The sequence below is a fragment of the Amycolatopsis sp. NPDC104587 genome (assembly GCF_055583645.1).
Map to the genome: position 1 here is coordinate 497737 of NZ_JBVJNO010000005.1, position 54622 is coordinate 552358.

A 54622-nucleotide genomic window follows, 5' to 3' on the forward strand; every position below is an offset into this window, starting at 1 on the left:
AATGCCCTCTCCGCCCCCCTTTCTGCGCTCTCCCCCCCTCTCTCCTCGCTCTCTGTCCGCCCCCCCCCCCCCCCCCCCCGTTGCCCCCCCCCCCCCCCCCCCCCCCCGGGGTTCACCGCGGTTCGGGCCGCCAGTAGCCGACCGCCAGCGCCGCGACCAGCACGGCCGCGCCGCACCACGCCGTGACGCCCAGCCGTTCCCCGAACAGCGCCGCGGAGAGCACCGCCGCCGTCAGCGGTTCGAGGACCGCCGACAGCGCACCCAGCACCGGGTGCGCGTCCGCCAGGCCGCGCAGGTACGCGGCGTAGGCGAGCGCGGTCGGGACGGCGCCGAGGTAGCAGGCCACCACGAGCACGTCCGCGTGCAGCGGCAGCGCCATGCCGGACCAGCTCGCGAGCGGGGTGAGCAGCACACCGCCGACGAGGCAGCCGAACGCCGTCGTGGGCAACGGTTCGAGGCCTTCGACCGGCTTCGCGGTGAGCATCGTCAACACCGCGAACCCGGCCGCCGCGAGGAGGGCGAACGCGAGACCGCCGACGAGGTGGGCGGGTTCGTCGGGCGACCAGCGCAGCAGCACCAGCCCGGCGAGGGTGCCGGCCACGGAGACCAGCGTCCAGCCGCGGGGTTTCCTGGCGCCGGCGAGGGTGACGACGACCGGCGCGGCGCCGATCGTCGTCATCGTCGCGAGGCTGACCGAGCTGAGCTCGACGGCGGCGAAGTAGCTCGCCTGGAACAGCGCGAACAGGCCACCCACGGCGAGCAGCCGGATGACCGCTTCACGGCTGCGCGGCAGGGCGCCGCCGTTGAGGAGGACGAACAGCGTCCCGACCGCGCCGCCGACGAGCAGCCGGTAGGCGGCGACGGCGAGCGGGTGGAGGTCGGCGAGCCGGCCGAGCAGCGAGCCGGCGAGGCCGCCGGTGCCCCACAGGACACCGGCGAGGACGAGCGCGGCCGACGAACGGGCGCGCACGGTTACCGATCCGGCCAGAAGTAGGCCGACTCCTCGAGCGGCAAGCGACTGTCGCCACGCGAGCCGTTCGGCCGTGGCTGCGGTCGGATCGGTAACGAACAGCACAGTAGGGCGAGAGACATCGGAAGAACGCTCCTGCGTCGAAGGAAAACGGAAGTCGACGACGCGGGGCGGCGGGCACACCGGAAAAGCCGCGGGCACTCAGGCCACGTGGCGGAGGACCACCCCGCTCAGGCGCGGGGCGGTGGGGTGACGAAGAGGATTCGGCGCACGAGGGCGAACGTAGCGGGGACAGCGGAACGCGGCCACCGGTTTTCCGGTGGCCGCGTTCGCTCGGCTCAGTCCAGGTGGGCCAGCTGCTCGCGCAGCGTGTCGAGCCCCATGCCGCCCATCTTCAGCGCCTCCGTGTGGAACCGCTTGATGTCGAACGCGCCGCCGGCCCGGCCCTGGGCCTCCGCACGCGCCGCCAGCCAGAGGCGTTCGCCGATCTTGTACGCCGGGGCCTGGCCCGGCCAGCCGAGGTAGCGGTCGATCTCGTCGCGGACGTGGGCCGGGTCCGTGATCGTCCTCGTCAGCATGAACTCCAGACCCAGCTCGGGTGTCCACCGCGAACCCTCGTGGAAGCCGGTGCCCGACGGGATCTCCAGCTCCAGGTGCATCCCCAGGTCGACGACCACGCGCGCGGCGCGGAAGAGCTGCTCCGACAGCATGCCCAGCAGGTCGCCGTCGTCGGAGAGGTAGCCCAGCTCCTCCATCAGGCGCTCCGAGTACAGCGCCCAGCCCTCCGCGTGGCCCGAGGTGAACGCCATCAGGCGCTGGTACTTGTTCAGCACCTCCGACTGGTCGACCGCCGTCGCGATCTGGAGGTGGTGGCCCGGGGCGCCCTCGTGGTAGACCGTGCTCGTTTCGCGCCAGGTGACGAACTCCTCGCGCCCGGCCGGCAGGGACCACCACATGCGGCCCGGACGGGTGAAGTCCTCGCTCGGCCCGGTGTAGTACGCGCCGACGCCGCCGCCCGGCGGGGCGATCAGGCACTCCAGCGCCATCACCCGGTCGGAGATCTCGAAGTGCTTGCCGCGCAACGACTTCAGCGCGTCGTCGGAGAGGCGCTGCATCCAGGCCTCGAACTCGGCGCGGCCCTGGATGCGGTACCGCGGGTCGGCGTCGAGGTGGGCCGCGGCTTCCGCCGGGGTCGCGCCCGGCTTGACGCGGTTCGCGACCGCGCGCAGTTCGGTCTCGATGCGGGCGAACTCCGCCCAGCCCCATTCGTAGGCTTCCCGCAGGTCCAGCGCGGCGCCGACGAAGTACCGCGACCAGAGGCGGTAGACGTCCTCGCCGACGGCGTCCTTGACCGGGGCCTTCGGGGCCAGCTCCGCCCGGAGGAACCCGGCGAACTCCGCGAACGCCTCCTCGGCGGCCCGCGCGCCCTGGGCAAGGTCGGCCTTCAGCGCTTCACCCTGCGAAGCCGCTCCGCCGATGAGCTCGCTGAAGTAGCCCTTCTCCTCCTGCAGGCCCGCCCACGTCTCGCACTGCTCCGCCACCTTCGCGACCTGACGCAGCGCCGCGACGCGCCCCGCGTCGGCTCCCGCCAGCAGGCCGGTGCGGACGCCCGCCAGCGCCTGCGGCACCTCGCCGATCCGGGCGGCGACGACCGACCAGTCCTGCTCGGTGTCGAGCGGCATCAGGTCGAACGCCATCCGCAGCTCCTGCACCGGGCTGGAGATGACGTTCAGGCTCGCCACGTCGAGGCCGGCTTCGTGGATCTCCAGCTCCAGGCCGACGCGCTCGGTGAAGACGGCTTTCGCGGCGCGCTCGGCGGCGTCCCGCGGCTGCGCTGCGGTCACGGCGGAGAGCGCCCGCGAGGCCAGTGTCGCGCGCTCGCCGAACCCGTCCGCCGAGTAGTCGGTCAGCCGGTGGTCGTGCCCGATGATGCCGTGGGACGTCGCCGCGACCGGGTCTGCGGCCGCGTAGTCCTCGACGTAGCGGTCGCAGATGCCGTTTACGCCCTCGGTAGCAGTAGAAGCCATGTGGCGCACGCTACCGGTCCACTACCGGCCCGTGGTACGGACTTCTTTCGGGGGTCCGGGTGGCGAAGCCCCCGGCCCGGGGCGACGCCCCGGTTGTCAGAGCCTTAAGTGCGGGCCGGGACCAGTCCGAGGCGGGCGATCACCTCGCGCGTGGCCTTGGATCGGTTGAACGTGTAGAAGTGCAGGTTCGGCACGCCCTCGGCGATCAGCTTCTCGCACAGCTCGGTGATCACGTCGATGCCCGCGGCGCGGAACGCCTTGGGGTCGTCGGCGAGCGGCTCGAGCCGGTCGAGCAGCTTCGCCGGGGCCGGCGCGCCGGACAGCTTGATCGTCGTCTGCAGGGTCCGCAGCGTGGTCAGCGGCATGACGCCGGGCAGCACCGGGACGTCGCAGCCGGTCGCGGCGACGCGGTCGCGCAGCCGGAGGAAGTCCTCGGCGTCGTGGAACAGCTGCGCGATTGCGAAGTCCGCGCCCGCGCGCAGCTTGCGGACCAGGTACTTCGTGTCCGTTTCGAGGTCGGCCGAGCGGGGGTGGCCGTAGGTGGACGCCGAGACGCCGACGCAGAAGTCGCCCAGCTCGCGGACGAGCTGGACCAGCTCTTCGGCGTAGTTGAGGCCTTCGGGGTGCGGGATCCATTCGCCGTAGACGTCGCCCGGCGGGTCGCCGCGCAGCGCGAGGATGTTGCGGACGCCGACCGAGGCGTACCAGCCGATCACGTTGCGCAGCTCGGCGACGGAGTGGTTGACCGCGGTGAGGTGCGCCATCGGCACCAGCGTGGTCTCGGTCGCGACGCGGGCGATGCTGCGGATCGTGCCGTCGCGGCTGGAGCCGCCGGCGCCGTAGGTGATCGACATGTAGGCCGGGTCGTACGGTTCGAGCTCGCGGATCGCCTTCCACAGGACGGCTTCGTCCGCCGTGTCCCGGGGCGGGAAGAACTCGATGGAGAACTTCGGCCCGTCGCCGCGCAACCGCTCGATCACCGATGTCATACCCGAATGTTAAGGGGCCGTGCCCGGCGGGCGGGAGACTAGACTGTGCTCTCACCCTGGGGAGAGCGCGATGAGAGACGACGACGCCGGCTGGGACGAGGACGTGCGCCTCGCCGTTTACCACGCTTTCGCCGATCGGGGCCGCGCGCCGACCGCGCCGGAGCTAGCCGACGCGGCGGGCGGGTCGCTGGCCGTCGCGAAGCAGGCGTTGCACCGCCTCGCCGACGCCCACCACCTGGTGCTCGACGACTGTGAGCACGTCGTGCTGGCGCATCCCTTCGCCGCGAAGTCGCTGGGCTTCTCCGTGATGGGTTCGCGCACGCTGTGGTGGGGCGGCTGCGCGTGGGACTCCTTCGCGATCCCGCACCTGGTCGAGGCCGAACCGGAGGTGCTCGTCGCGACCCGGTGCCCCGGCTGCGAGGAGCCGCACGCGCTGGTCGTGAACCGGGCCGCGCCGCCGGCCGGCGCGCAGGTGGCGCACTTCCTGGTGCCCGCCGCGCGGATGTGGGACGACGTGCTGCACACCTGCGGGCACCAGCGGCTGTTCTGCGGCGAGTCCTGTGTGGACGAGTGGCTGGCGCGGACCGGGCAGGACAAGGGGTACGTGATGGACCTCGGCACGCTCTGGCGACTCGCGCGCGGCTGGTACGCGGGCCGGCTCGAGCGAGGCTACCGGCGTCGTGAGCCCGACGGCGCGGTGGAGTACTTCGCGGAGGCGGGCTTGAGCGGGCCGTTCTGGGCGGCTCCGGCCAGAGTCTGATTCGCCACATCCGGGAGCCCCGGCGGCCCGGCCGGGCGCGGGTTCGGCGAGTATTACGGGCATGGACACGCCCGTTTCCGACGCCGAGCTGCCCGCCCACGTCGAGCGCGCGCTGGCCGGGTTCCTCGACCGGGCGAGCGCGCGGATCGTCGGGACCGAGCCGACCGTGGCCGCCGGGATCGACGCGCTGAGCGGGTTCGTCCTCAACGGCGGCAAGCGGCTGCGCCCGACGTTCGCCTGGTGGGGCTGGCGCGGCGCGGGCGGCGACCCGGCGGGCCCGGACGCCGAGGGGGTGCTGCAGGCGGTGTCCAGCCTGGAGCTGATCCAGGCGTGCGCGCTGATCCACGACGACCTCATCGACTCCTCCGACTCCCGCCGCGGGTTCCCGACCGTGCACATCGCGGGTGCGAAGCTGCACGCCGACCAGGGCTGGCTCGGCTCCCCCGCGACGTTCGGCCTGGCCACCGCGGTGCTGGTCGGCGACCTGGCGCTGGCCTGGGCCGACGACATGTTCGCCGACGCGCCGCTGCCCGCCGAGACGCTCGCCGCGGCCCGCCCGGCGTGGCGCGCGATGCGCACCGAGGTGCTCGCCGGGCAGTACCTCGACGTCCGGACGCAGGCCACCGGCGACGCCTCGCCCGAGGCCGCGCTGAAGATCGACCGGCTCAAGACGGCCGCCTACACCGTGCAGCGGCCGCTGCACCTGGGCGCCGCGCTCGGCGGGGCGTCCCCCGAGCTCATCGAGACGCTGCTGGAGTTCGGCGGCGAGGTCGGCGTCGCGTTCCAGCTGCGTGACGACCTGCTGGGCGTCTTCGGCGACCCGTCGGTCACCGGCAAGCCGGCCGGGGACGACCTGCGCGAGGGCAAGCGCACCCTGCTCGTCGCGCTCGGCCTGCGGCTCGCCACCGAGAAGGGCGAGGAGGCCGCGGCCACCGTGATCGCGGACGCGATCGGCGACGCCGACCTCTCCGACGAAGAGGTCGAGACCGTCCGGATGGCGCTGCAGCAGGTCGGCGCGGTCGACGCCGTCGAGCGGCGGATCGACGAGCTGACCACCGCGGCGATGGCCGCGCTCGAGCGCGCGCACCTGGCCGAGCCCGCGCCGGAGGCGCTGACCGGGCTGGTCGTCAAGGCCACCCAGCGGACGTACTGACGTGCGGCGGACGGACGGGCCCACCGACCACGTGGTCGTGATCGGGGCCGGGCTGGCCGGGCTTTCGGCGACTCTGCACCTGCTCGGCGCGGGCCGGCGCGTCACGCTGCTGGAACAGTCGGACGTCCCCGGCGGCCGCGCCGGGCAGGAGAGCTTCGACGGCAACGCCGTGGACACCGGCGCGAGTGTGCTCACCATGCCCGAGCTGCTGGCAGAGGCGTTCGCCGCGGTCGGCGAGCCGCTGGCCAAGAACCTGCGCCTGACCAGGCTCGACCCGGCGTACCGGGCCCGCTTCGCCGACGGCAGCACCCTGGCGCTGCACACCGACGGCGACGCGATGGAGGCGGAGATCCGCGCCTTCGCCGGCGCGCGGGAAGCCGCCGGCTACCGGGCGCTGCGGCGCTGGCTGACCGAGCTGTACACCGTGCAGAAGGACCGGTTCCTGAGCACGAACTTCGACTCGCCGCTCGACCTGGCCCGGCCCGAGCTGGCAAAGCTCGCCGCACTCGGCGGGTTCGGCCGGCTCGGCCCGCGCGTCGGCCGGTACCTGCTCGACGAGCGCGTCCGGCGGCTCTTCTCGTTCCAGTCGCTCTACGCGGGTCTCGACCCGGCCCGCGCGATCGGCGCGTACGGCGTCATCGCGTACATGGACACCGTCGGCGGCGTCTACTACCCCGAAGGCGGGATGGGCGAGATCGGCCGGGCGCTGACCGCCGCCGCCGCGCGGGCGGGCGCGGACGTGCGGTTCGGCACCGAGGCGGCGTGGCTCGAGCGGGTCGACTCGCGAGTGCGCGCGGTCCGGACGCGCTCGGGTGAGCGGATCGCCTGCGACGCCGTCGTCCTCGCCACCGAGCTGAGCTCGGCGTACCGGCTGATCGGCGCGCGGCCCCGGCGGCCGGTGCCGTTGCGGTACTCGCCGTCCGCCGTCGTCCTGCACGGCCGGACGACGCGGGCGTGGGACCTCGGGCACCACACGATCTTCTTCGGCGCCGCCTGGGAGCGGACGTTCGCCGAGATCATCCGCGAGGGGAAGCTGATGAGCGACCCGTCGTTGCTGGTCACGCGGCCGACGGCGACCGACCCCGGCCTGGCCGGGCGCGGCGGCGAGATCGTCTCGGTGCTCGCGCCGGCGCCGAACCTGCGTCGCGGGCCGATCGACTGGGAGCGCGTACGCGAGCCGTACCGCGAAGAGCTGCTTCGGACGCTCGAGGCGCGCGGGCTGACCGGGTTCGGCGACGACTTCACCATCGACGAGACGATCACCCCGGCGGACTGGGCGGCCCGCGGGCTCGCGGCCGGGACGCCGTTTTCGCTGGCGCACACGTTTGCCCAGACCGGCCCGTTCCGGCCGGCGAACCTGGTGCGCGCGGCGGGCAACGTCGTGCTCGCCGGCTGCGGCACCACCCCCGGCGTCGGCATCCCGCCGGTGCTCATCTCCGGACGACTGGCGGCGGAAAGGATCACCGGCCGGTGACAGACTGTGACGATCGTTCCCGATCCGACCGGCAGTCACGGCGGAAACCCTCGCCTCAAGCGGATCGGCTGCGGGCCGTGTCCGCCTGCTTTCGGCCGAATCGGGAACTCGACGCCGCGGGCATCTTCTCGCCGGACCTGCGGGCCGCGTACACGGAGTGCCGCCGCATCAACGCCCACCACGGGCGCACGTTCTTCCTGGCCACCCGGCTGCTGCCGGCGCGGGCCCGGCCGGCCGCGCACGCGCTCTACGGGTTCGCGCGGATGGCCGACGAGCTGGTCGACAACCCGGCCCCGGGCAGCGACCCGGCGGCCGAGCTGGACCGCGTCGCGGCGATGGTGGACGTCGTCTTCGAGGGTGGCACCCCGGCCGACCCGGTGCTCGTGGCGCTGGCCGACACGGTGCGTCGTCACGGCATTTCCCGGGGCCTGTTCGACGCGTTCCTCACGTCGATGCGGATGGACCTCAAGCCGCTCGAGTACCCGACGTTCGCCGAGCTGGGTGAGTACATGTACGGCTCGGCCGCGGTGATCGGGCTGCAGATGCTGCCGGTGTTCGGCACGGTCGGCGCTTTGGCCGACGCCGAGCCGGGCGCGATCGCGCTGGGCGAGGCGTTCCAGCTGACGAACTTCCTGCGTGACGTCGGCGAGGATCTCGACCGCGGCCGGCTGTACCTGCCGTTGACGGAGCTCGCGGCGTTCGGCGTCACGCGTGAGCTGCTGGAGCGGCGGCGCCCCGACCCGCGGATCCGGGCGGCGCTGGCGTACTTCGTCGCGCGGACGCGGGCGGTGTACCGGCGGGCCGAGGCGGGTGTTCCGTTGCTGCGCCCGGAGTCGCGGCCGTGCGTGCGGACGGCGTTGAAACTGTACGAGGGAATCCTCGACGAGATCGCCGCCCTGGACTACGACATCCTCACGCGGCGCGCGGTGGTGCCGAAGTCCCGCAGGCTGGTGGTCGCACTACCCCCCTTGGCCGTGGTCTGGGCGCGCGAGACCTTCGGGGGCGGTCGTAGGCTCGGATCATGACCGAACGACGCATCCGGATCGGCTTGCAGCTCCAGCCGCAGCACGCCGACTACGACGCCATCCGGCGCACCGCTTCCGCCGCCGAGGACCTCGGGGCGGACATCGTCTTCAACTGGGACCACTTCTACCCGCTGTACGGCGACGCCGACGGAAAGCACTTCGAGTGCTGGACGATGCTCGGCGCGTGGGCGGAGTCGACGTCCCGGGTGGAGATCGGCGCCCTGGTGACCTGCAACAGCTACCGCAACCCCGAGCTGCTGGCCGACATGGCCCGCACGGTCGACCACATCTCCGGCGGCCGGCTCATCCTCGGCATCGGCTCCGGCTGGTTCGAGAAGGACTACGACGAGTACGGCTACGAGTTCGGCACGGCCGGCGGCCGCCTCGACGACCTGGCGGAGTCCCTGCCGCGCATCGAGGCCCGCCTGGGCAAGCTGAACCCGGCGCCGACCCGCAAGATCCCGGTCCTGATCGGCGGCGGCGGCGAGAAGAAGACGCTCAAGCTCGTCGCGAAGCACGGCGACATCTGGCACGGCTTCGGCGACCCGGAGGTCGTCGAGCGCAAGGTGAAGATCCTCGACCGGCACTGCGCGGACGTCGGCCGCGACCCGGCCGAGATCGAGCGCTCCTGCGGCGTGCAGGGCGAGCCGGACGAGCTGGGCCCGAAGCTGCTGGACCTGGGTGTCACGACGTTCACCGTGGGTGTCGGCGGGCCGGACTACGACCTGAGCAAGCTCGAGGCGTGGGTCGCCTGGCGCGACAAGAACAACGGCTGAAGTTGGTTCGTGAAGGCCGCCTTGAGGAAGTTCAAGGCGGCCTTCACGGCTTTTGGGCCCGATGCGCCGCAACACGCTCCCGCGTAGCGCACCGCGACGAGCAGAACCGCCGCGTACTCCCCCCTCCCGTATGCGCGAACGGCTTCCCGCACGACGCCGAAGCGCACAACCCGCCCGGGACGTCCTGACGCTCCGCCAGCAGCGATGCCAGCCCCAGCGCCGAGGACGTCACCAGCCACGCTCCCCACGGCCCGTCGTCCGCCGCGTCCGCGTGCAAGTGCCAGCCGTAGCCCTCCTCGTGGTCCGTCAGCCGCGGAGGGCTCGCGTACGCCGCGAACAACCGGTTCAGCACCGAAGCCGCCGAAGCCGCGTCGCGCGCCGAGAACACTTCGCGCAGCTCAAACGCCGCCGAGCGCAGCTCCGCGACGTCAGAGGAAGACAACTGGACCGACGGTTCCCCGTGCGCATGAAGGACACGCGCCACCGAAGCCGGGTCGGGGTCCGGAAGCAGCAGGACCTCCAGCAGGTCGACAGCGCGCTGGACGGAATCTCGGTGCGGAAAGGCCATACCCCACTGTAACGTCTTGACCATGATAAGGCGTTACCTGATCGGGGCCACCCTCGCCAGGACCGGGGACGAGCTGTCCGGGCCCGCGCTGCTCCTGCTGGGCCTGACCGCCGGTCCGCACGCCGGGTCCGCGTTGCTCGCCGGGCTGACCGCGGCCGCCGCCGTGGGTGGGCCCGTCTTCGGCGCCCTCCTCGACCGCAGTGCCGCGCCGGGACGGCTGCTCGCCGTCGCCCTCGCCGGGTACGCCGGCGGGATCGCCCTGGTCGCCGCCACCTTCGGGCACCTTCCGCTCGTCGCGGTGGTCGCCGTGGCCGCAGTCACCGGGCTGCTCAACCCCGCCGTCGCGGGCGGGTGGACCGCTCAGCTGCCTTCGGTCGCCGGCGCCGGGCTCCAGAAGGCCAGCCGGCTCGACGCGCTGACCTTCACCGCCGCCGCCCTCGCCGGGCCGGGGCTCGCCGGGCTCCTCGGTGACGCCGGGCTCGGGGTCGCCGTCGTCCTGGTCGCCGTGGCCGTCCCGGTGGCGTGGAAGCTCCCGAAAAGCAAGCCCGCGACGAGGACACACCTCAAGGACGGCTTCACGGTTCTGGTCACCAACACACCGCTGCGGCGGGCGACCCTCTCGTCGTCGCTCTCCTGCGCCGGCATCGGGATGGTCACCGTCTGTTACCCCCTGCTGGGCGCGGCGCACCTGCGCGGCCCGGCCGACGGCGCGCTGCTGCTGACCGTGCTCGCGACGGCGTCCCTGCTGGCCAACGCGGTTTTCGCGAGGCACCCGCTGCCGTGGGCGCCGGACCGCACGGTCTGGCTGAGCACGCTGGTCCTCGCGGCGAGCTTCACCCTGGCCGCGCTCGCCCACGACGTCGTCGCGCTGGTCGCCGCGGCCGCGATCGCCGGGCTCGCCGAAGGACCGCAGCTCACGGCGTTGTTCGCGATCCGGCACCGTGAGGCGCCCGCGCACGTGCGCGCCCAGGTGTTCACGACGGCCGCGAGTGTGAAGATCACCGGGCTGGCGGCCGGGGCGGCTCTCGCCGGACCGCTGGCGACGTGGTCGCTCCCGGCGTGCCTCAGCGCCGCGGCGGCCGTCCAGTTAGGCGCCGCGGCGGTGTATCTCCGCCGGTCAGAAGGCCATCGCCTGCGCGCGCCGCTTCACCTCGGTGCCGTGGCTGGTGCGCAGCGCGTTGACCGGGGTGCTGCCCGGCAGGGTGTCGTCGGCGGTGAACAGCCAGCGGAGCATCTCGGTCCGGGAGAACCCGGAGTCCGCGAGCACCGTGATCGTGCCGGCGAGCCCCTTGACGACGCCGTCCTTCACGAAGAAGGCCCCGGGCACGCAGAGTTCACCACCGCGCTTCAGCGCGATCAGCTGCCCGTCGCGCAGCATCTGCCGGACCTTGTTGGTCGACGTCCCGAGGGCCGTCGCCACCTCCGGCAACGGGAGGACTGCGACAGCGGCGTCGAGGATGTCTTCGGCGACAGGAATCCCACTCACAGGTGACACTGTGCCACATTCCGTCCCCTCACCCGCTAGTGCGCACGGGTGACCCGCGAGGTCTCCTCCACGACGCGTGTGCGGTTCCGTACGATCCTTACTCGTGACACGCACCCATCCCAGCCTGGCCGGCACGCTCCTCGAGCGGCGCTACCGGGTGGACCGGCTGCTCGCGCACGGTGGCATGTCGTCGGTCTACCAGGGGACGGACACCCGGTTGGACCGCCCGGTCGCGATCAAGATCATGGACCCGCGCTTCGCCGACGACCGGTCCTTCGTGGACCGGTTCGTGCGGGAGGCGCAGTCCGCCGCCCGGCTGCACCACCCGAACGTGGTGGCGGTGCACGACCAGGGCGAAGAGGGCGGCCTCGCCTTCCTGGTGATGGAGCTCGTCGACGGCGGCACGCTGCGCGACCTGCTGGACGAGCAGGGCCCGCTGGACGTCGCGCTCGCGCTGAGCGTCGCCGAGCCCGTGCTGTCGGCGCTGGCCGCCGCGCACCGGGCCGGGCTGGTGCACCGCGACGTCAAGCCCGAGAACGTGCTGATCGGCCGGGCCGGGCCGCACAGCGGCGGCGGGGTGGTCAAGGTCGCCGACTTCGGCCTGGTGCGGGCCGTGGCCAGCGCCGGGACGACCTCCTCGAGCGTCATCCTCGGCACGGTCGCCTACCTCTCCCCCGAGCAGGTCACCACCGGCGCGGCCGACGCGCGCGGCGACGTCTACTCGGCCGGGATCCTGCTCTACGAAATGCTCACCGGCCGCGCGCCCTACACCGGTGACACGGCGATCTCGGTGGCCTACCGGCACGTCAACGACGACGTCCCGCGCCCGAGCGAGCTGCGCCCGGACCTGCTGCCGGCGCTGGACGAGCTGATCACCCGCGCGACCCGGCGCGACGCCGCCCTGCGGCCCGCCGACGCCGGGGAGTTCCTGACCGAGCTGACCGCGGTGCGCGCGCAGCTGGGCCTGCTGCCGGTGACCGTGCCGATCCCGGTGACACACGGCCGCGGGGACGACGTCGCCGACACCGAGCAGACGACGCGGATCCCGGCGGTGCGCCCGGACGTCGACCGGACCATGCCGGTGCACCGCCCGAACGCGACGCGGGCGCTGAGCCACCCGGCCACCCCGGCCCCGGGCATCACCCAGCAGGTGCCGCCGGTGCGGCCGCCGCGCCGCCGGAGCGAGCCCGAACCCGAGAAGCCGAAGGACAACCGGAAGCGGATCGCGGTGATCGCCGCCGCGGTGCTGCTGTTCGGCGGGCTGGTCACGGCGTTCGTCTTCATGCTCACCGACACCGGCGGCGACAAGACCGCGACGGTGCCGAAGCTGGTCGGGCTGAACCAGGCCGCGGCGGGTGACGCGCTGCGGGCGGCGAAGCTGACCCCGCAGTTCAGCCAGGAGTTCGACAACTCCGTGCCGTCGAACACGGTGCTGCGCGCCGAGCCGGCCGAGGGCACCACGCTGCAGCCGAACTCGACGGTGTCGGTCGTGCTGTCGAAGGGCCGCCCGGCGGTGCCGGACATCCGGCCGGGCACCGCGCTGCCCGACGCCGAGCAGGCGATCAAGACCGCGCAGCTGACGCCGGTCCGCGGGACGGACGACTTCGACGCCGACGTCCCGCAGGGCGCGGTGATCCGCACCGAGCCGGCCGCGGGCAGCCAGCTGAACATCGGCGGCCAGGTGACGATCATCGTGTCGAAGGGCCCGATCCCGCTGCCGCCGGTCCCGGACGTCACCGGGCGGAGCAAGGACGAGGCGTTCCAGCTGCTGCAGCAGGCCGGCTTCGAGCCGTTCCAGGCGGGTGAGGAGTTCAAGCAGGACGTCCCGGGTGGCGCCGTCACCCGGACCGACCCGCCGGCCAACGCGCAGCCGAAGGAAAAGCGGATCGGCGTCTTCGTGAACAACGCCGTCCAGGTGCCGGACGTCCGGTTCCGCTCGTTCGACGACGCCCAGAAGATCCTCGAGCAGGCCGGGCTGAAGGCCGACCGCGACGGCGGCCGGGGTGGCGGGCGCGGCGGCGGCTTCGACTTCGTCTTCAACCAGGACCCGCAGCCGGGCACGTTCGTGCAGAAGGGCAGCAAGGTCAAGCTGAAGGGCTTCGGGGGATGATCGGCAGCCGTGGCCGCGTGACCGGCACGATCGGCCCCGGCCTCATCGGCGAGGTGCTCCTGAACGTCCGGGGCGGCACGGAGGCGTTCTACGCCTACCCGGTCGACCCGGACGCCACCTTCACCTCCGGCACGCAGGTGCTCGTCGTCGACTTCGAACCCCCTCGCACGGTTTATGTCGAACGGTGGCAACCACTGAGCCGCTAGCGGCGTCGAAGGGCTACCAACAACAGAAGAGCGAGGGGTGTGGGAGGCCAATGAACATCCTGCTGATCGTCGGCATCGCCGTCGTGGCCGTGATCGTGATCTTCGGACTGCTCCGGATCCTGTACAAGGTGGCGGAGCCGAACGAGGCGCTGATCGTGTCCGGCTGGGGGATCCGGGTCGAGCGCAGCGAGACCGCGGACAGCCTGGGCTTCAAGATCATCACCGGTCGTGGCGTGAACGTCATCCCGGGGTTCCAGACCGCCCGGCGGCTGTCGCTGGACACCCGGGGCGTCAACCTGCAGGTCTCGTGCGTGACCCGGCAGGGGCTGCCGGTCACCGTGCGGGCCGTGGTGATCTACAAGGTCGGTGACGACTTCTCGTCGATCGCCAACGCCGCCCGCCGGTTCCTGGACCAGCAGAAGGGCATGAACGACACGATCCACGAGCTGTTCTCCGGGCACCTGCGCTCGATCGTGGGCGGACTGACCATCGAGGAGATGATCCACAACCGGGACGCGCTCACCGGCGAGGTGCGCCAGTCCTCGGCCACGGAGATGATCAAGCTCGGCCTGATCGTGGACTCCCTGCAGATCCAGGAGATCGACGACGAGTCCGGCTACATCCTCAACCTCGGCAAGCCGCACGCCGCCGCGATCGCCGCGTCGGCCCGCATCGCCGAGGCGCAGCGCGACCAGGAAGCCGCCGAGGTCGAGCAGATGTCCGCGGCGAAGAAGGCGGCCGCGGTCCGCGAGAGCCAGATCCAGCAGGCCGGCTACCAGGCCGAGGTCGACCAGGCGCGGGCGAAGATGTCCCAGTCGGGTCCGCTGGCCGAGGCGACCGCGCGCCAGGAGGTCGTCGTCCAGGAGACGCGGGCGGCCGAGCTGGAGGCGGCGCTCGCGGAGCAGCGGCTGCAGTCTCAGGTCCGCAAGCCGGCCGACGCGAAGGCGTACGACACGCGTACGACGGCCGACGCGGCCCGTGACGCTTCCATCGCGAAGGCCCAGGCCGAGGCGAAGGAGACGGAGCTTCGGGCGGCGGCGGACGCGACCCGCGTCAAGACCGCGGCCGAGGCCGAGGCGCAGGCGACGAAGGCCCGTGCGGAGGCGGCGGCCGGGGCGACCCGGGCGACCGGTGAGGCGGAGGCGGCCGCGGCCAAGGCACGCGGTCTCGCCGACGCGGAAGCTGCGAAGGCGAAGGGTCTCGCCGAAGCGGAGTCAGCCCGGGCGAAGGGCCTGGCCGAGGCGGACGCCATCAAGGCGCGCGCCGCGGCGCTGGCCGAGAACCAGGAGGCCGTCGTCGCCCAGCAGCTCGCCGAGCGCTGGCCGGAGATCGTCGAGGCGGGCGCGAGCGCGTTCGGCAACATCGACCACATGGTCGTGCTCAACGGCGCCGACGGCATGTCCGACATGTTCGCCAAGGCGCTGTCGCTCGGCGGAACCGGTCTCGGCCTGGCCCGCCAGCTGATGGACTCCATGGGGAAGCCGGCCGAGAAGGAGCTCGACGAGTCCGCCCGGCGCAACGGGGAACTCAAGTTGAGCGAGTAGTTCGTCACGCTGCGTACGGCCTCTGTGTCCCGGATCACGGGAGGCAGGGGCCGTACGCCCGTTCGGGGGCGGAAATTCCCGGGCGGTTGTCCTACCGTGGGCGCATGGTGCCGGACAGCTCGTCGCGGACCGCCCGATGACCTTCTTCACCGGCGGTCCTCGTGAGCGTCCCCTGTTCCCCGTCCCGGAGCAGGAGCTGTACGCGTTCAGCGGCCGGCACTGGACCGACGCCCCGCGCGAGCACATCGTCCCGGCCGTGCTGCCGTGGGCGCAGCCGCTGGGGCGGTCCGAGCGCACGGTCGTCGCGCTCCGGACCGTCGAGGTGTGGCCGGAGGCGGTCACCCTGCGCATCACGGTGTACTCCCGCGACAGCCTGGTCGACGACCCCGGTGAAGGGTTGATCGACCACCGCCGGGTACCCGACTACAACGGCCTGCTGATCGGCGTGCTCTACGCCGACGGGAGCCGGGCCAGCTCGGAGACCGTCTCCGTCCCCTCGGCGAGTGAGCCGGACGGGCCGGTGCTGCGGGCGCAGGCCGTCGGCGGGACGCGGTTCGCCGTCGAGCACGAGGTGTTCCTCTGGCCGCTGCCGTCGGCGGGGCCGCTCAAGCTGGTCGTCCAGTGGCGCGACCGGGGCATCGAAGAGACGCGGACGACGCTGGACGGCGGCGCGATCCGCGCCGCGGCGAAGGACGCCGCGGAGATCTGGCCGGGGCTGGGCAAGCGGCAGGCGAACGGCCTCCCGGTGCGCCGGGTCGGCAAGCAGGTCACGCTCACCCCCGAATGGGGGACCGCGGCCGTGGTGCGGGCGGAGCAGCGCGATCCCGCCCCTGGTGAGTGAAAACTCCTGATCTGTGACCCCGGGCACCGCGGCCCGGGGTATCTCGAATGGATGAATGGGGTGGGTAGTTAGCGTCGTGGAAACACTTCGACCACCCGTTCGTCATGTCGGGCTGGTGCAGTGGAATCTCCTCCCCCCGACGCACGTGGCCGTGCACACCCGCGAACCCGGATGGGAAAGGTCGCTCATGGCAGGCTCGCCGCTCAGCGCACTCGATGTCGCTTTCCTTTGCCTGGAAAGCGAAACCACCCCCATGCACATGGGCGCGGTGGTCACCTTCACCCCGCGCGGCCCGGTGGATCCCGCTGTGCTGACCGATGTGCTCGCCGACCGGGCCGCCCAGCTGCCGAAGCTGCGTCAGCGGGCGCGCGCGGAGCTGTTCCCGCCGGGCTCGGCCAGCTGGGCCGACGACCCGGAGTTCGTTGCCGCGCACCACATCCACCACGCGCCGCTCAGTTCGCTGTACGAACCGGACCCGCTGGCGGCGTTCGCGTCGCGGTGGATCGCCGAGCCGCTCGACACCAGCCGTCCGCTGTGGGACCTCACGCTGGCCACCGGGCTGCCGGACGGCCGGTTCGCGCTGCTGCTGAAGCTGCACCACGCGCTCACCGACGGCGCCGGGGCGTACGCGGTGGCGGCCGGGCTGCTCGACGGCGTCAAGCTGCCGGAGCGGATCGCGGCGCCGTCGCGGTCGATCCCCGCGCCGCGCTCCACTTTGGACACGGTGAAGGACGCGCTGGGCACGGCGTGGGGCCAGGCGAACGAGACGGCCGGGATCGCGTCGTCGCTGGTGCGCGCCGCGCGGCCGCCGCTGTCGCCGGTGTCGGCGCCGCCGTCGGCCGAACGGCGACTGGGGTTCGTCCGGCTGCCGCTGGCGGAGCTGCGCGAGGTGCGCCGGGCCCACGGCGGCACGACGAACGACGTCGTGCTGGCGGTGCTTTCCGGCGCGCTGCGCGAGTGGCTGGTGAACCGCGGCCACCGCGCCGACGGCCGCACGCTGCGCGCGCTGATCCCGGTGAGCGTGCGCGGCCGCGCGGGTGACCAGCTCGGCGGCAACAAGCTCTCGGGGTACCTCTGCGACCTGCCGGTCGGCGAGGACGACCCGGTCGAGCGGCTGCGCGTGGTCCGCCGCGCGATGACCCGCAACAAGGCGGCGGGCCCGAGCCGCGGCGCCGGGGCGCTCCCGCTGCTGGCCGGCCGCGTGCCGCCGTTGCTGCACCGCCTGGGCACCCGCCGGGCGGGGCAGGCCGCGCCGATGCTGTTCGACCTGGTGATCACGACGGTCCCGGTCCCCCCGGCCCGCCTCTCCCTGGACGGCGCCCGGCTGGCCGAGATCTACCCGTTCGTCCCGCTGGCCCCGCGCCACGCGGTCGGCATCGCGGTGGCCACCTACCGCGACGCCGTCCACATCGGACTGCAGGTCAACGGCGCGGCGGTCCCGGACGTGGGCTCACTGCGGGACGCGGTGCTGAAGTCCGCGTCCCGCCTGCTCGGCGCCTCCTGACGCCGAGCGCTGTCAGCCGCGGAGCATCTCCGCGACCAGGAACGCCAGCTCCAGCGACTGCTGGGTGTTCAGCCGCGGGTCGCACGCCGTCTCGTAGCGGCCGGAGAGGTCGATGTCCGAGATCTCCTGGGCGCCGCCCAGGCACTCCGTGACGTCTTCGCCGGTCAGCTCCACGTGGATGCCGCCAGGGTAGGTGCCCAGCTTGTTGTGCACCTCGAAGAAGCCCTGGACCTCGTCGACGATGCGGTCGAAGTGACGGGTCTTGTACCCGGTGGACGACTCGTGCGTGTTGCCGTGCATCGGGTCGCACTGCCAGATGACCTTGTGCCCGGACGCCTCGACCTTCTCGACGATCGCCGGCAGCACCTCGCGGACGTTGCCGTTGCCCATCCGCGCGATCAGCGTCAGGCGGCCCGGCTCGTTGCGCGGGTCGAGTCGCTGGACGTACTCGAGCGCCTGCTCCGGCGTGGTCGTCGGGCCGATCTTCAGGCCGATCGGGTTCGACAGGAGCTCGGCGAACGCGATGTGCGCGCCGTCCAGCTGGCGGGTGCGCTCGCCGACCCAGAGGAAGTGCGACGACAGGTTGTACAGCTTCGGGTTGGCCGCGTCCGCCTTGTCGAGCCGCAGCATCGAACGCTCGTAGTCGAGCAGCAGCGCCTCGTGGCTGGCGAAGATCTCGGTCGACTGCAGCGACGTGTCGGTGACGCCGCAGGCCGACATGAACCGCAGGCCGCGGTCGATCTCGTTGGCCAGCGCCTCGAAGCGCTGGGCCGCCGGCGAGGCCGACACGAAGTCCTTGTTCCAGTCGTGCACCTGGTGCAGGTCGGCCATGCCGGCGCCGGTGAGGGCGCGCACCAGGTTCATCGCCGCGCCCGCGTTGGCGTAGGCGCGGATCATCCGGCCGGGGTCGGGCACGCGCAGCTCGGGCTTGGCGACCAGCGAGTTGATGATGTCGCCGCGGTAGACCGGCAGGCCCAGCGCGTCGGTGGCCGCCGAGCGCGGCTTGGCGTACTGGCCGGCGATGCGCCCGACCTTGACGACCGGCAGGCTCGCGCCGTAGGTCAGCACGACCGCCATCTGCAGCAGGGTGCGCAGGTTGGAGCGGATGTGCGGCTCGGTGTTGGACTCGAACGTCTCCGCGCAGTCGCCACCCTGCAGGAGGAAGGCCTCGCCGTTGGCGACCATCGCCAGCCGGTCCTTGAGCCGGTCGATCTCCGCGGGCACGGTGATCGGCGGCACGCTCTCCAGGACACCGCGGACCCGGCGGGTCGCGTCCGGATCGGGCCACTCCGGCTGCTGCGCGGCGGGGAGGGCCAGTGCTTGGTCGAGCCGTTCCCGCAGTTCGGGCGGGAGCGGCGGCAGTTCGGGCAGTGTGTCGACGGGGACGTCCACAGTCCAGTTCACGACACCCAGGATAAGGTTCCCGCCGCGCTTCGCTCCCCCCGGTCGGCCCCGGGACGGCGATTGCCGGATGGCGGACCCCCGAACGGGCAAGAACCGTCACTCGAGGGAAACACCCCGTCACGCAGATAACGCAGCACTACGTCGTTGCCGCAGGCGTTGTCCCGCGTGAAGACACCGTGCCCGCCGGCGTCGACGGTCACCATGCGCGCCCGGTTCCCGAAAGCCGCTCGCGTTTCGCGTGCTCCCGAAAGCGGGGTCGCCGGGTCGCGCCGGTTCTGCACGAGCAGCACGTCCGCCGGGCCGGGGCCGCCCACCCGCACCGGCGGCTCGGTGCGCTCGACCGGCCAGAACGCGCACGGGTTCACGTTCGCCGCGGCCGGGCCGAACATCGGGTGCCGCACCCGTTCGCGCTCGACCGCACGCTGGTAGTGACCGACCTGCTCCGGCCAGTCGGAGTCGTTGCAGATCACCTGCAGCTGCAGCGCCGCGCGGGTGTCGCCGTCGAGCGGCCCCGCCGCGGCCCGCGCCGGGCCGGCCCACTCCGCGGCCAGCGCGGGGAAGAACGCGTCGTCGTAGAGCCCGTTCCAGGTGTCAGAGCGGAACTCCGGGCTCCGCACGGCGGCCAGCTCGGCGAACTTCGCCGTCACCGCTTCCGGTGTCCCGCCCAGGTGGTAGACGTCGTCACGCGCGGCGGCCCAGGCCGCGAAGTCCGGGAACCGGTCGGCGAAACCTTCGGCGAACCGCTGGTTCGCGACGACGTCGAGGCCTCGCGGCCCGAGGACGCTGTCGAGCACGATCCGGTCGCTGCGAGCGGGGAACATCGACGTGTAGGCGGCGCCGAGGTAACTGCCGTACGAGACGCCGTAGTAGGAGATCTTCTTCTCCCCCAGCGCTTCCCGGATCCGGTCCATGTCCCGGGCGGTGTTCGCGGTGGTCATGTGCGGCAGCAGGTCCGCCGTTGCCGCTTCGCCGCACTTCTGCGCCACCACACGCGCCTTCGCCGCGGTGGTGACGACGTCACGCGGGCCGTCCGCGTACGGGCCGAGCACCGCGCCTCGCTGCTCGGGGGTCATGTCGCAGGTCACCGGCGTGCTGTAGCCGGTGCCGCGCGGGTCGAAGCCGATGACGTCGTAGGCGTCGGGCAGGCCGGTGCCGCCCATCCGCGCCTGCAGCTGCGCGGGCATGGCGAGCGCGGGGCTGCCCGGGCCGCCGGGGTTCATCAGCAGCACACCGCGGCGCTTGCCGGGGACGGCGGTGTGCCGGGAGAGCGTCAGCTCGATGGTGTCCCCCGGATGGGCGTAGTCGAGCGGCACGCGCAGGGTCGCGCATTCGAGCCCGGCGGTGGGTGAGGGCGACATGCCGTAGTCCGGGCAGGGTGTCGTCCAGGTGAGCCGCGGCGCCGCGGCCGCCGGCGGCGCCGCGAGCAGGGGCAGGAAAACCAGGAGGGCCGACAGTCTTCGCATGCTCCGAGCCTGGCCCGGCAAGCCCGCGCGGACGTCAGCCCAGGGGCCGGACTCCGTGGTCCTCCCCTGGGCTGACGCGCCTCACGCGGCTTGCGCGCGGTTGTAGAGGTTCTGCGCGTCGGCGCCGAAGTACGGCCCGAACATGTATCCGGGAAGGAAGATGTAGCCGAAGCTGTTCACCGAGGCCTGGACGCCGGTGCCGGTCGCCTCGCTGAACGACAGGAACCACGGGCCGCCGCTCGAGCCTCCGGTCATGTTGCAACGCATCCCGTGGTCCTTCGTGAGCAGGAAGTCGGTGAAGGTGGTTCCGCTGCAGTAGTCCAGCTCGGTGCCGTCGTAGGGCGCCTCGGCCGGGTAGCCGAAGGTGTACATGCTCTGGTTCTTCGGCTGGTTGAAGGCGATGCCCTGGGCCCCGACGACGTCGGTGAGCCGCTGCCCGTCGAGCGGGTTCACCACGGCCGTGCCGACGTCGTAGTTCATGTCCTCACTGGCCTCCCACTGCGGGGTCGTCAGCGTGGTCTTGGCCGCCCACTGGCCGTAAGGCGCGTTGCCGTTGTCGTACCCCGGGACGAAGGTCCACTGCGTGTGCCAGGTGCCCCTGGTAAGAACACGCGCCCGGCGGTGTGGGTGACCTGGCCGCCGCCGGTCCAGACGCCCCCGCCGTTGGGGATGCTCTGGATGACGGCGCTCTGTCCTTTCGCCACGCCCTTCGGCGTGAAGGCGGGCGCTCGGACGAGGTTGTCCATCGGGACGGCCGCCCGCATCGCATCGGGCGTCCAGAAGGGTTTCGGCGCGGCCTGGGCGGGCGCGCCGACCAGGGCGAACGCGAGGGAGAGGACGGCGGCGACCACCGCTGCCCGGAGAGTCGTGTGGTCGAAAGCCCCCTCACCAGCGGTGAGGGGGCCTTCGGACGGGAGAACTCAGACGACCGCGAGCGGCAACGCCGTCGGGTGCACCGGCGCCGGCAGGTCCGACGCGCCCGTCAGGAACGCGTCCACCGCGTTGGCCACCGAACGGCCCTCTGCGATCGCCCAGACCACCAGGGACGCGCCGCGGTGGGCGTCGCCGCAGACGAAGACCCCCGGGGTCTCCGTCTGCCAGTCCGCGCCGCACGACAGCGTGCCTCGGCGGGTCAGGGACAGGCCCAGGCCCTCCAGGAGCGGCATCTCCTCGACGCCCTCGAAGCCGATCGCCAGCAGGACCAGGTCCGCCGGGAGCGTCTCGATCTCGTCGTTGACCGGGATGACCTCGCGGCGGCCGGTCGACGGGTCCTTCTGCACCCGCACCTGCTGGAGCTCCACCGCCGTCACTCGACCGTCCGAGGAACCGACGAACCGCTTGACCGCCACCGCGAACTTCCGCTCGCCCGCCTCTTCGTGCGCCGGGTACGTGCGCAGGATGTACGGCCAGGTCGGCCACGGCGAGCGCTCGTCGTCCCTTGTGGACGGTGGGGTCGGGTACTGGTCCAGCTGCGTCACCGAAAGCGCGCCCTGGCGGGTGGCCGTGCCGTAGGAGTCGGCGCCGGTGTCACCGCCGCCGATGATCACCACGTGCTTGCCGTGCGCGTCGATGGACGGCGGGCCGTCACCCTCGACGAACTTGTTGGCCGGCACCAGGTGTTCCATCGCCAGGTGGACGCCGGCCAGCTCGCGGCCCGGGGTCACCGTGTCGTCGCGGCCGCGTAGCGCGCCGACCGCGAGGACCACCGCGTCGTACTGCGCGCGCAGGTCTTCCACCGTCAGGTCGACGCCGACCTCGCAGCCGGTGACGAACCGGGTGCCCTCCTTGCGCAGCTGGGCGAGCCGGCGGTCGAGGACCTTCTTCTCCATCTTGAACTCGGGGATGCCGTAACGCAGCAGCCCGCCGAGCCGGTCGTCGCGCTCGAAGACGGTGACCTCGTGGCCGGCGCGGGTCAGCTGCTGGGCGGCGGCGAGCCCGGCCGGGCCGGAGCCGACCACCGCGACCCGCTGGCCGGACGACACCTCCGCCACCTGCGGCTGGACGTAGCCCGCCTCCCAGGACTGGTCGGCGATCGTCTGCTCGACGCGCTTGATCGCCACCGGCCCGCCCGAGTCCGGCGAGATCGACAGGACGCAGCCCGCCTCGCACGGCGCCGGGCACAGCTTCCCGGTGAACTCGGGGAAGTTGTTGGTGGCGTGCAGCCGGTCGCTCGCCGCGGCCCAGTCACCGCGGCGGACCAGGTCGTTCCACTCGGGGATCAGGTTGCCGAGCGGGCAGCCGGAGCCGCCGGAGTGGCAGAACGGGATGCCGCAGTCCATGCAGCGGGACGCCTGCTTGCGCACCTTTTCGTTGCGCTCGCCCGGGTCGACGTCCGCGTAGACCTCACCCCACGAGGAAAGCCTTTCCTCGTAAGACTTCTTCTTCGGCTCTTCGCGGTCGTACTTCAGGAAACCGGTCGGGTCAGCCACGAGCGGCCTCCATGATCGCCTCGTCGACGTCGCGGCCGGCGGCGCGCGCCGCCTTCGCCGCGTCCAGGACCCGCTGGTAGTCGCGCGGCATCACCTTCGTGAACGCCGCCGAGCGGCGCGGCCAGTCGCCGAGCAGCGAGGCCGCCACCGCGGAGCGGGTGAGATCGTAGTGCTGTTGCACGGTTTTCTTCAGCCAGGCGAGGTCGTCCGCGCCCGGCTTGAGCAGGTCGACCATGTCCTGGTTGACCTTCTTGCGGTCGACGTCGAGCACGAACGCCATGCCGCCGGACATGCCGGCCGCCAGGTTGCGCCCGGTCGGGCCGAGCACCACCGCGCGGCCGCCGGTCATGTACTCGAAGGCGTGGTCGCCCACCCCTTCGGCGACGACGGTGGCGCCGGAGTTGCGGACGCAGAAACGTTCACCGACCTGGCCGCGCAGGAAGATCTCGCCGGCGGTCGCGCCGTAGGCGATCGTGTTGCCCGCGATCGTCTGCGCCTCGGCGGCGAACGCGGCCGCCGGGTCGGGGCGGACGACGATCCGGCCGCCCGAGAGGCCCTTGCCGACGTAGTCGTTCGCGTCGCCGACCATGTCGAGGGTGATGCCGCGCGGCAGGAACGCGCCGAGCGACTGCCCGGCCGACCCGGTCAGCTTGACGGTGATCGTGCCCTCCGGCAGGCCTTCCCCGCCGTAGCGGCGGGTGATCTCCGAGCCGAGCAGCGTGCCGACGGTCCGGTTGACGTTGCGCACCGGCAGCTCGATGTTGACGCTGTGCGCATCTTCCAGGGCCGCCTCGGCGAGCTGGATGAGCGTGCGGTCCAGCGCGTGCTCGAGGCCGTGGTCCTGGCCGCGGGTGCGCCGCTTCGCGCCGCCGTACGGGGTCTCGGACGGCATTTCGAAGATCGGCGCCAGGTCCAGCCCGGACGCCTTCCAGTGGTCGACGGCCTCGTCGGTGTTGAGCAGCTCGGCGTGCCCGATGGCCTCGTCGAGCGTGCGGAAGCCCAGTGCGGCAAGGGTTTCCCGGACTTCTTCGGCGACGAACTTGAAGAAGTTGACGACGTGGTCGACCTGGCCGGTGTACCGCTTGCGCAGCTCGGGGCTCTGCGTGGCGACGCCGACCGGGCAGGTGTCGAGGTGGCAGACGCGCATCATGATGCAGCCCGCGACGACGAGGGGGGCCGTCGCGAAGCCGTACTCTTCGGCGCCGAGCAGCGCCGCGATGACCACGTCACGCCCGGTCTTCATCGCGCCGTCGACCTGCACGGTGATCCGATCGCGCAAGCCGTTGAGCAGCAACGTCTGCTGAGTCTCGGCGAGGCCGATCTCCCACGGCGTGCCCGCGTGCTTGAGCGAGTTCATCGGGGACGCGCCGGTGCCGCCGTCGTGCCCGGAGATGAGCACGACGTCGGCGTGCGCCTTGGACACCCCGGCCGCGACCGTGCCGACGCCCAGCGAGGACACCAGCTTCACGTGGATGCGGGCGTGCTCGTTGGCGTTCTTGAGGTCGTGGATCAGCTGCGCCAGGTCCTCGATGGAGTAGATGTCGTGGTGCGGCGGCGGGGAAATGAGCCCGACACCCGGCGTCGAGTGCCGCGTGCGCGCGATCCACGGGTACACCTTGTTCGGCGGCAGCTGGCCGCCCTCGCCGGGCTTCGCGCCCTGCGCCATCTTGATCTGGATGTCGTCGGCGTTGACGAGGTATTCGCTGGTGACGCCGAACCGGCCCGAAGCGACCTGCTTGATCGCGCTGCGGCGTTCCGGGTCGTAGAGGCGCTCGGGGTCCTCGCCGCCCTCGCCGGTGTTGGACCGGCCGCCGAGCCGGTTCATCGCGATGGCCAGGGTTTCGTGCGCCTCGGCCGAAATCGAGCCGTATGACATCGCGCCGGTGTTGAAGCGCTTGAAGATCGCCTCGGCCGGCTCGACCTCGTCGAGCGGGATCGGCTCACGCACCCCGTTGCGGAAGGAGAACAGCCCGCGCAGCGTGCCGCCTTCGCGGTAGAGGCGGTGCACCTCGTCGGTGTAGGAGCGGTACACCTCTTCGCGCCCGGTCTTGGACGCGTGCTGCAGCAGGAACACCGTCTCCGGCGTGAACAGGTGCAGCTCGCCCTCGCGGCGGTAGGCGTACTCGCCGCCGGTCTCGAGTCCACGGTGGACCCGTTCGGTCGGGTTGTCCGGGTACGCGCGGCGGTGCCGCACGGCGACCTCTTCGGCGAGCACGCTCAGGCCGACGCCACCGAGCTTCGACGACGTCCCGGTGAAGTACTCGTCGAGCAGGTCCTGGCCGAGGCCGAGGGACTCGAAGACCTGGGCGGCGGTGTACGCGCCCACCGTCGAGATGCCCATCTTGGACATGATCTTCAGGACACCCTTGACGAGCGCCTGCACGTAGTTCCGGATCGCCTTGGTGGCCTCGATGCCGGTGACCGCGCCTTGGGCGATCATGTCCTCGATGGTCTCGAAGGCCAGGTACGGGTTGACCGCGGCGGCGCCGTACCCCAGCAGCAGCGCGATGTGGTGCACCTCGCGCGCATCGCCGGACTCGACGACCAGCGCGACGCGCAGGCGTTCCTTGGTGCGGACCAGGTGGTGGTGCACCGCGGAGACCAGCAGCAGCGACGGGATCGGCGCCATCCGGTGGTCGGAGTCGCGGTCGGACAGCACGAGCGTGCGCGCACCGGCGGCGATCGCCTCGGACGCCTCACGGCGGACCCGCTCGATCGCGCCGGCCAGCGCCTCGGCGCCGCCGTCCACTTCGTACAGTCCGGAAAGGACGCTGCACGCGAAGCCGGGGAGGTCGCCGTCGTCGTTGATGTGGATGAGCTTGGCGAGCTCGTCGTTGTCGATCACCGGGTACGGCAGCTTGAGGTGGCGACAGGACGCCGGGCCGGGAGCCAGGAGGTTGCGCTCCGGGCCCATGATCCGCGCCATGCAGGTGACGAGCTCTTCGCGGATCGCGTCGAGCGGCGGGTTGGTCACCTGCGCGAAGTTCTGCTTGAAGTAGTCGTAGAGGAGCCGAGATCGCTGGGACAGCACCGCGGGCGGGGTGTCGGAGCCCATCGAGCCGATCGGCTCGGCGCCCTTCTCGGCCATCGGCGCGAGCAGGATCTTCAGCTCTTCTTCGGTGTAGCCGAAGGAAAGCTGGCGGCGCAGCACCGAGTCGTGGCTCTGCACGACGTGGTCGCGGTCGGGCAGCTCGGCGATCTGGAGCAGCCCGGCGTGCAGCCAGCCCTCGTACGGGAGGTCCTTGGCCAGCGCGGACTTGACCTCTTCGTCGTCCACGATCCGGCCGGCCTCGGTGTCCACGAGGAACATCCGGCCGGGCTTGAGGCGACCCTTGGCCACCACGTCCTTCGGGGCGACGTCGAGGACACCGGCCTCGCTGGCGAGGACGACGCGGTCGTCGGCCGTGCGCCACCAGCGCGCCGGGCGCAGGCCGTTGCGGTCGAGGACCGCCCCGACCAGGCTGCCGTCGGTGAAGGTGACGCAGGCCGGGCCGTCCCACGGCTCCATCAGGCTGGCGTGGAACTGGTAGAACGCGCGGCGTTCCGGCTTCATCGTGGCGTGGTTCTCCCACGCCTCCGGGATCATCATCAGCACCGCGTGCGGCAGCGAGCGGCCGCCGAGGTGCAGCAGCTCGAGGACCTCGTCGAAGGACGCGGAGTCCGACGCGTCCGGCGAGCAGATCGGGAACAGCCGGCTCAGGTCGCCGTCGATCAGCTCGGACTCGAGCAGCGCCTCGCGGGCGCGCATGCGGTTGCGGTTGCCGCGGATGGTGTTGATCTCGCCGTTATGGGCCACGAACCGGAAGGGATGGGCCAGTGGCCACGACGGGAACGTGTTGGTGGAGAAGCGGGAGTGCACCAGGGCGATGGCGCTTTCCAGCCGCTCGTCACGCAGGTCGGCGAAGAACGCGGGCAGCTGCTCCGGCGTCACCATTCCCTTGTAGACGATGGTCCGCGAGGACAGCGACGGGAAGTACGTGCCACAGCCGGAGTTCGCGCTTTCGTGCTCGACGCGCTTGCGCAGGCAGAAGGCCAGGCGGTCGAGCTCCACGCCCGCTTTTCCGTCACCGGCCACGAAGAGCATAGCGAAGTGCGGCATGACCGAGCGGGCGGTCGGGCCGATGTCGGCCCGGTCGGCGTCCACGGGCACCTCGCGCCAGCCGAGGACTTCGAGGCCCTCTTCGACGGCGATGCGTTCGGCCAGCTCGACGGCCTTGCGGCGCTGCTCGGCGTCTTCGGGCAGGAACGCGATGCCCGCGGCGTAGGTGTGGTGGCCGTGTTCGTCGGGCTCGGGGAGCGCGAAGCCGGCTTCGGCGCGCAGCAGCGTGTCGGGCAGCTGCAGCAGGATGCCCGCGCCGTCACCGCTGGTCGGCTCGGCGCCGGCGGCGCCCCGGTGGTCCAGGTTGGTCAACGCGGCCAGGCCGTCGGTGACGATGCCGTGGGAACGGCGTCCGCGGATGTCGGCCACCATGGCCACACCGCAGGAGTCCTGCTCGGTCTCCGGGTCGTAGAGACCCTGCTTGCCGGGCATGGCGGAGAAGATCATGAAGGGACCTCCTTCGTCGTCTGTTCGTGCGGGCCGGGCTACCGGCCGGGGAGCGCACGGGACGACGATGGCCCGCTTGTTAGCGCGACTTTAACACCTGGGAAACACGCCAGCAGCAGTTCCGAGCGCACCGAACGGCGTCGGACGGTAACGATCTGGCTGCGCGGAACGACATAGTTCCTGATGGGTTCCCAGTAGTTCGCTCTGCTAAGTATACGGCTGGGAAACGTGCGTCAAGCCTAACGTGACCGGCCCGACGCAGCACAGTGGAGCTGTGTCGCCGATCACTAGAACGTGTTACCTTTCCGGCCATGATCCTCGACCGGTTCCGGCTCGACGGGCAGGTCGCGGTGGTCACCGGCGCGGGACGCGGGATCGGCGCGGCCACGGCCGTGGCCCTCGCCGAAGCGGGCGCCGACGTGGTCATCGCGGCCCGCACCGCTTCCCAGCTTTCCGAGGTCGCTTCGCGCGTTACGGCTCTTGGCCGCCGTGCAGTGCCCGTGCCGGGCGACCTCTCCTCGCCCGAGGCCACGGCGGCACTGGCGTCGACGGCGGTGGCCGAGCTCGGCCGGCTCGACCTGGTGGTCAACAACGTCGGCGGCACGTACCCGCGGCCCCTGCTGGAGTCTTCGGTGGACTTCATGGAAGAGGCGTTCCGCTTCAACGTGGCGACCGCCCACGCGCTGACGGTGGCGGCGGCCCCCTCGCTGGCGGAGTCGGGCGGCTCGATCGTCAACATCTCGTCGGTGATGGGCCGGGTCAGCGGCCGCGGCTTCGCGGCGTACGGAACGGCGAAGGCGGCCCTGGCGCACTACACGCGGCTCGCGGCGGCGGACCTGGCCCCGAAGGTGCGGGTGAACGCGATCTCGGTGGGCTCGGTCCTGACGTCGGCCCTGGAGATCGTGGCGGGCAACCCGGAGCTGCGCGCCAAGATGGAGTCGGCGACACCGCTGAAGCGCCTCGGCGAGGCCGAGGACATCGCGGCGACCGTGGTGTTCCTGGCCTCGCGGGCCGGCGGGTACCTCACGGGCAAGGTGCTCGAGGTGGACGGCGGGCTGCAGGCGCCCAACCTGGACCTGGGCCTGCCGGACCTTTCGTGACCCCGGGACTGTCGATAGCCCCCGGGTAGCGCGGAAGACGAGGGCTGCTCAGCGCGGGTCCGCTGCTGTTGACCAGGGGCCAGCGCCCCAAGGCGGCCTTCGGTGCGTTGAACGCACCCAATGTGGCCTTCGGTGCGTTGAATGCACCCAATGTGGCCTTGGGGCGCTTGCGGCCGGAAGCGGGTGAGCCGCGCCTGCCATCACAGGGTGTCCTGGTGATGGCCTTCGGAAAGGCCGAGCGGTCAGCTCTCGTCGGTCTTCTTCGGCTTCTCCGCCGAAGCCGCCGGGGCCTCTTCGGCGGGCTTCTCCGCCGGGGCCTCGGCCGCGACCTTGGCGTGCTCGGGCCCCTCGCCCTCCGGGGTGGCGTCCTCGGCCGGCGTCTCCTCCGGGCCCGGCGCGTCCTTGCTCCGCAGCGTCTCCGGCAGCTCTCGCGGCCCCCGCTTGCCCGCCAGCACGAAGTACACCACCGCCGCCGCGAACAGCAGGATCGACGTCCAGACGTTCACCCGCAGGCCGAGGATGTGGTTGGCCGTGTCGGTGCGCATCATCTCGATCCAGCCGCGGCCGACGGTGTAACCCGCGACGTACAGCGCGAACGCGCGCCCGTGGCCCAGCTTGAACCTGCGGTCCGCCCACACGACCAGCAGCGCGACCAGCAGGTTCCAGATCAGCTCGTACAGGAAGGTCGGGTGGACCGGGCTCTCCGGCAGCGGGATGTGGCCCGTCGCGACGCCGTTCAGCAGGTTTTCCGGGTCCTCCGGGTTGAAGCGCTGGAAGACCTCCATGCCCCACGGCAGGTCGGTGTGCGCGCCGTAGAGCTCCTGGTTGAAGTAGTTGCCGATGCGGCCGACGGCCTGCGCGACGACGATGCCGGGGGCGATCGCGTCCGCCATCGCCGGCAGCGGGACGCCCTTGCGCCGGCACGCGATGAGCGCGCCGACCGCGCCGAGGGCGATGGCGCCCCAGATGCCGAGGCCGCCGTCCCAGATCGCGAAGGCCTTCCAGGGGTTCTTGCCCTCGGTGAAGTACAGCTCGGGGTCGGTGATGACGTGGTACAACCGGCCGCCGACCAGGCCGAACGGCACCGCGAACACCGCGACGTCGATGACCGTGCCCTTGGTGCCGCCGCGGGCGACCCAGCGCCGTTCACCCCACCAGATGGCGATGATGATGCCGGCGATGATGCACAGGGCGTACGCGCGGATCGGGATCGCTCCCAGGTGCCAGACCCCGCGGTCGGGGCTCGGGAACGTCGCGAGGTAGGCGGTCATCACGCGGTCACCGTAGCGCTAAGGCGCCGGCGCCTCCAAGGCGGCCAGGTAGCCCGCCACCAGCGCGTGCGCGACCTGGGTGACGGCCTGGTCGCGCGGGAGGAAGCGCTCGTCGTGGAGGCTGGGCACGCCGGCCGTGTCGCCGAGGCCGACGAACAGCATCAGCCCGCGGGTCGGGCCGCCGCAGTAGTGGGCGAAGTCGTCGGCGCCGAAGGAGCGGAACTCGTCGTCGACGGCGAACCCGCCGTGGCGGAGCCAGCCCTGCGCGGCCGCCGCCAGCGCCGGGTCGTTGTCCAGCACCGGTTCGCACGGGCTGATCTGCAGCTCGGCCGTGCAGCCGTGGGCCTGCGCGGTGCCGTGGACGATCTCCGCGAGCGTCGCCAGCGCGCGCTCGCGGTCTTTCGCGCGCATCAGGCGCAGCGAGCCGAACGCCGACGCGCTGTTCGGGACGACGTTGGCCGCCGCGCCGCCCTGGATGCGGCCGACCGAGCAGACCGCGCCGTGCACCGGGTCGATCCGGCGCGACGCCAGCTGCTGCAGGCTCACGACCAGCTGGGACAGCGCCAGGATGGGATCGCGCAGCAGGTGCGGGTAGCCGGCGTGGCCGCCCTGGCCGTGCATCGTCACCTCGAACTCGTCGGTGGACGCGTTCACCGGGCCCGGCACCGCCGACACGACACCGTGCGCGATCCGCGGCTGGACGTGCGCGCCGATCACCGTGTCCACCCCCGCTTCGGCCAGCACCCCGGACTCGACGACGTCGAGCGCGCCGGGCGGCGACGTCTCCTCCCGAGGCTGCAGCAGCGCCAGGATCGGGCGCGGCACGCCGACGCGCACCGCCGCGCGGCCGACCGCGACCAGCGCGGCGAGGTGGACGTCGTGGCCGCACGCGTGCATCAGGTCCGACTCCGACGCCCACGGCACGCCGGTGCCTTCCAGCACCGGCAGCGCGTCGAGCTCGGCCCGCAGCGCGACGGCCGGGCCTTCGCCGCCGGGCAGCCGGATCGCGCGGCCGGTCTTGGCGACCCGGGTCCCGTTGCCCGCGCCGAGGGCTTCGGCGACCAGGCTGGCGGTGTCCTCCTCGTCGCCGGAGCCACGCGGGTCGGCGTGCACGGCGTGCCGGAGCTCGACGGCGGCGGGCAGTTCCTCGGCGATCGCCCGTGTCCACCGGGCCCACAGGTCACTCACACGCGCTCCAAGCGGTAGATCCTCTTCGCGTTCTCGTGTCCCACCAAAGCACACATCCGGACGGCGTCCACTTCGGACATTGCGCTGTTCGCCAGCGCGGCACGCAGGAAGTCGGACAGTCCCTGCCGGAACAGGGCCGTGCCCAGGTGGTACAGCTCGGCCAGGCCGAAGGCGTCGGTCGAGAAGAGCACCTTCCCGAACGGCGCGATCTCCAGGAGCTCGGCCAGCACGGCCGGCGCCCGGAACCCCGCGTTGTGCGTGATGAGCCCGGCGTCGACGAACACGTGCTCGAAGACCTGCGCCAGATACGCGGCGTTGCGGTGGAAGGGGTAGTTGTGCAGCAGCAGGATCGGCACCCCGCGGTCGCGGGTGGCCCGCAGCAGGCCGGTGAGCAGCAGCGGATCGCACCGGTGCAGGTCGACGTCGGCGTCGCCGTAGCCGACGTGGAACTGCACGGGCAAGCCGAAGTCGAGCCCGGTGAAGACGAGGAAGCGGTGGAGGACCTCGTCGGCGAGCCGGGCCTTTCCGGAACGAAGCCACCGCCCCGCGGCGGCTGCGACCTCCCCCGGCGTCGGCGGCTCTGGTTTCAGTTCGAGGCCGACCCGGTAGGCGGCGATCGACTTGAGCCCGACGGCGGTCTCCGCCCGGTTCCCCAGGTCGTCGGTGAAGGCCGTGGCGAACCCTTCGGCCGTGCTCCCGCGGATCACGGCTTCGGCGACCTGTTCCAGCCGGACGACGTCGTGCGTGCGGGCGCCGGCGAGGTCCGCGAAGTCCCCGGTCGTGGTGAGCGCGTCGGGGAGGAAACCGCCGTCCAGGAGGAAGTCGGTGGTGCCGGTCGTCCGCAGGAACCGCCTCGCCACCTCGGCCGCGCCCAGCTGGGCGCGGCGTTCGAGGTAGGCGTCGGGTTCGGTGTGCTTCGGCAGGTCGAGCACGGGTGCACAGCGTTCGCGCACGGCGAGCCCGATGAGCGAGTCGAAGAGGCTGGTGCCGAGCGGCGAGGTGGTGTCGGCCTCGGTCAGCATCGCTTCGAAGTCCGCGCGGGCCACGTTTTTCGTGATCACGCCGTGGCAGTGGTGGTCCACCAGCGGCAGGTCCGCGACGAACGGGAGCAGGTCGGTCATGGGCCTCCGTCCGTGGTGGTCAGGCTCTGCTCCACCTTACGAGCGAGGCCGGGTGCGGACAGGACGAGGACCCACCGACGGGCGGTTCGCGGACGCGCGTAACAAGATCGCTGATCGGGGCGACCTGTGCCGAAACGCTGCCTATTCCCTCGGAGGACGTCATGACGCCCCGCACATTCGTCGCCGTCGTCGCAGCCGCCGTCGCCCTGGGTGCGCTGGTCCTGCTCGGGGTCCCTGTGAAGGCGACCGCCGCGGGTGGGCAGTCCGTGGCGTGCGGGACCGGGTTCCACACCGACATGAGCCAGGCCGCGCACGATTCGAACGTCAACGCTTTGACGAACGCCTACGCCGCCGACGCCGGTGCCGGCTGGAGGCTCTCCGACGGCACCGCCGGTTACCAGGCCGCGTGTGACAGCGCGCTGTCGACGCGGCGCGGTTTCGGCTGGGGCCTGCTCGCGCTCGGCGGGATCGTAGTGGCCGGCGCGCTGGTGGTACGCCGCCCCGAACGGGCCGGGCGTCCTCCGGCCGCCGCAGCCTGACGAATACGCCTCGGCACCTCGGTCATGCGCCGCCGTCCACCGTGCTCAACCTCTCCCCCACCCTCCGAGCGAACCCCGGCGCGGCCAGCACCAAGATCACCGCCAGCACCAGCACCGCCCCCGCCACCACGGGGAACCACCGCGCCGGGCCCTCCGCCGGGTACGGGACCACGTTGACGTACACCGTGTACCCCAGCACCGCGAGCGCGCCGATCGGGAACACCAGGTGCCACGCCGGTACTCGCATGCGGCGCTTCACGAACAGCAGCAGGATCGCGCCGATCGTCGTCAGCAGGTAGATCACCAGCAGCACCAACGTGCCGATCGAGCCGCTCCAGGCGAACGTGTCCGACGCCGTTGCTCCGAAGAACAGCGCGCACACCAGGATGATCAGCACCGCCGCGGCCGTCACCACGGTGACCGCGGCGACCGGGGTGCCCCGGCGGGACGTCCGGCCGATGCCGCGGCCGCCGACCGCGTCGCGGCCCAGGGCGAACAGCAGCCGTGAGCCGCCGACGATGCACGCGAGGCAGCAGCCGAACGCGCTGATCGCCGCGCCGACGCTGATCACGTCGCCGACCCAGCCGCCCGCGTAGCGGCTGCCGAGGTCGCCCAGCAGGGACAGCGAGTCGTGGAACGCCGTCGCGTCCGTGCGGAACGCCATCATCTCGACCGCCGTGACCACCACGAAATAGACTCCGCCGAAGATCGCCGTGCCGAGGATCGCGCGGGGGATGTTGCGCTTCGGGTCGTGGGTCTCCTCGCCGAGCGTTGCCGCGGCCTCGAAGCCGGCGAAGGACAGGAAGCCGAACACCGCGCCGAGGAACACTCCGGACACTCCCGTGTCCGGGACGAACACGTCCAGGGTGAAGCGCGCGCCGTCCGGGGCGTTGCCCGCCATGAGCCGGACCAGGATCACCGCCGTGACCAGCAGGATCACCGCGATCGTCGCGCCCTCGACCGCGAGCAGCGTGCTCGTTCCGCGACGCGCGGGGACCACCGCGAGCAGCCAAGCGCCCATCAGCGCGACGGCGGTCAGCACGAACGGCCCCCACGACGGCGGGTTCGGCCAGATCCCCACCTGCGTGAGGAAAGCCGTGCCGAGCGTGCCCGCGGCCGAGCTCGTGACGACGGCGTAGAACGTGTACGTGCCGAGAAGGCCGATGCCGGAGACGACACCGGCGCGCGGGCCGAGCGTCGCGCCGACGAACGCGTACACCGAGCCGGCGTGCTGGTAGTACTGGCAGAGCTTGACGAAGCCGTACGCGACCAGCAGCACGCCGACCGCCGAGAGCAGGAACGCGAGCGGGACGGCGCGCCCGGCCGAGGCGGCGGTCTGCTGGGGGTTGATGTTGGCGGCCATGCTCGGGGCCATCAGCGCCACCGACAGGCCGACGGCCTGCCAGACGGACAGGGACCGGCGCAGGCCTGGACGGGTTTCGACGGTGTCTGACACGATCTCCACCTCTTTTCTGCGGTGAAGACTCAAGTGAACATCGACGGGAGCAGGATGAGCCAGCTCGATCGGGCAGAACTCGCACAGCAGGGCGCGCTCCGGGCCGACGGCCTGCGCGCGGCCGGCGTCGAGCTGGTCGCGCTGACCTTCGTGGACAACAGCGGCATCGCGCGGGTCAAGGCCGTCCCGGTGGACCGGCTGTCGTCGGCGGCGGCGTGGGGCGTCGGCGCGTCGAGCTCCTTCGACTTCTTCCTGGCCACCGACGACATCACCGACGGGACCTACAGCCGCGGCCCGGTCGGCGACCTGCGCCTGCACCCCGACCTCGACGCGCTCGTGCCGCTGGCCGCGCAGCCGGGCTGGGCGTGGGCGCCGGTCCGCAAGTACGACCAGGAAGGCGAGCCGCACCCGCAGGACGCGCGGGCACTGGCCGCCACCGCGACGGCCCGGCTCGCGGCCCTGGGCTACCACGTGCGGACGGCGTTCGAGATCGAGTGGGTGATCACGGCGGAAGACGCGCCGGACGACCCGCGCTCGGCCACGGCGGGCCCGGCTTACGGCTTCGCGCGGCTTACCGCGCAGGCGGGCTACCTGCGGGAGCTGGTGTCCACTTTGTCCGCTCAGGGCGTGGTGGTCGAACAGGTCCACCCGGAGTACGCGGCCGGGCAGTTCGAGCTGTCGGTCGCGCCGGAGGACCCGGTGCGCGCGGCGGACGTCGCGGTGCTGACCCGCGAGACGATCCGGATGGTCAGCGCCCGGCACCAGCTGCGCGCGTCGTTCACCCCGAAGTTCGCGCCGGACGGCGTGGGCAACGGCGGCCACGTCCACCTGAGCCTCTGGGACGGCGACCGCAACCTGTGCGCCGGCGGCGAAGGCCGGTTCGGCCTGACGCCGACGGCGGAGGCGTTCGGCGCGGGGATCTTCTCGCGGCTGCCGGCGCTGCTGGCGATCGGCGCGCCGTCGGTTATCAGCTACCTGCGCCTCGAGCCGCACCACTGGGCCGGGGTGTTTTCGGTGTGGGGCCTGGAAAACCGCGAGGCGCCGCTGCGGCTGGTGCAGGGCCCGGCCGGGCAGCGCGACCGGGCGGCCAACTTCGAGGTCAAGTGCTTCGACCTGACCGCGAACCCGTACCTGGTGGTGGCGGCGCTGCTGTTCGCGGGCCTGGCCGGGCTCGCCGACGAGGCGTCGCTGCCCGAGCCGGTGGACGTCGACCCGGGGACGCTGCCCTCGGCCGTCCGCCTGCCGACGTCGCTGGCCGAAGCGGTGACGGCGTTCGAGGCGGACCCGGCGTTGACGTCGGCGTTCGGCGCCGAGTTCGCGACGACGTTGATGGACGTGCGACGCGGCGAGATCGCGCGGCTCGGCGCGCTGCCCCCGGCCGAGCTCTGCGCGCTCGTGCGTTACCTACATTGAGGCGGCCACTTCCTCGCGCAGCTGCGGGAGTTTCGCGTAGAGGCGGTCACCGGGGCATTCGGTGTTGTAGAAGTCGCGGTGCCCCTTGATCTCCTCGACGCCGATGCCGTACTGGCGGCAGATGTAGGCGCAGAACACCACGAGCGACGCCCACTGCGCTTCGGGCGGCTCGACGCTGGTGTAGAGGCCTTCGTTCTCGATGCCGATGGCGTTGGTGTTCTGGCCGGGGCAGTGCGCGCCCTGGATCATCGTGGTGCGCCCGCGCAGGGCGTCGAGGCTGCCGTGCCGCCCTTCCAGCCGGTAGCCGCCGCGGCTGACGGTGAAGTGCTGGCCGGTGTCGGACCAGCCGTTGTTGTCCATGTGGTCGTGCTGGTCGTCGCGGGCCACCTGGAAGGCGTGCGCCAGCGAGTAGTCGGTGCTGTTGGCGCTCGCGATGTGGTGGATGAGGACGCGGTTCGCGGGGTGGTCGAGGGTGGTGAGCGCGTCGGCGGGCGGCCGGGCGCCCCACTCGGCACAGCTGTGGATCCGGGGCGCGGTGGCGGCCTGGGCGGCCCGGGGCAGCACGAGACCGGTCGCGCCCGCGACGGCGAGCCCGGCGGCGCCGCGGAGGAAGGTGCGCCGCGGGAGGTGGCTGAGGTCCATGCGGCGGACTCTGCCTCGGCCGCGTACAGCTTTTGTACAAACGTCAGTGCCGGTGGAGCCGGACGACCTCGGCGCGCGCGTGGGCGACGCGGGTGGTCTCCTGGCCGCCGGCCCGGGCGATCTCCCGGGCGAGGTCGCTCGCCGCGGCCATCCGGTGCCGCGCGACGCGGCGGCTGCGGACGTGCTTGCGGTAGGCCTTGCGCTGCTTCCGCAGGCCGCTGACGGCGTCGAGCAGCGGCGGATCGACGACCCCGGCCTCGGCCTCCGGGCCGAGCAGCTCGCGCGTCCAGCCGCGTTCGCGGCGGGCGGCGTGGCGCAGGACGTAGAACAGGAACGTCAGCTCGACCGCCGCGATCACGAACGGCAGCACGCCGACGAGCGGCCCGTTGCCGCCGAGGCCGCTCATGTCGTCCCAGGCGAAGTGGAAGACCATCGCCGTCAGCATGGTCAGCACGCCGCGGACGACGTTGCGGTCGGCCCGGTCCCGGCCCAGCACCCACATCAGGCCGGCGCAGAAGATGGCGCTGAACAGCGCGTGCGACACGATCCCGGACGCGCCCCGGACGACGAAGATCTGCAGCGACGAGCTCAGCTGGTCGGCGCCGAAGGTCTGGGCCGCGCCGTTGTAGACGTAGAGGACGTCCTCGAAGACCTGGAAGCCCAGGCCGAGGAAGGCGCCGATGAGGAAGCCGTCGTAGACGCTGCGGACCAGCCGCGGCGCGAGCCCGATCAGGAGCACCAGCCCGAGCGCCTTCGCGAACTCCTCGTCGATCGGGGCGGTCAGGCCCGCGGCCCAGTCCGAGGCGAACGCGGTGCCGCCGAGCTTCGTCCAGATCTCCAGCAGGGCCGTGTTGGCCGGGAAGGCGACCCAGAACACCGCCGCGATCCCGCCCCAGGCGAACGCCGCCGCCAGCAGGCCGCCCGGCTGGGCGGTGTAGCGGTTCTGGTGGCGCAGCAGCAGCAACCAGGGCACGAGGTAGAGCCCGAACAGCAGGATCCCGCCGGTCAGCGCCGGGGTGTAGAACGCACCGCCGGTGCCGAAGTACCGCACCATCGCGAGCGCGCCGCTGCCGACGCCGAGGAGGTAGACCCAGAAGGCCAGGTTGTGCGGCTGGAAGAACCGGAACGGCTGCCCCCAGCCGGACTCTTCGATGGCGGTGAGCTGGGCCGCCTTGGTCTCCGGCGGCGCGGTCATCGGCCCGCTCCCGGGGTGATGCTGCGCAGGACGCCGTTGATCTCGTCGCGGAAGCGCTCGAACTGGCCCGGCGCGGTCCGCACGCGGAAGAGCAGCGCGGGCGCGGCGTCGGCGTCCTGACCGGGCGCGGCCATCTTGAAGGCGACGTCGAGCGCGTCGCCGCCCGGCCCGGTCCCGCTCTGCCCGACGCCGGTCAGCCCGGCGGCGGTGGTCACGGTGCCGCGGGCGCCGTTGACGCCGGGCACGTCGCCTTCGGAGCGTTCGACCTGGTCGAGGAAGTCTTCGGCGGAACCGCGGTAGGGCGCGCCGCGCAGGGCGATGGTCGCGCCGCCGGTGGCGAGGTCGGTCTGCAGGGTCGCCGGGTTCGTCGCGGCGGCGCCGAGGAGCGTGCCGTTCTGCAGCTGCCAGCCCACGGGCGGGACGGCGCTCGCGCCGTCCCCGAGGTCGAGCCGGTCACCGGCCCGGATCTCGTTGTGCCACGGGATGGCGGCGTTCAGCGCGGGTAGCCCGTAGACGAGCAGCACGGCGATCGCCAGGACGACCAGCGCGGGCGTGAAGGTCCGGCGGTCGAGCCCGAACAGCCGGTGCTCGACGGGCACCCAGCCCGGCGGCGGTGTGGTGGTCACCCGGTTCCCCTCTCGTCCGTGGTCACCATCAGAACACGGAGAGCGAGATCCGGCCTCCCGGCGTCAGCCCGCGGTCGCGAGCTCACCCGCCCCGCTGTAGAGCCGGATCTTGAACCGGATGTGCTCCTGGTGTTCCCGCAACCGCTCGATCTGCCCGGCGACGCGGGTTTCGTGCTCACGGAGGACTTCGAGCCGCTCGTCTTGCGTCGCGTCACCGGAGCGGAGCAGTTCGACGAACCGCAGCATCTGGGCGACCGGCATGCCGGTGTAGCGAAGGCAGCGCAGGAGCTGGAGGAACTCGACGTCGTGGTCGGTGAAGGTGCGACGCCCGCCGGCGGTGCGGCCGACCTCGTGGAGCAGGCCGATGCGCTCGTAGTAGCGGAGGGTGTCGATGGTGAAGCCGGTCTTTTCGGTTACTTGAGCCGGAGTGTAGGACGTCACCGACCCAGAGTGACACCTGGAGTGCACTCCGGGTCAAGGGGCGAGGTCCGGTCTGGGCCTGGCCACCCGGCACGGGGTGTCACAGCAGACTCAAGCCTTGGCAACCGTCCGGCGCACACCCTCCGCCAGCTCCGCCGACAGCGCCCGGACGCCCGCGGGCCCCTCCGCCGCCGCCGTCACCAGTGCCGATCCCACGATCACCGCGTCCGCGAACGACGCCACCTCGGCCGCCTGGTCGCCCGACCGGACACCCAGCCCCACGCCGATCGGCAGGGACGTGTGCGCTCGCGTGCGGCGGACCAGGTCCTCCGCGTGGACGCCCACCTGGTCGCGCGCGCCCGTCACGCCCATCACCGCCGTTGCGTAGATGAACCCCGAGGCCGCGTCCACCGTGCGGGCGATGCGCTCCTCCGACGACGACGGCGCCACCAGGAAGATGCGGTCCAGGCCGTGCTCGTCGGACGCCGTCATCCACGGGGCCGCTTCGTCCGGGATCAGGTCCGGTGTGATCATGCCGAGCCCGCCCGCCGACGCGAGGTCACGCGCGAAGCGGTCGACGCCGTAGCGGTGCACCGGGTTCCAGTACGTCATCACGACCGCGCGGCCACCACGCGCCGAGACCGACTCGACCACCTCGAACACGTTCTTGAGGCGGAAGCCGTTGTCCAGCGCCGTCACCGAGGCCGCCTGGATCGTCGGGCCGTCCATCACCGGGTCCGAGTACGGGACGCCGACCTCGATCAGGTCCGCGCCGCCGTCGACGCACGCCGCGATCAGGTCCTTGGACCCCGCGACCGTCGGGAACCCGGCCGGGAGGTAGCCGATCAGGGCGCCGCGGCCCTCCGCGCGCGTCGCCGCGAAGAGGTCGTCCAGCCCGCTCATTCGTTCACCAGTCCGAACCACTTCGCCGCCGTGTCCATGTCCTTGTCGCCACGGCCCGAGAGGTTCACCACGATCAGCCCGGACGGCCCCAGCTCGCGGCCCAGCACCAGCGCGCCGGCCAGCGCGTGCGCCGACTCGATCGCCGGGATGATGCCTTCGGTCCGGGACAGCAGCATGAACGCGTCCATCGCCTCGGCGTCGGTGACCGGCCGGTACTCGGCGCGACCGGTGTCCTTGAGCCACGCGTGCTCCGGGCCGACGCCCGGGTAGTCCAGCCCGGCCGAGATCGAGTGCGACTCGACCGTCTGGCCGTCTTCGTCCTGCAGCAGGTACGTCATCGCGCCGTGCAGGTTGCCCGGGGCCCCCTTGGTCAGCGTGGCGCCGTGGCGGTTGCCCTCGATGCCCTCTCCGCCCGGCTCCAGGCCGACCAGCCGCACCGACGGGTCGTCGTAGAACCCCGAGAAGATGCCGATCGCGTTCGACCCGCCGCCGACGCACGCCGCGACGACGTCGGGCAGGCGGCCGGCCTGCTCGAGGATCTGCGCCCGCGCCTCCTCGCCGATGACGTGGTGGAAGTTGCGGACCATCGCCGGGAACGGCGCCGGGCCGGCGGCCGTGCCGAAGAGGTAGTGCGTGGTGTCGGCGTTGGCGACCCAGTCGCGCAGCGCCTCGTTGATCGCGTCCTTCAGCGTCCGCGACCCCGTCTTGACCGGGATCACCTGGGCGCCGAGCAGCCGCATGCGGGCCACGTTCAGCGCCTGGCGCTCGGTGTCGACCTCGCCCATGTAGACGATGCAGTCGAGGTCGAGCAGCGCGCACGCGGTGGCCGTCGCGACGCCGTGCTGGCCCGCGCCGGTTTCGGCGATGACGCGCTTCTTGCCCATCCGCTTGGTGAGCAGCGCCTGGCCCAGCACGTTGTTGATCTTGTGCGAGCCGGTGTGGTTCAGGTCTTCCCGCTTGAGGAAGACGCGTGCGCCGCCGGCGTGCTCGCCGAAGCGCTTGGCCTCGGTCAGCAGCGACGGGCGGCCCGCGTACTCCCGCAGCAGGCGGTTGAACTCGTTCAGGAACTCCGGGTCGTTGCGCGCCTTGTCGTACTCGGTGGCGACCTCGTCGACGACGCCGATCAGCGCCTCCGGCATGAACCGGCCGCCGTACGGGCCGTAGTAACCGCGCTCGTCCGGGTCGTGCTCGCCGTGCTCGGCGGTCACCGCGACGGCCTCGGGCAGGCGGGGTGCGAACCGGCGGTGACGAGCTTGACCAGGGCGCCCTTCGGGTCACCCGAGGCGACGAGCCCTTCGCCGACCAGCACCGCGTCGGCGCCGTGCCCGGCGTAGGACATCAGGTCGCCCGGCCCGCGGACGCCGGACTCGGCGACCTTGTAGACGTCCATCGGCAGGCCGGGGGCCAGCCGCGAGAAGACGTCGCGGTCCACCTCGAGGGTGTGCAGGTTGCGCGCGTTGACGCCGATGACCTTGGCGCCCGCCTCGAGGGCCCGGTCGGCCTCCTCGGCGTTGTGGATCTCCACCAGCGCGGTCATGCCGAGGGACTCGACGCGGTCGAGCAGCGCGGCGAGCGCGTTCTGCTCCAGCGCGGCGACGATCAGCAGCACCATGTCGGCGCCGTGCAGGCGGGCCTCGTGCACCTGGTAGGGGCTGACGATGAAGTCCTTGCGCAGCACCGGGATGTCGACCGCGGCGCGGACGGCGTCGAGGTCGGCCAGCGAACCGCCGAAGCGGCGCTGTTCGGTCAGCACGCTGATCACCCGCGCGCCGCCGACCTCGTAGTCCTTCGCCAGCGCGGCGGGGTCGGGAATGTCGGCCAGGTCACCCTTGGACGGGCTGCGCCGCTTCACCTCGGCGATCACGCCGATGCCGGACTCGCGCAGCGCGGACATCACGTCGCGGGGCGGCTGCGCGGCGGCCGCGCGGATCTTCAGCTCGTCGAACGGCAGCGCGGACTCCCGCACGGCGAGGTCTTCCCGCACGCCGGCGACGATCTCTTCGAGCACGCTCACCGGGCGCCCCCGCCCGGGCACGTGGTCACCGATTCACTCGCAAGGTCGCTCACAAAAACCTTCCCCTTCCCGCCGAAACGATGCTAACCCCCGCATCTGGAGCGCTCGGTTCCGGGTGCGTGCGTTACTCCGAATGCCTGGCCCGGACGTCGGTGGGGTCCTCCCCCTCCGACAGCGCTTCCCACAGCTCGGCGTCCGGATCACGCACCTTCTTCCGCGTTGCCGGCGCCGCGTACTTCGCGCCGAGCCGCGCGGCTTTGCCCGCGCCCTTGACCGCTGCCAACCCGCCCGCCGCGACGAGAATTCCCCCGAGCACGGCCAGGCCGCGCCCGAGCAGCATCTGCGTCACGGGGAGGCCGTCGGCGTAACCGCCGAAGCGGACCCCGGCCACGCCGGACCAGACCGCGGCGACGCCGGCCAGCGCCAGCACGACGCCGAGCACGCGCCGCGCCCAGCCGCCGGTGGCGATCACCCCGGCCACGCCGGCCAGCGCGAGCAGGGCGAGCGGCACCAGCGCGGTCGCGCGCTGCTCACCGGTCTCGCGGTAGAGGACGGTCCCGCGCACGCCGCCGTCGCGGAACTCGGCGAACCACGTCAGCCGGGACGCGCCCCACAGCGCCAGCGCGCCCAGCAGCAGCGCGACGACGATCATCCACAGTGGACGCCGTGACGGCTTCTGCACGGGCTCAGACATGAGCGGAGTCCGCGGCCGGGTCGAGGGCGCCCGCCGCTACCATCGTCTGGGCGGCGGCGACCGCCGAAAGCACGGTCCTGGCCTTGTTCAGCGACTCGGTGTCCTCGTAGTCCGGCACCGAGTCGGCGACCACGCCGCCGCCGGCCTGGACGTGCGCGATGCCGTCCTTGACCAGCGCGGTGCGGATCGCGATCGCGGTGTCGGCGTCACCGGCGAAGTCGAGGTAGCCGACGACACCGCCGTACAGCGCGCGGCGGACCGGCTCCAGCTCCTCGATCAGCTCCATCGCGCGGACCTTCGGCGCACCGGAGAGCGTCCCGGCCGGGAAGCACGCCGTGACCGCGTCGAACGCCGTCTTGTCGTCGGCCAGCTCGCCGGTGACGGTCGACACGATGTGCATGACGTGGCTGTAGCGCTCGATCTGGAAGAAGTCGACGACGCGCACGGTGCCCGGCTTGCAGACCTTGCCGAGGTCGTTGCGGCCGAGGTCGACGAGCATCAGGTGCTCGGCGCGCTCCTTCTCGTCGGCCAGCAGGTCCTTGGCCAGCTGCGCGTCTTCCTCCGGGTCGGCGCCGCGCCAGCGGGTGCCCGCGATCGGGTGCGTGGTCGCCTTGCCGCCCCGCACGGTGACCAGCGACTCGGGGCTGGACCCGACGATGTCGAAGCCGTCGAGCCGCAGCAGGTACATGTACGGGCTGGGGTTGGACGTCCGGAGCACGCGGTAGATGTCGAGGGCGTCGGCGGCGGTCGGGATCTCGAACCGTTGCGACGGCACGATCTGGAACGCTTCGCCGGCCTTGATCGCTTCGACGGCCTTCTCGACCGCGGCGTGGAAGTCTTCCTTGGACCGCTTCCGCACGAACTCCGGCGCGGGCCGGTCGAACGCCGCGACGGTCGCGGGCGCGGGCACCTGCAGCTGCTCGGTCATCGCGCTCAACCGGGCGACGGCGTCGTCGTAGGCCGCGTCCACGCGCTCGGGCGAGTCGTCCCAGTTGACGGCGTTCGCGATCAGCGTGACGGTGCCCTCGTGGTGGTCGAACGCCGCGAGGTCGGTGGCCAGGAGCATGGTCAGCTCGGGGATGTCGAGGTCGCGCTCGGCCAGCTCCGGCAGCTTTTCCAGCCAGCGCACGGCGTCGTAGCCGACGTAGCCGACCATGCCGCCGGTCAGCGGCGGCAACCCGGGCAGCTGCTCGGTGTGCAACGCTTCGATCGTTTCGCGCAGGACGGTGAGCGGGTTGCCTTCGCAGGGCAGGCCGACCGGCGGGGTGCCGGTCCAGACCGCTTCGCCGTCGCGGACGGTGAGCGCGGCCGGGCTGCGGACGCCGATGAACGACCAGCGCGTCCAGGAGGCGCCGTTCTCGGCGGATTCGAAGAGGAACGTGCCCGGCCGGTCGGCGGCGAGCTTGCGGTAGACCCCGATCGGCGTCTCACCGTCGGCGAGGACCCGGCGCACGACCGGGATCACGCGGCGGTTCTCGGCGAGGGCGCGGAAGTCCTCGCGGGACGGGCTGACCGAGCCGGGACCGGCGGATGCGCTGACCATGGACCTCATTGTGCCGCCCCGGCGTGGACCGGCCGCGCGGGGCCTTAATTCATTGAATGTTGAATTAAGCGGGCGCCTGGGTCATGATGGGGCGGTGAGCACCACCGACAGCACCGAGAGTACTGCGCGCCGCCGGGGCCGGCGGCCCGCCGGCCAGGACACGCGCACCGCGCTGGTCGAAGCCGCGCGGGCCGTGTTCGCCGAGAACGGCTACGACGGTGCGACCGTGCGCGCGATCGCCACCCGCGCCGGCGTCGACGCGGCGATGGTCAACCACTGGTTCGGCAGCAAGGAGGGCCTCTTCGCCCAAGCCGTGCTCAAGCTGCCGTTCGACCCGATGGAGCTGCAGAAGATCCTCCGGGACGGCCCCGACGACGAGCTCGGCGAACGGATCGTCCGCACCTTCATCACCCGCTGGGACGGCGCGGGCGGCGGGGTGTTCGTCGCGCTCATCCGCAGTGTCGCCGGCCACGAGCAGGCCGGGCACGTGCTGCGCGACTTCTTCCAGCAGTTCTTCACGTCGCTGATCGCGTCGATGGGCGCGGACGACGTGTCGCTGCGGATGAACCTCTGCGCCTCCCAGATGGTGGGCATGGGCATGATCCGGTACGTGGCGAAGTTCGAGCCGTTCGCCAGCGAGGACGTCGAGGTCCTCGTGCGGGCGGTCGCGCCGAACCTGCAGCGCTACCTCACCGGGGAGATCGGCTGACCCGCTCCCGGACCGCGCGAACCGCCACGACGGCCGGGTCGTTCTCGAGGAGCACGACCATCGTCTTGCCGCAGCCGCCGACCCAGCCCGGCCGGTTCTTCCAGCCGGCCGTCGGCGACAGGCGGAGGATCCCCGAGGTGAGGTGCAGCTCGAGCACCGTCCCGTCGCGGAATCTCGCGTGCAGCGTCCTCTCTTCCAGGTCGCTCACTTCGGCCCGCCGCCACCCGGTGCGCTCGACGGCCTGGAGCCGGCGCCGCCAGCCCGCCGCCGCCCCGATCGAGAACGGGAGGCCGAAGAGGGCGGCCAGGATCGGGACCGCGCCGGAGCCGAGCACGACCTGGTTTTCGTTCGGTTCGTCGGCGGTGCGCACGCGCGACGGGTCGGCCGGGTCGTAGCTGACGACCACCCGTTCGCCGACCTGGTAGTCGTGGTCCGAATTCCAGTGGATCGCGTCGGTCCGGTCGCCGTGGCGCACGTGGATGTACGACGCGCCCCTGGCGTGGTGGAGCACGCTGACGACCACGCCGGGCTCGTGGAGCCCGGTGGCGAGCAGGTCGTCGGCGGCCGCACCGGCCAGGGCGACGCCGGTGAACCCGGCCGCGAACACCACCGCCCAGCCCGCGACGAAGCCCATCGCGCGGCGGGAACGCCGGCGCAGGCGGGCGTTCAGGTCCGGGTGGTCACCGTCGGCGGGATCCGCCGCGGGCAGCCACCGGCCGAAGTCCGCGAAAAGCTCCCGCCGGGCCGCGAACCGCAGCCGGAAGACTCCCAGAAGGGTCAGCGCCGAAGAGCCGGCCAGAACAACCGTCTCGCCGACCAGCTCGCCGTCTTCGAAGACGTAGCCGGGTGCGACCAGCGAGTACGTCAGGCCCGCCGCGAAGACCACGAAGACGAGACCGCAGACGATGGTGACGGTCAGCCAGAGCCCTCTCATGGAGTGATTGTAGGGCCGCCGAGCTGGGCCGATGCTGCGAGAAACGGCATAGGCGGGCGAGGCAACCGGACGGGCTCCTCGCGCGTGTAAGGGATCAGGCGCGGCGCATCACCCGAATGCGCGAAAGAATGGCGGTCATCGCGGTTCGCGGACACCATTCGCACATTCGGGGAATCGACGGGATTCGTATCCTTTTCCCATGAAGCCCACGTCCTCGAGCCCGGCGGCCCGCACTCTCGCCGCTTCACTGCGCGAAGAACGCGAAGTGCGCAAAGTCGGCCTTCGTCAGCTCGCGGAGCTGCTCGGGATCATCCCGCAGCTGTTGTCGGCGTGGGAGAAGGGGCAGCGGTTGCCGAGCGTCGAGGACGTGTCGGCGATCCTCGCGCTGCTGGGGGTGACCGGTGAGCAGCGCGACCGGATCCGGACCCTGGCCCGGCACGCCCGGGAGCCCAACTGGCTCGCATCGAGCAACACCGACATTCCCTTCGCCCTCACCACCCGGCTGAACCTGGAGAGCACGGCGACCGCCATCACCACCTGGTCGCCGCTGATCGTTCCCGGACTGCTCCAGACTCCGGACTACATCCGCTCGATCATGGACCAGCTGCCGGTGACGATCGAACAAGCCGACAAACGGCTGCGGATCAGGCTGAACCGGCAGAAGATTCTCACCCGCCGGGACCCGGTGCGGTTCGGTGCCCTGATCGGCGAACAGTCGCTCCACGAGAACTTCGGCAGCCCCGGAATCATGTCCGACCAGATCGACCACCTGCTGACGATGTCCGAGCGCGCGAACATCAGCCTGCGCATCGTGCCGAACGGAATCGGTTACCACCCCGGCCTGATCGGCCCGTTCGACATCTACGAGTTCGCGGGCGAGTCACCGATCGCGTCGGTCGAACACGTTTACTCGACCGCGTTCCTCCACGAGAAATCGCAGACTGACGGCCACAAGCAGGATGCTAGGGTTTTACGCGGACTAGCTCTGAGCGAAGAGGCTTCCCGCGCCCTGCTGCGGGAGGCCGCGCGGTAACGGAGGCGATGGTGGGCTCGACCGTCTGGCGTAAGTCGTCGTACAGCGGCCCCAACGACAACTGTGTCGAGGTGGCGCTCGGGCGGGTCGTGGGCGTGCGGGACACCAAGGCGCGCTCGGCGGGTCAGCTCAGCGTTTCCGCCCGTGCCTGGGAATCCGCGCTGGCGCGGCTTCGGTCGCGCTGAGCCGGGCGTCGCGCTTCAGCCGCGACGAGAAGAGCCACGCGTACCCCAGGACGGCCAGCATGCCGCCCACCACCACTACGAACGCGCCCCACAGCACGTCGTTCGTCAGCAGCAGCACGAACGCCACGATGATCACCGCCACCGCGAGCCCGGTTGTGATCATGAAGTTCCGCAGCCGTCGGCTCACTTCGGCTTTCCCCAGCGCCATCCGCCGAGCCTAGCTCGGGATCCGGGGTTCGTGCGCCACCACCGGGACGGCGTACGGCCACGGGTCGGACTCGCCGGGCGGGAAGAGCACGACCCTGTCCCCAGCCGCTCGGTTTAGACGTCGAGGTCGAAGCGGGCCGTCGGGCGGCGGCCGCCGGGGGCGGGAGCCAGGCGTCCGGCTGCTTCGCGGGCGCCGCTTCCCATGTCTCCGGCGACCGCGGTGGTCAGGAACCGGCCCGCGCACCCCGCCCCATCCGGGCAGCGTACGCCCGGTCAGCGCGCCAGCAGGAGCGCGATGAGCGCCAGCGTTCCCGGCAGCACCTGCACGAAGAGGATGCGCTTGTTCGCCGTCGCCGCGCCGTAGAGGCCCGCGACGATCACGCACACGATGCCGTACAGCTTGAGCTGGAAGCCCGTCGGATCACTCGCGATGAGCCCCCACACGAGCGCGAGGGCCAGGAAGCCGTTGTACAGCCCCTGGTTCGCGGCCAGCGGCGCGCTCTCCTTCGCGAACTCCTCGGTGGTGCCGAAGGCCGCCCGGGCCCGCGGGGTCGTCCAGAGGAACATCTCCAGCACGACGATGTAGACGTGGATCAGGGCCACCAGCCCGACCAGGACGTCCGCGACGATCCTCACGCGTTCTCTTTCTCATCGGCCAGGAGCAGGCGCTCTTCGGTGTCGAAACAGGTGTGCGTGCCGGTGTGACAGGCCGGGCCGGTCTGGTCGACGCGCAGCAGGACCGTATCGCCGTCGCAGTCGATCCGCACTTCGCGGACGTGCTGGTAGTGCCCGGACGTCTCGCCCTTGACCCACAGCTTCTGCCGGCTGCGCGACCAGTACGTGCCGCGGCGGGTGGCCAGGGTGGCCGCCAGCGCGTCGTCGTTCATCCAAGCCATCATCAGCACGTCGGAGGTGGCGTGCTCGAGGACGACGGCGGCGATCAGGCCGTCGGCGTTGCGCTTGAGGCGCGCCGAGACGGCCGCGTCCAGGGTCATGCTTCGGCTCCCAGGATGTGCCGCTTGAGCGGCATCGAGTTCAGCAGGACGAACGCGTAGCCGTACCCGGCGAAGGACAGACCGGAGAACAGCTTGTTGAACCACAGCGCCGCGCCGAGCAGCAGGAACGCGTGCAGCAGCGCGAACACCACGGTGACGACCAGGCCGCCGATGCGGGCGCTGCCCATCTTGAGCACCAGGCCGGTCGTCACGACGCCGCCGAGGATGAGCGCGAGCGCGGGCATCCGGTAGATCGCCAGGCCCGCCCCGGCGCTCAGCACGGGGACCAGGTCGAGCAGCGCCCAGGCGACCGGCAGGCCGACCAGCAGGCCGGCGACGACCTTGACCTCGACGGGGGCTTGCCAGGACCTCATCGGACCTCGACCCCGCCTTCGCGCAGCGCGTCCTTGACGTCGCCGATCTTCAGCTGTCCGAAGTGGAACACGCTGGCCGCGAGCACGGCGTCGGCACCGGTCCGGACCGCGGGCAGGAAGTGCTCGAGCGCCCCCGCTCCCCCGCTCGCGATCACCGGGACGCGCACGGCCTTGCGGACCAGCTCGATGAGCTCGAGGTCGAAGCCGTTCTTGGTGCCGTCGGCGTCCATGGAGTTGAGGAGGATCTCGCCGACGCCGAGCTCCTCGCCGCGGGCGGCCCACTCGACGGCGTCGATACCGGTGCCGCGGCGGCCGCCGTGGGTGGTGACCTCGAAGCCGGACGCGGTCGGCTCGCCGCCCTCGGGCACGCGGCGCGCGTCGACCGACAGGACGATGCACTGGGCGCCGAACCGGCGTGAGGCCTCGTGCAGGAACTCCGGCCGGGCGATCGCGGCGGTGTTGATGCTGACCTTGTCCGCGCCCGTGCGCAGCAGCCGGTTGACGTCGTCGTTGCTGCGGACGCCGCCGCCGACGGTGAGCGGGATGAACACCTGCTCGGCGGTGCGGCGGACGACGTCGTAGGTGGTCTCGCGGTCGCCCGAGGACGCCGTGACGTCGAGGAACGTCAGCTCGTCGGCCCCTTCGGCGTCGTAACGCCGGGCCAGCTCGACCGGGTCGCCGGCGTCCCGCAGGCCGGCGAAGTTGACGCCCTTCACGACCCGGCCCGCGTCGACGTCGAGACAGGGGATCACCCGCACCGCGACAGACATGCCCACCAGCGTAGTCAAGAGCGTTCTAAGCTCGGCCAATGGCACGGGCGGGGCGGCGGCCGGGGCAGACCGACACGCGCGAGAAGATCCTCGACGCGGCGCGGCACCGGTTCGCCGAGCTGGGGTACGACGGCGCGACGGTCCGCGGGATCGCCGCCGACGCGGGCGTGAACGCGGCCCTGCTGCACCACTTCTTCGGCAGCAAGCAGCAGCTGTTCGCGGCGGCGATGAACCTGCCGGTGAACCCGGCCGAGCTGGTCCCGCTGATCCTCGCGGGCCCGCGTCCGGGCCTGGGCGAACGGCTGGTGCGGGCGTTCCTGGCGGTCTGGGCGTCGCCGGAGGGGCGGACGCCGTTCGTCGCGATGCTGCGCGCGGCGGCGACGAACGAGCAGGTCGCGCTGATGATGCGCCAGTTCATCGAGCGCGCGGTGCTGGCCGAGGTGGCCCGGGCGCTGGAGGTGCCCCGCATCCGCGTGACCGGGATCGCGGCGCAGATGATGGGCGTCGCGCTGCTGCGGTACGTGATCAAGCTGCCGCCGCTGGCCGAGGCGTCCGACGAGGAGATCGTCGTGCTGCTGGCGCCGGTCGCGCAGTACTACCTGGATCCGGATGCCGGCCCCTCGTAGGCCGGCGCGTTCACCTCGCGGCCATCCGATTCGTCTACTTTGCCGCGCGTGCGCAGACTCCTCCCGGTGGCCGTCGCCGCCGTCACCCTGCTGACCGCCGTCCCCGCCTCAGCCACCCCCCGCGACCCCTCGCCGGTGGTGCAGACCCAGACCTTCGGGGAACCCGCCGACGCCGACGACCCGGCAATTTGGGTCCACCCGCACGACCCGTCCCGCAGCATCGTGCTCGGCACGCTGAAGGAGGGCGGTCTCGCGGCGTTCGACCTCGACGCGCGGACGCTGCAGGTGGTCCCGGCCGGGCCCGGCGGGCGGTTCAACAACGTCGACGTCCTGGACGACCTGGCCGTGGTCAGCGACCGCGGCCAGGACCGGATCCGCGTCTTCCGCATCGACCCCGGCCACACGCCGGTCCTGCGGGACGTGACCGACCCGGCGGCCCCGCCCGTGTTCGGGGCCGAGCTGTCCGAGCAGCGCACCGCGTACGGCCTCGCCGCGGGCCGCGACCCGCGCACCGGCGTCCGCTGGGTGGCCGTCACGCAGCGGCACGAAACGCGCGTGGCGCTGCTGCGGCTGGTCGACCTGCCCGGCGGCAAGGTCGGCACGGCGCCGCTCGCCACGGTCGACCTGCCCGCGTCCTTCCGGCTGCCGGACGGGGGCACGTGGTCGCCGTGCGAGGAGCCGGGCGAGCGGCCGCAGCTGGAGGGGTCGGTCATCGACGGCCGGGTGCTCTACACCGCCCAGGAGGACGTCGGGATCTGGCGGATCCCCCTGTCGAGCGGCGGGTTCGGGCGGCCGGAGCTGGTCGACCGGGTGCGTTCGTACGGCGTCCCGGCCCGGTGGGACGCCGCCACCGAAGAGTGCGTGCCGTCCGGACCGGACCCGGGCTTCGGCGGCCAGTGGCTGGAGGCCGACGCGGAAGGGCTGGCGGTGGCCGGCCCGAAGCTGTTCGCGTCGAGCCAGGGCGACTCGCGGTTCGTCGTCTACGGCGGCAAGCGCACGCGTGACCTGAGGATCGTCGCCGGCCGCGGCACGGACTCGGTGGAGCACTCCGACGGCTCGGCCATCAGCACGGCCTACCTCGGCCGCCGCTTCCCGCACGGCCTCCTGGTCGTCCACGACGGCGAGCGCGGCGACACCGGCACCGGCTTCGCGTTCCTGCGGCTCGAAGACGTTCTCTGAATACATCTCACACCCGTGCATCAACCCCGCCCCCTCGCGCGTCCATGGGGTGACGAAGGGGACTGCGTGGGTTTCGAAGAGTTCGTGGCGGAGCGGCTGGACGGGCTGCTCCGCTACGCCACCGTCCTGACGAACGACCCGCACCTGGCGCAGGACATCGTCCAGGACGTGCTCCTGCGCGCCCAGCAGCGGTGGGACGGCATCGACTCCCCGCCGACCTACGTGCGGCGGATGGTCACCAACGAGTACCTGTCGTGGCGGCGGCGGGCCGTGCGGCGCGTGGTGCCGAGCAGCCACGACGTCCTCGACGCGCTCGGGCCGCCGGAAGCCGACCCCTCGGCCGCCTACGACGAGCGGGACGCCATGCTCGGCCTGCTCGCCACCCTGCCGCGCAAGCAGCGCGCGGCGGTCGTGCTGCGCTACTACGAGAGCTACTCCGACGCCGAGATCGCCGCCGTCCTGCGCTGCGGCGTCTCCACCGTGCGCAGCCAGATCTCCCGTGCGCTGGCCACGTTGCGCCAGGCCCCGCAGCCGACGGCCCTCACCACCGGAGACCACGCATGACCCGCAGCGACCACGACACCGAGACGCTGATCCGGGAAAGCCTGGACCGGCTCGCCGCCCGCGCCCCCGACGGCCACGCCGTCCGCGAAGCGCTCGCCCGCCGGACGCGACAGCGCGCGCCCGTGCGGCTCGCGCTGGTGGCCGCGGCCGTCGTCGCGCTGGTGGCCGGGGTGATCACCGGGACGCAGCTGCTCACGACACCGCCCGACCTCGACCCGGCCGCCGGACGCCCGGTGCTCGGGTACTCCCCCGGCTGGCTGCCGGACGGCTTCACCGAGCAGTACCGAGAGGGCGGCCCAGGCACTGCGCCGCAGGTCCGGCGCTGGTTCGCCGGACCGGCGGAGGTCGCGCTGTCGGCGTACTCGACCGCCGATCCCGAGTGGTCGCGGACCGCGCTGCGGATCGCGGCGCTCAAGGACCAGACGCTCGTGCACGGCCGGGTCGCCATGGTCACCGGCGACGCCGAAAGCTCCGCGCTGCTCACCTGGCTGGCCGACGACGACCACGTGCTGACCGCGCGGGTCTCGGGGGTCCCGGACGCGCGCGCGGTCGCCCAGCGGATCGCCGATGGCATCACGACGCAAGCCGTCGGCGTCCGCGGTGAGCTGCGGTTCGGCCCGCTCCCGGACGGGCTGGCCGAACGCTCGGCCGCGGTGAAGGGCACCAGCCCCGCCGACGGCTCGACCGAGCTGACGGCGGCGGCCCCGGGGCGGGCGCCCGTGCGGGTCACGGCGAGCGCGGGCTCCCCCGGTGTCAACGGCGCCGCGTCGATCGCGGTCCGCGGCGGGCAGGGGTTCTGGCTGGCGCCCGCGAACGGCCAGGCGCCGACGGTCGCCGTCCGCCTGCCGTCGGGCCGGTGGCTGACGGTCGCCGGGCCGGAGCCGCAGGCGGAGCTGGTCGCCGTCGCCGACGGCGTCCAGCTCGACCCGGCGCCCGACTACCGCTGGCTCGGGCGGCCTACCAGCTGACCGCCGGGAACCAGATGATCCCGAGCCGGCCGAGCACGCGGACGTCCCAGTAGAGCAGCGTGAACGTGCCGCCGACGAGCAGCGCGGCGCCGGTCACGGTCGCGATCCGGGCCGGCTTCGCGGCCAGCCAGCGCTGCACGCGCCCGCCCGTCGCGTGCGTCAGGATCAGGAACAGCACACCCATGATCACGATGTTGCCCAGCGACTGCAGGGCGAACGCGGCGGCGCCGTAGAAGACGTTGTGCTGCTCGGCGGCGCTGCGGAACATGATCCGGAACAGCGGGTACGGCCGGCCGATGAGGAACCCGCCGATGAGCGCGCCCATCAGGACCAGCGGCGCGGCCGGGTGGCGGCTGACGAAGCCGGCGAACGGGTTGTGCAGGATGCCGAGCGCGATCAGGCCCATGACCAGGAACACGAGCCCGACCACCCCGAAGGCGATCATGGACTGGATGCTGCGCGGGGTGAGCCCGCTGCCGGTCGCGGTGGAGAACTGCGGCATGCGCGTGCCGACCAGCGCCACGACCACGCCGTAGACGACCGACACGGTGAGCATGCCGGCGGCGATCCAGCCGAGCGGTTTGAGCGTGGTCGCGAAGCGCCGTTTCTCCCCGGCCTGGCCGCCGACCAGCGGGGCGACCGCGCCGAACGCGGCGATGTTGCAGGCGGTGAAGGAGCCCGCGAGGCCGGAGACGAACGCGAACAGCGTCCCGGCGAGCACGCCGCTGATCGGGGTCGCCTTGGCGTCGTACCCGAGCAGGCCGTTCGCGACGCTGTCGCCGATCACGGAGTCGACGAACGGCGCCGACCACAGCGCGGTCAGCGCGAAGCCGGCGAGGACGGCGACGAGCGCGACCACGGCCCGGCGCGAGGGATACGGCCCCGCGCCGAAGAAGCCGGCCTGCGGGTGTACGGGGACTTCGTGGGTGACGGCCATCAAGTCTTCCCTCCGGTGTGCGGGTAAACCCAGCCGGTCGATCGTCGCAAGAAGGAGTGTTGAAGCGCTTCTGCCGATGTGCCCCATCCGGTTGCGCCGGGTGCGTGCTTGACGCGGACTTCACCCCGGACGCAGAATTAAACACATGACTAATTCAGCGCTCGTGGTCTCCGGGCTGCGGGTCCGGCGCGGCGGCCGGCCGGTGGTGCGCGACGTGAGCTTCGAAGTGCCCCGCGGCAGCGTCACGGGGCTGCTCGGCCCGAGCGGCTGCGGCAAGACGACGCTGATGCGGGCGGTCGTCGGCGTGCAGATCGTCGAGGGCGGCGCTGTCACCGTGCTGGGCCTGCCCGCCGGCATCCCGCCGCTGCGGCGCCGGATCGGCTACGCGACGCAGAACCCGGCGATCTACGCGGACCTGACCGTCCGGGAAGCGTTGCGCTACTTCGCCGCGGTGCTGCGCGCACCGGCGTCCGATGTGGACAGAGTGATCGCCGAAGTCGGGCTGGCCGAGCACGCCGGGAAGCTCGTCGGCTCGCTGTCCGGCGGGCAGCACAACCGCGCGAACCTCGCCGTCGCGCTGCTCGGCGAGCCGGAGCTGCTGGTGCTCGACGAGCCGACCGTCGGGCTCGACCCGGTGCTGCGCGACGAGCTCTGGACGTTGTTCCGCCGGCTCGCCGACGCCGGCGCCACGCTGCTGGTGTCCAGCCACGTCATGGACGAAGCGGCGCGCTGCGACCGCCTGCTGCTCATGCGCGAAGGCGCGCTGCTGGCCGACGACGCGCCGCTCGCCCTGCGCGAGCGCACCGGCGCCGCCGACCTCGAAGGGGCGTTCCTGCACCTGGTGAGGGCCGCGTCGTGAACCCCGCGCTGACGCTCGCCACGACCCGGCGCATCCTGACGCAGCTGCGGCACGACCCGCGCACCGTCGTGATGCTGGTTCTCGTGCCGACGCTGCTGATGATCCTGCTGCGGTACGTGTTCAACTCGCCGCTGGTGTTCAGCCGGGTCGCGCCCGCGCTGCTCGGGGTGTTCCCGTTCCTGATCATGTTCCTGATCGCGTCGATCACGACGTTGCGGGAGCGCACGACGGCCACCCTCGAACGCCTGATGACCCTCCCGATCGGCCGGCTCGACCTGCTCTTCGGGTACGCGCTGGCGTTCGGCTCGATCGCCGTCGTCCAGGTGGCGCTCGCGGCGGGCGTCTCGCTGTGGTGGCTCGGCCTCGACCTCGCCGGGTCGGTGGTGATGCTGCTGCTGATCGCCGTCCTGGACGCGTTGCTGGGCATGGCGCTCGGGCTGTTCGTCAGCGCGTTCGCGCGCACCGAGTTCCAGGCCATCCAGTTCATGCCGGTGTTCGTGCTGCCGCAGATCCTGCTGTGCGGGCTCTTCGTGCCCCGCGCGGACATGGGCTGGCTGCTGCGCTGGCTGTCCGACATGATGCCGTTGTCCTACGCGGTCGAGGCGCTGACCCGCGTCACGGCGTCGTCGACGGTGGACGCGGTGATCCTGCGGAACCTGCTGGTCGTCGCGTGCTGCGCGCTGCTGGCCCTGGTGCTCGGCGCGGCGACGTTGCGGCGGCGCACGCCGTGACTACCGTGGCCGCATGGCTTCCGAAACGGACCGGCTCGCGGCCGAGCGCTACGTCGTCCTGACCACGTTCCGCCGCGACGGCCGCGCCGTGCCGACCCCGATCTGGGTGGCCGGCGAAGGCGGCGAGCTCGTCTTCAACTCGGTGCGGGAC

Annotated in this window: 54 protein-coding genes and 1 pseudogene (1 of these 55 cut by a window edge); 23 read left to right on the top strand and 32 right to left on the bottom strand. The window is 72.2% G+C overall.

The window, feature by feature from the left end:
- Window positions 1-112: 112 nt before the first annotated feature.
- The 3 genes from ACZ61C_RS17790 to ACZ61C_RS17800 form a co-directional block, all read right to left on the bottom strand.
- Window positions 113-988, bottom strand: a complete 876-nt coding sequence (locus tag ACZ61C_RS17790; RefSeq protein ID WP_465308274.1) for a DMT family transporter — start codon at window positions 986-988, stop codon at window positions 113-115.
- A 320-nt stretch (window positions 989-1308) separates the two neighbouring features.
- A complete protein-coding gene (locus tag ACZ61C_RS17795; RefSeq protein ID WP_465307907.1) occupies window positions 1309-2997 on the bottom strand; it encodes a DUF885 domain-containing protein in 1689 nt (562 codons plus the stop codon).
- A 104-nt stretch (window positions 2998-3101) separates the two neighbouring features.
- Window positions 3102-3986: a methylenetetrahydrofolate reductase gene (locus ACZ61C_RS17800; protein ID WP_465307909.1), complete on the bottom strand. Its 885-nt coding sequence runs from the start codon at window positions 3984-3986 to the stop codon at window positions 3102-3104.
- 70 nt (window positions 3987-4056) lie between these two features.
- On the opposite strand from ACZ61C_RS17800, the gene merB reads away from it, so the two are divergent.
- The 5 genes from merB (at window position 4057) to ACZ61C_RS17825 (ending at window position 9174) form a co-directional block, all read left to right on the top strand.
- On the top strand, window positions 4057-4746 hold the full coding sequence (merB, locus tag ACZ61C_RS17805; RefSeq protein ID WP_465307911.1) for an organomercurial lyase: 690 nt from the start codon (window positions 4057-4059) through the stop codon (window positions 4744-4746).
- Window positions 4747-4807: 61 nt separating this feature from the next.
- The gene (locus ACZ61C_RS17810) at window positions 4808-5899 is read left to right on the top strand and encodes a polyprenyl synthetase family protein (RefSeq protein ID WP_465307913.1); all 1092 of its coding nucleotides are present in this window, start codon (window positions 4808-4810) and stop codon (window positions 5897-5899) included.
- 1 nt (window position 5900) lies between these two features.
- On the top strand, window positions 5901-7373 hold the full coding sequence (gene crtI, locus ACZ61C_RS17815; protein ID WP_465307915.1) for a phytoene desaturase family protein: 1473 nt from the start codon (window positions 5901-5903) through the stop codon (window positions 7371-7373).
- 77 nt (window positions 7374-7450) lie between these two features.
- Entirely contained in the window at window positions 7451-8398 is a 948-nt protein-coding gene (locus tag ACZ61C_RS17820; protein WP_465307917.1) for a phytoene/squalene synthase family protein, read from the top strand.
- Window positions 8395-9174 (top strand): LLM class F420-dependent oxidoreductase, encoded by a 780-nt coding sequence (locus ACZ61C_RS17825; protein ID WP_465307919.1) that lies wholly within the window; start codon window positions 8395-8397, stop codon window positions 9172-9174. Before ACZ61C_RS17820 ends, ACZ61C_RS17825 begins: the two co-directional genes overlap by 4 nt.
- Before the next feature lie 43 nt (window positions 9175-9217).
- Here the strand turns inward: ACZ61C_RS17825 and ACZ61C_RS17830 are convergent, their stop codons facing one another.
- From ACZ61C_RS17830 to ACZ61C_RS17845, 4 genes are all read right to left on the bottom strand, one after another.
- Window positions 9218-9742 carry a CGNR zinc finger domain-containing protein gene (locus ACZ61C_RS17830; protein ID WP_465307921.1) on the bottom strand — a complete coding sequence of 175 codons (525 nt, stop codon included), beginning with the start codon at window positions 9740-9742 and terminating at the stop codon, window positions 9218-9220.
- Window positions 9743-10102: 360 nt separating this feature from the next.
- A complete protein-coding gene (locus ACZ61C_RS17835) occupies window positions 10103-10333 on the bottom strand; it encodes a hypothetical protein (protein WP_465307923.1) in 231 nt (76 codons plus the stop codon).
- A 72-nt stretch (window positions 10334-10405) separates the two neighbouring features.
- The gene (locus tag ACZ61C_RS17840) at window positions 10406-10720 is read right to left on the bottom strand and encodes a hypothetical protein (protein WP_465307925.1); all 315 of its coding nucleotides are present in this window, start codon (window positions 10718-10720) and stop codon (window positions 10406-10408) included.
- A gap of 139 nt (window positions 10721-10859) precedes the next feature.
- On the bottom strand, window positions 10860-11228 hold the full coding sequence (locus ACZ61C_RS17845) for an Rv2175c family DNA-binding protein (RefSeq protein ID WP_465307927.1): 369 nt from the start codon (window positions 11226-11228) through the stop codon (window positions 10860-10862).
- A gap of 103 nt (window positions 11229-11331) precedes the next feature.
- On the opposite strand from ACZ61C_RS17845, the gene pknB reads away from it, so the two are divergent.
- From pknB to ACZ61C_RS17870, 5 genes are all read left to right on the top strand, one after another.
- Window positions 11332-13338 carry a Stk1 family PASTA domain-containing Ser/Thr kinase gene (gene pknB, locus ACZ61C_RS17850; protein ID WP_465307929.1) on the top strand — a complete coding sequence of 669 codons (2007 nt, stop codon included), beginning with the start codon at window positions 11332-11334 and terminating at the stop codon, window positions 13336-13338.
- Window positions 13335-13544 (top strand): hypothetical protein, encoded by a 210-nt coding sequence (locus ACZ61C_RS17855; protein WP_465307931.1) that lies wholly within the window; start codon window positions 13335-13337, stop codon window positions 13542-13544. Before pknB ends, ACZ61C_RS17855 begins: the two co-directional genes overlap by 4 nt.
- 50 nt (window positions 13545-13594) lie before the next feature.
- Window positions 13595-15088: an SPFH domain-containing protein gene (locus ACZ61C_RS17860; protein ID WP_465307933.1), complete on the top strand. Its 1494-nt coding sequence runs from the start codon at window positions 13595-13597 to the stop codon at window positions 15086-15088.
- Between the two features lie 136 nt (window positions 15089-15224).
- On the top strand, window positions 15225-15929 hold the full coding sequence (locus tag ACZ61C_RS17865; protein ID WP_465307935.1) for a hypothetical protein: 705 nt from the start codon (window positions 15225-15227) through the stop codon (window positions 15927-15929).
- Window positions 15930-16182: 253 nt separating this feature from the next.
- A complete protein-coding gene (locus tag ACZ61C_RS17870; protein ID WP_465308276.1) occupies window positions 16183-17433 on the top strand; it encodes a wax ester/triacylglycerol synthase family O-acyltransferase in 1251 nt (416 codons plus the stop codon).
- 12 nt (window positions 17434-17445) lie between these two features.
- Here the strand turns inward: ACZ61C_RS17870 and ACZ61C_RS17875 are convergent, their stop codons facing one another.
- From ACZ61C_RS17875 to gltB, 5 genes and pseudogenes are all read right to left on the bottom strand, one after another.
- Window positions 17446-18849: a class II 3-deoxy-7-phosphoheptulonate synthase gene (locus ACZ61C_RS17875; RefSeq protein ID WP_465308278.1), complete on the bottom strand. Its 1404-nt coding sequence runs from the start codon at window positions 18847-18849 to the stop codon at window positions 17446-17448.
- A complete protein-coding gene (locus tag ACZ61C_RS17880; protein ID WP_465307937.1) occupies window positions 18834-20300 on the bottom strand; it encodes an alpha/beta hydrolase in 1467 nt (488 codons plus the stop codon). The genes ACZ61C_RS17875 and ACZ61C_RS17880 overlap by 16 nt, the downstream gene beginning before the upstream one ends.
- An 81-nt stretch (window positions 20301-20381) precedes the next feature.
- Window positions 20382-21151 (bottom strand): annotated as a pseudogene (locus tag ACZ61C_RS17885) (trypsin-like serine peptidase).
- A gap of 69 nt (window positions 21152-21220) precedes the next feature.
- A complete protein-coding gene (locus ACZ61C_RS17890; RefSeq protein WP_465307939.1) occupies window positions 21221-22729 on the bottom strand; it encodes a glutamate synthase subunit beta in 1509 nt (502 codons plus the stop codon).
- Entirely contained in the window at window positions 22722-27275 is a 4554-nt protein-coding gene (gene gltB / locus ACZ61C_RS17895) for a glutamate synthase large subunit (protein WP_465307940.1), read from the bottom strand. The genes ACZ61C_RS17890 and gltB overlap by 8 nt, the downstream gene beginning before the upstream one ends.
- Window positions 27276-27586: 311 nt before the next feature.
- On the opposite strand from gltB, the gene ACZ61C_RS17900 reads away from it, so the two are divergent.
- On the top strand, window positions 27587-28375 hold the full coding sequence (locus ACZ61C_RS17900; protein ID WP_465307942.1) for an SDR family oxidoreductase: 789 nt from the start codon (window positions 27587-27589) through the stop codon (window positions 28373-28375).
- 242 nt (window positions 28376-28617) lie between these two features.
- Here ACZ61C_RS17900 and lgt read toward each other — a convergent pair whose 3' ends face one another.
- From lgt to ACZ61C_RS17915, 3 genes are read right to left on the bottom strand one after another with little or no spacing between them, the layout of a single operon-like run.
- Window positions 28618-29646 (bottom strand): prolipoprotein diacylglyceryl transferase, encoded by a 1029-nt coding sequence (lgt, locus tag ACZ61C_RS17905; RefSeq protein ID WP_465307944.1) that lies wholly within the window; start codon window positions 29644-29646, stop codon window positions 28618-28620.
- Window positions 29647-29664: 18 nt separating this feature from the next.
- Complete coding sequence (locus ACZ61C_RS17910) at window positions 29665-30834, bottom strand: M20 metallopeptidase family protein (RefSeq protein WP_465307946.1); 1170 nt, start codon at window positions 30832-30834, stop codon at window positions 29665-29667.
- Window positions 30831-31955, bottom strand: a complete 1125-nt coding sequence (locus ACZ61C_RS17915; protein ID WP_465307948.1) for an amidohydrolase family protein — start codon at window positions 31953-31955, stop codon at window positions 30831-30833. Before ACZ61C_RS17915 ends, ACZ61C_RS17910 begins: the two co-directional genes overlap by 4 nt.
- A 161-nt stretch (window positions 31956-32116) precedes the next feature.
- On the opposite strand from ACZ61C_RS17915, the gene ACZ61C_RS17920 reads away from it, so the two are divergent.
- Window positions 32117-32494, top strand: coding sequence for a hypothetical protein (locus ACZ61C_RS17920; RefSeq protein ID WP_465307950.1), 378 nt, complete (start codon window positions 32117-32119; stop codon window positions 32492-32494).
- 22 nt (window positions 32495-32516) lie between these two features.
- Here ACZ61C_RS17920 and ACZ61C_RS17925 read toward each other — a convergent pair whose 3' ends face one another.
- Window positions 32517-33950: an APC family permease gene (locus ACZ61C_RS17925; protein WP_465307952.1), complete on the bottom strand. Its 1434-nt coding sequence runs from the start codon at window positions 33948-33950 to the stop codon at window positions 32517-32519.
- A gap of 54 nt (window positions 33951-34004) precedes the next feature.
- Here ACZ61C_RS17925 and ACZ61C_RS17930 point away from each other — a divergent pair, with 54 nt between their 5' ends.
- A complete protein-coding gene (locus tag ACZ61C_RS17930) occupies window positions 34005-35363 on the top strand; it encodes a type I glutamate--ammonia ligase (protein ID WP_465307954.1) in 1359 nt (452 codons plus the stop codon).
- On the opposite strand, the gene ACZ61C_RS17935 is transcribed toward ACZ61C_RS17930, so the two are convergent.
- From ACZ61C_RS17935 to ACZ61C_RS17975, 9 genes are all read right to left on the bottom strand, one after another.
- Window positions 35355-36005: a peptidoglycan recognition protein family protein gene (locus ACZ61C_RS17935; protein WP_465307956.1), complete on the bottom strand. Its 651-nt coding sequence runs from the start codon at window positions 36003-36005 to the stop codon at window positions 35355-35357. The genes ACZ61C_RS17930 and ACZ61C_RS17935 overlap by 9 nt on opposite strands.
- A 43-nt stretch (window positions 36006-36048) precedes the next feature.
- Complete coding sequence (locus ACZ61C_RS17940) at window positions 36049-37200, bottom strand: PrsW family intramembrane metalloprotease (protein ID WP_465307958.1); 1152 nt, start codon at window positions 37198-37200, stop codon at window positions 36049-36051.
- A complete protein-coding gene (locus ACZ61C_RS17945) occupies window positions 37197-37826 on the bottom strand; it encodes a hypothetical protein (protein ID WP_465307960.1) in 630 nt (209 codons plus the stop codon). The genes ACZ61C_RS17940 and ACZ61C_RS17945 overlap by 4 nt, the downstream gene beginning before the upstream one ends.
- 63 nt (window positions 37827-37889) lie before the next feature.
- The gene (locus ACZ61C_RS17950; protein ID WP_465307962.1) at window positions 37890-38267 is read right to left on the bottom strand and encodes a MerR family transcriptional regulator; all 378 of its coding nucleotides are present in this window, start codon (window positions 38265-38267) and stop codon (window positions 37890-37892) included.
- Between the two features lie 90 nt (window positions 38268-38357).
- The gene (trpA, locus tag ACZ61C_RS17955; RefSeq protein WP_465307964.1) at window positions 38358-39149 is read right to left on the bottom strand and encodes a tryptophan synthase subunit alpha; all 792 of its coding nucleotides are present in this window, start codon (window positions 39147-39149) and stop codon (window positions 38358-38360) included.
- Window positions 39146-40357: a tryptophan synthase subunit beta gene (gene trpB / locus ACZ61C_RS17960; protein ID WP_465307966.1), complete on the bottom strand. Its 1212-nt coding sequence runs from the start codon at window positions 40355-40357 to the stop codon at window positions 39146-39148. The genes trpA and trpB overlap by 4 nt, the downstream gene beginning before the upstream one ends.
- Window positions 40354-41163: an indole-3-glycerol phosphate synthase TrpC gene (trpC, locus tag ACZ61C_RS17965; protein ID WP_465307968.1), complete on the bottom strand. Its 810-nt coding sequence runs from the start codon at window positions 41161-41163 to the stop codon at window positions 40354-40356. The genes trpB and trpC overlap by 4 nt, the downstream gene beginning before the upstream one ends.
- A gap of 124 nt (window positions 41164-41287) precedes the next feature.
- A complete protein-coding gene (locus ACZ61C_RS17970; RefSeq protein WP_465308280.1) occupies window positions 41288-41815 on the bottom strand; it encodes a Trp biosynthesis-associated membrane protein in 528 nt (175 codons plus the stop codon).
- 34 nt (window positions 41816-41849) lie between these two features.
- Window positions 41850-43400, bottom strand: a complete 1551-nt coding sequence (locus ACZ61C_RS17975) for an anthranilate synthase component I (RefSeq protein WP_465307970.1) — start codon at window positions 43398-43400, stop codon at window positions 41850-41852.
- Window positions 43401-43494: 94 nt separating this feature from the next.
- Between ACZ61C_RS17975 and ACZ61C_RS17980 the strand changes: the two genes are divergently transcribed.
- Window positions 43495-44109 carry a TetR/AcrR family transcriptional regulator gene (locus ACZ61C_RS17980; protein WP_465307972.1) on the top strand — a complete coding sequence of 205 codons (615 nt, stop codon included), beginning with the start codon at window positions 43495-43497 and terminating at the stop codon, window positions 44107-44109.
- Here the strand turns inward: ACZ61C_RS17980 and ACZ61C_RS17985 are convergent.
- A complete protein-coding gene (locus ACZ61C_RS17985) occupies window positions 44090-45043 on the bottom strand; it encodes a DUF3592 domain-containing protein (RefSeq protein WP_465307974.1) in 954 nt (317 codons plus the stop codon). The genes ACZ61C_RS17980 and ACZ61C_RS17985 overlap by 20 nt on opposite strands.
- A 199-nt stretch (window positions 45044-45242) precedes the next feature.
- Between ACZ61C_RS17985 and ACZ61C_RS17990 the strand changes: the two genes are divergently transcribed.
- Both ACZ61C_RS17990 and ACZ61C_RS17995 read left to right on the top strand, forming a co-directional pair.
- Complete coding sequence (locus tag ACZ61C_RS17990; RefSeq protein WP_465307976.1) at window positions 45243-46076, top strand: helix-turn-helix domain-containing protein; 834 nt, start codon at window positions 45243-45245, stop codon at window positions 46074-46076.
- An 8-nt stretch (window positions 46077-46084) separates the two neighbouring features.
- Complete coding sequence (locus ACZ61C_RS17995; RefSeq protein ID WP_465307979.1) at window positions 46085-46261, top strand: DUF397 domain-containing protein; 177 nt, start codon at window positions 46085-46087, stop codon at window positions 46259-46261.
- Here the strand turns inward: ACZ61C_RS17995 and ACZ61C_RS18000 are convergent.
- From ACZ61C_RS18000 to hisF, 5 genes are all read right to left on the bottom strand, one after another.
- Window positions 46206-46469, bottom strand: a complete 264-nt coding sequence (locus tag ACZ61C_RS18000) for a hypothetical protein (protein ID WP_465307981.1) — start codon at window positions 46467-46469, stop codon at window positions 46206-46208. The genes ACZ61C_RS17995 and ACZ61C_RS18000 overlap by 56 nt on opposite strands.
- 272 nt (window positions 46470-46741) lie before the next feature.
- Window positions 46742-47104, bottom strand: a complete 363-nt coding sequence (locus ACZ61C_RS18005; protein ID WP_395924693.1) for a DUF1304 domain-containing protein — start codon at window positions 47102-47104, stop codon at window positions 46742-46744.
- A complete protein-coding gene (hisI, locus tag ACZ61C_RS18010) occupies window positions 47101-47463 on the bottom strand; it encodes a phosphoribosyl-AMP cyclohydrolase (RefSeq protein ID WP_465307983.1) in 363 nt (120 codons plus the stop codon). The genes ACZ61C_RS18005 and hisI overlap by 4 nt, the downstream gene beginning before the upstream one ends.
- Window positions 47460-47837: a hypothetical protein gene (locus ACZ61C_RS18015; protein ID WP_465307985.1), complete on the bottom strand. Its 378-nt coding sequence runs from the start codon at window positions 47835-47837 to the stop codon at window positions 47460-47462. Before ACZ61C_RS18015 ends, hisI begins: the two co-directional genes overlap by 4 nt.
- Window positions 47834-48607, bottom strand: coding sequence for an imidazole glycerol phosphate synthase subunit HisF (gene hisF / locus ACZ61C_RS18020; RefSeq protein WP_370972470.1), 774 nt, complete (start codon window positions 48605-48607; stop codon window positions 47834-47836). Before hisF ends, ACZ61C_RS18015 begins: the two co-directional genes overlap by 4 nt.
- Before the next feature lie 38 nt (window positions 48608-48645).
- Between hisF and ACZ61C_RS18025 the strand changes: the two genes are divergently transcribed.
- The 4 genes from ACZ61C_RS18025 (at window position 48646) to ACZ61C_RS18040 (ending at window position 51944) form a co-directional block, all read left to right on the top strand.
- Window positions 48646-49233 carry a TetR/AcrR family transcriptional regulator gene (locus ACZ61C_RS18025; RefSeq protein ID WP_465307988.1) on the top strand — a complete coding sequence of 196 codons (588 nt, stop codon included), beginning with the start codon at window positions 48646-48648 and terminating at the stop codon, window positions 49231-49233.
- A gap of 66 nt (window positions 49234-49299) precedes the next feature.
- Entirely contained in the window at window positions 49300-50412 is a 1113-nt protein-coding gene (locus ACZ61C_RS18030) for a phytase (RefSeq protein ID WP_465308282.1), read from the top strand.
- Window positions 50413-50478: 66 nt separating this feature from the next.
- A complete protein-coding gene (locus ACZ61C_RS18035) occupies window positions 50479-50976 on the top strand; it encodes a SigE family RNA polymerase sigma factor (RefSeq protein ID WP_465307990.1) in 498 nt (165 codons plus the stop codon).
- Entirely contained in the window at window positions 50973-51944 is a 972-nt protein-coding gene (locus tag ACZ61C_RS18040; RefSeq protein WP_465307992.1) for a hypothetical protein, read from the top strand. The genes ACZ61C_RS18035 and ACZ61C_RS18040 overlap by 4 nt, the downstream gene beginning before the upstream one ends.
- Here ACZ61C_RS18040 and ACZ61C_RS18045 read toward each other — a convergent pair.
- Entirely contained in the window at window positions 51934-52881 is a 948-nt protein-coding gene (locus ACZ61C_RS18045; RefSeq protein WP_465307994.1) for a hypothetical protein, read from the bottom strand. The two genes, ACZ61C_RS18040 and ACZ61C_RS18045, sit on opposite strands and share 11 nt — an antisense overlap.
- 145 nt (window positions 52882-53026) lie before the next feature.
- Between ACZ61C_RS18045 and ACZ61C_RS18050 the strand changes: the two genes are divergently transcribed.
- The 3 genes in view from ACZ61C_RS18050 to ACZ61C_RS18060 are tightly spaced (at most 13 nt apart) and all read left to right on the top strand, a layout consistent with a single transcriptional unit that may run on beyond the window.
- A complete protein-coding gene (locus ACZ61C_RS18050) occupies window positions 53027-53740 on the top strand; it encodes an ABC transporter ATP-binding protein (RefSeq protein ID WP_465307996.1) in 714 nt (237 codons plus the stop codon).
- Window positions 53737-54471, top strand: coding sequence for an ABC transporter permease (locus ACZ61C_RS18055; protein ID WP_465307998.1), 735 nt, complete (start codon window positions 53737-53739; stop codon window positions 54469-54471). The genes ACZ61C_RS18050 and ACZ61C_RS18055 overlap by 4 nt, the downstream gene beginning before the upstream one ends.
- A gap of 13 nt (window positions 54472-54484) precedes the next feature.
- Window positions 54485-54622, top strand: partial view of a PPOX class F420-dependent oxidoreductase gene (locus ACZ61C_RS18060; protein ID WP_465308000.1) — the beginning only. 249 nt of this gene lie beyond the right edge of the window; the window shows 138 of its 387 coding nt (coding positions 1-138); the start codon lies at window positions 54485-54487; its stop codon lies off the right edge, out of view.

Bases quoted from the DNA above. Each gene is read 5' to 3' on its own strand.
- ACZ61C_RS17870 (WP_465308276.1), top strand. From the start codon at position 16,183: ATGCACATGGGCGCGGTGGTCACCTTCACCCCGCGCGGCCCGGTGGAT.
- ACZ61C_RS17995 (WP_465307979.1), top strand. From the start codon at position 46,085: ATGGTGGGCTCGACCGTCTGGCGTAAGTCGTCGTACAGCGGCCCCAAC.
- trpA (WP_465307964.1), bottom strand. From the start codon at position 39,149: ATGAGCGGGCTGGACGACCTCTTCGCGGCGACGCGCGCGGAGGGCCGC.
- ACZ61C_RS17865 (WP_465307935.1), top strand. From the start codon at position 15,225: ATGACCTTCTTCACCGGCGGTCCTCGTGAGCGTCCCCTGTTCCCCGTC.
- ACZ61C_RS18025 (WP_465307988.1), top strand. From the start codon at position 48,646: ATGGCACGGGCGGGGCGGCGGCCGGGGCAGACCGACACGCGCGAGAAG.
- hisI (WP_465307983.1), bottom strand. From the start codon at position 47,463: ATGACCCTGGACGCGGCCGTCTCGGCGCGCCTCAAGCGCAACGCCGAC.
- ACZ61C_RS18015 (WP_465307985.1), bottom strand. From the start codon at position 47,837: ATGAGGTCCTGGCAAGCCCCCGTCGAGGTCAAGGTCGTCGCCGGCCTG.
- ACZ61C_RS17940 (WP_465307958.1), bottom strand. From the start codon at position 37,200: ATGACCGCGCCGCCGGAGACCAAGGCGGCCCAGCTCACCGCCATCGAA.
- ACZ61C_RS17935 (WP_465307956.1), bottom strand. From the start codon at position 36,005: ATGGACCTCAGCCACCTCCCGCGGCGCACCTTCCTCCGCGGCGCCGCC.
- ACZ61C_RS17975 (WP_465307970.1), bottom strand. From the start codon at position 43,400: ATGGTCAGCGCATCCGCCGGTCCCGGCTCGGTCAGCCCGTCCCGCGAG.
- ACZ61C_RS17800 (WP_465307909.1), bottom strand. From the start codon at position 3,986: ATGACATCGGTGATCGAGCGGTTGCGCGGCGACGGGCCGAAGTTCTCC.
- ACZ61C_RS17855 (WP_465307931.1), top strand. From the start codon at position 13,335: ATGATCGGCAGCCGTGGCCGCGTGACCGGCACGATCGGCCCCGGCCTC.
- ACZ61C_RS17920 (WP_465307950.1), top strand. From the start codon at position 32,117: ATGACGCCCCGCACATTCGTCGCCGTCGTCGCAGCCGCCGTCGCCCTG.
- ACZ61C_RS17795 (WP_465307907.1), bottom strand. From the start codon at position 2,997: ATGGCTTCTACTGCTACCGAGGGCGTAAACGGCATCTGCGACCGCTAC.
- ACZ61C_RS17830 (WP_465307921.1), bottom strand. From the start codon at position 9,742: ATGGCCTTTCCGCACCGAGATTCCGTCCAGCGCGCTGTCGACCTGCTG.
- ACZ61C_RS18050 (WP_465307996.1), top strand. From the start codon at position 53,027: ATGACTAATTCAGCGCTCGTGGTCTCCGGGCTGCGGGTCCGGCGCGGC.
- ACZ61C_RS17860 (WP_465307933.1), top strand. From the start codon at position 13,595: ATGAACATCCTGCTGATCGTCGGCATCGCCGTCGTGGCCGTGATCGTG.
- ACZ61C_RS17985 (WP_465307974.1), bottom strand. From the start codon at position 45,043: ATGAGAGGGCTCTGGCTGACCGTCACCATCGTCTGCGGTCTCGTCTTC.
- ACZ61C_RS18000 (WP_465307981.1), bottom strand. From the start codon at position 46,469: ATGGCGCTGGGGAAAGCCGAAGTGAGCCGACGGCTGCGGAACTTCATG.
- merB (WP_465307911.1), top strand. From the start codon at position 4,057: ATGAGAGACGACGACGCCGGCTGGGACGAGGACGTGCGCCTCGCCGTT.
- ACZ61C_RS17990 (WP_465307976.1), top strand. From the start codon at position 45,243: ATGAAGCCCACGTCCTCGAGCCCGGCGGCCCGCACTCTCGCCGCTTCA.
- hisF (WP_370972470.1), bottom strand. From the start codon at position 48,607: ATGTCTGTCGCGGTGCGGGTGATCCCCTGTCTCGACGTCGACGCGGGC.
- ACZ61C_RS17825 (WP_465307919.1), top strand. From the start codon at position 8,395: ATGACCGAACGACGCATCCGGATCGGCTTGCAGCTCCAGCCGCAGCAC.
- ACZ61C_RS18040 (WP_465307992.1), top strand. From the start codon at position 50,973: ATGACCCGCAGCGACCACGACACCGAGACGCTGATCCGGGAAAGCCTG.
- gltB (WP_465307940.1), bottom strand. From the start codon at position 27,275: ATGATCTTCTCCGCCATGCCCGGCAAGCAGGGTCTCTACGACCCGGAG.
- lgt (WP_465307944.1), bottom strand. From the start codon at position 29,646: ATGACCGCCTACCTCGCGACGTTCCCGAGCCCCGACCGCGGGGTCTGG.
- ACZ61C_RS18045 (WP_465307994.1), bottom strand. From the start codon at position 52,881: ATGGCCGTCACCCACGAAGTCCCCGTACACCCGCAGGCCGGCTTCTTC.
- ACZ61C_RS17880 (WP_465307937.1), bottom strand. From the start codon at position 20,300: ATGCGAAGACTGTCGGCCCTCCTGGTTTTCCTGCCCCTGCTCGCGGCG.
- ACZ61C_RS17810 (WP_465307913.1), top strand. From the start codon at position 4,808: ATGGACACGCCCGTTTCCGACGCCGAGCTGCCCGCCCACGTCGAGCGC.
- ACZ61C_RS17970 (WP_465308280.1), bottom strand. From the start codon at position 41,815: ATGATCGTCGTCGCGCTGCTGCTGGGCGCGCTGGCGCTGTGGGGCGCG.
- ACZ61C_RS17930 (WP_465307954.1), top strand. From the start codon at position 34,005: ATGAGCCAGCTCGATCGGGCAGAACTCGCACAGCAGGGCGCGCTCCGG.
- ACZ61C_RS17900 (WP_465307942.1), top strand. From the start codon at position 27,587: ATGATCCTCGACCGGTTCCGGCTCGACGGGCAGGTCGCGGTGGTCACC.
- ACZ61C_RS17915 (WP_465307948.1), bottom strand. From the start codon at position 31,955: ATGACCGACCTGCTCCCGTTCGTCGCGGACCTGCCGCTGGTGGACCAC.